Origin of the sequence: Photobacterium sp. 53610 (assembly GCF_036409375.1) — a bacterium.
In the GTDB taxonomy this organism is placed as follows: Bacteria; Pseudomonadota; Gammaproteobacteria; order Enterobacterales; family Vibrionaceae; genus Photobacterium.
In genome coordinates, this window is record NZ_JAXOFS010000001.1 from 746,815 (window position 1) to 804,485 (window position 57,671).

Consider the following 57,671-nt stretch of genomic DNA (forward strand, 5'->3'; position numbering starts at 1 on the left):
AGCAATATCAGGTGATTCTCGCCAGTCATGATCAAGTAATTCAGGCAAACAATAGGCAATATGCTGCCCGCTGAGCAGATTATGCCGACTGCCATATAATGGGAAACGGCTGGCAATACGTCCGATTGCCCACCAATGCGCCTGAGCATATTGTGGTTTCTGTAATCGAGAAAACAACCATTCAATGAGTTGTAATTTTTTCTCAAATGTAATGTTTTCAAGAGAAGCGGCCAACCGAACCATTTGTTCATAGCCGCGTTCCTGTATTTCTTTATTTAGTTTGGGCTGTCGGGTTGCGCTTGGATTGATATATTTGGCAATGTCTTTATAAATCGATTCCTGCTGATGTTGATTCAGCCCGCCAGCAACACGCCGCCAGAAGATCCACCATTCATTCCAGCTTTGTACAGACTGGTGAAATTGCAGGTTTTGCTGATAAAGCGGCCAAATCTGGCTGATACGCCAGTTGTCGACCGGATCGCCAAACCCGGGACGTAATGTATACCCGGTTATTTTCAGCCAATTGCGTTCGTGAGCGACTGAACGGCGGCGACGCTTTTTACTTTCAAGGAATGTATCAGCCAGGGATCTGAGTTGTGACATTTCCCAGGCTTCGCGTTTGCCTAAGTATTTTTCCAGATCATTTCGCAGAGTTTTGACTGGCTTGTCATCAGCATGTTTCTTACTTCCGCCATAGGCTTTTTGAATCGCTTCCGTTGCATGTTGCAGTGCTGCGCTATCTATGGGGGTGTTATCTGTCTCTTGACGATCCGGATTCCCGGCAGGCGTTTTCCGGACTGAAAACTCGACTTGCCATCGTTTTGCCGGATTTTCTGTATCAATGCATTCAAGTTGCAGCGTACCGACTTCAGTTAATTGACAGGCAAGGGATACGCTGACTCTGTCTTTTTGATTGGCGGCTAAGGATTCTCTGTCTGTATCGCTGTCAAGGGTAGCAATGAAAGGCGGCAGAGGCACCATGTGCGGGTGATCCAGTGTCATCATTTCGCCGGCCTGAATAGGGGCATCTTCGTTTGTCGCAAATAAATGAAAGCGGACTGGTTCTCCCAGTGTCAGTGCAAATTTTCTGTCTGACAGCAGAATCTCCTGACCTTCATCTGTTCCGCGGGGTAACAGGCAGATGCCTGAAGGCGGAGACTGATTGTCTAACTCCAGGAAGAATGAACGTGCTGAACCCCCACCAATTTTGAGCTGTGCGCCATGCCGGGCTTTTCCGTAGGCCACTGCGCCATATGCGACAGCCAGATCAGGGTGAGGGTTATCCAGGAGAGTGACGCCGTCACTTCGCCAGTGTGTGAAAACATCCACCATCCGGTTGGTCAGAATGTGACTGTTGAACACTCCGCCGTTGAGCAAAATCGCTGGCGGAACGGCAGCAAGGTGTTCTTCAGGTTCTGTACCGGCCCGTTTCAGTGCTTCGCGGCAAACCATGTCATGGTCGCTGATAAATTTCGCCAGATGTTTCGAAACTGCAGGGTCTGAGGCATAGGGCAGGCCAAATTCGACCATGGCGCTTTGTCGTTGACTCGGATATTCATCGTCAGCTGAAATCGGGAAAAAGCCATTCAGGGCAATGTCTCGGACCTGCTCCTGGTTGACAGAAACAGAACGGCTGCCGCCAATCAGTTTGGAACCGCTGCCAAGTAAAGTGATTGTGGCCTGTTCGGGTGCATGTTCAGCGAGCAGTTGTTCTTTGGCCCGACGTGCCTGTTGAATCAGTTTTGACAGCGCTGCTGCATTGAGGCGTTTGCCATCACCATTGAGGCTGCTTTCAGCAAGATGAGCCAAAGCCAGATCCAGATTGTCGCCACCCAGCATCAGGTGATCGCCGACACCAATACGATCCAGCTGTAGCCGCTCATTTTGAGAGCTGACCTGGATCAGGCTGAGGTCAGTTGTTCCGCCGCCCACGTCGCAGACCATCAGCAGAGGAATGTCTTTCAGCAAAGACTCAGCTTCTGTGTGATGTCGTGCATACCAGTCATAACATACAGCCTGAGGTTCCTCGAGTAATACGAAATTGTGCAGGCCTGCCAGTTTCGCTGCCTCAACGGTCAGTGCCCTGGCACCTTCATCAAAAGATGCCGGAACTGTAATGACAACATCCTGCTGTGCCAGTTTTGCATCCGGATAATGATAGTCCCAGCTTTGTCTGACATGGTTGAGATAGCTGGCGCTGGCAATCACCGGAGAAATTTTTTTCACGCCTTTTGCCGCAGCCCAGGGAAGGATAGGCTGATTCCGGTCCACACCGGTATGAGATAACCAGCTTTTCGCACTGGTCACCTGCCGGCCTTCAACCTTGGCGCCCAGTTCTCGGGCATATTCACCAATGATTGCTTCAGGAAAATCACCATCGACAGGCTGGACTTCCCAGGGCAGCACACACTGTTCAGCAGGGATTTCTCCCGGTGTCGGGTGATAGCGAAACGAAGGTAACAGCGGTTTACGTGCCACTTCGCCCGGCGCGATCAGCTGGTCAATGTCGAAAATTTTTACAGTTTCATTTTGTAACGAGGCGGTGACAGGGCAGTAGGCAACCACGGTGTGGGTGGTGCCTAAATCAATACCGACTAAATAACGGGGAGAAGACATGTATGACTCCGAGCATTTCAACCCGATTGCCCGCAAGCGTGGTGATTGTGTTGTGCTGGGGCCGGGTAAAATAACGGCGCAAAAAATGCGCCGTGAGAAAGAATGTTGTGAACGACTCAGTTATCCCGAACGTCGAATTCGACTTGCCACTTCTGACCACCGTCGGTCGGGATAGCTTCCAGGCATAAAGTACCCAGTTCAGTCACTCGGGCGGCAAGTTTCACCGGTACGATATTTCCGGCACTGTGGCCATCGGAAACCGGTAAAGTCACCTGAATTGCAGGGAGTTCTTCCAGCTCTTCAGGTTGCCACCAGTCCAGCAGGGTTCCCGGTGCATCTTCACGACGAACGGTTGAGCCGAAGAAACGGAATGTGACCGGTTGGCCGATAATCAGACCAAACTCCCGGCTCGGAACATCTGCGTGACTGCCTTCTTCCATACCAAAAGGTGCAACGCACAGTGCTTCAACAGGCGGTTCCATGCCCGGGATGGCTGGCATGGCACTTTCAATACCCACATAGTAGCTGCTGGCAATGCCTCCACGGATCCGGACGCCTTTTCCTTGACGGACAGAACCGTAATAAGAGGCGCCGTGCGCAACCGCCAGATCCAGATCCAGTCCCTGCAGGCGTTTCGCTTCCGCACTGCCACCTGTTGTCAGCCATTGGTTAATGATAGACATCAGGCGCTGTGACAGCTGATCTGATTTCAGTACACCGCCATTGAACAGCACTGCCGTCGGGCGGATAAAGCCTTCATGGATTTGTTCAAAACTGTCAAACAATTCATCAACCGCTGAAGACTGACGACTCAGGAACCCGGCAATATGACGGGAAACAGCGGCATCTTGTGCATAAGGCAGGCCCATTTGGGTCAGAGCGCCGCGCTGCATTTCAACCGGGTGTTCCTCAATACTGGTTTGCGGGAAGAAGCCTTCAACCAGTGTCTGTTGCACTTCTTCCTGAGTCAGTTCGGTTTGCAGGGTGCCACCCAGCAGTTTCGAACCACGGCTCGGAACGACGATCGGCACAGCACGCAGGTTTTCGTCGCTCAACAGGGCTTCTTTCGCATCCCGGCAGGCATGTGTGACCGCCTGAATCTGCCATGGCTGCAGCTGTTTACCTTCCTGGGCGAGTTTGGCTTTCAGCCGGAAGGCAAGTGCCAGATCCATGTTGTCGCCGCCCAGCAGGATATGATCGCCAACTGCGACCCGGTTCAGCGTCAGGTTACCGTCTTCTTCTGTCACCGCAACCAGCGACAGGTCAGTTGTACCCCCGCCGATATCGACAACAAGAATAATGTCACCCACGCTGACCTGGTCCCGCCAGATTTCATCGTTGTTTTTAATCCAGCTGTAAACCGCAGCCTGTGGCTCTTCCAGCAGGGTCAGGTGTTTGAAGCCGACTTCACGGGCAGCTTCGGCAGTCAGATCCCGTGCGGCCGGGTCAAAGGATGCCGGGACCGTAATGGTGACATCCTGCTCAAACAAGGAGGCATCCGGATGCTGGTGATTCCAGGCTTCAGCCAGATGACTCAGGTATGCACGAGTGGCCTCGAGGGGCGAAACTTTTGCGACCTCTTCCGGTGCATTCAAGGGCAGGAAAGCATCCCGCCGGTTCACTCCACCATGACAAAGCCAGCTTTTGGCACTGGCGATCAGGCGAATCGGCGTTTTGCTGCCCAGGCTGCGGGCCATGGCACCGACAATTGCATTTGGCTGTGCGTTCCATGGCAGGGCGGTATCACCCTGAGCAAGCTCAGATTCGTGCGCCTGATACATGAATGAAGGTAGCTGCGATTTTTCCTCAACACTGCCAGGGGCAGTGAGCTGGGCAATCGGCATCATTTGAACGGGCGCTTCGTCCTGTTGCAGGTCAACATAAGACAGAACGCAGTGGGTTGTGCCTAAGTCGATCCCCACACTGTATTTATGTTCTTGAATGTCTTGCATTATAACTCTACCTCAGCAGCAGCAAGGATACGCGGATCATGTCCTTCTGCCATTTTAGGTAAGTGAACGTCGATGACTTTCCAGCCGCGGTGAATGAGTGTGCCAGTAAATGGGGCGTTGCCGACAACATTGCCAGTCAGGCGGACTTCAGAAGCATTGAAGCCTTCTGGTAAAGTAACACGGCTTTCTTCTTCTTCACTGCGTACCGGGACAAAACGGAAGTATTCATCCAGCACTTTCTTTCCGCCTTCGTGGATAACACGGGCTGCTGCGCCAATTTCAGCATCAGCAAAACCTTTCAGATCTTCCTGCATAAAGTCGATAAAACGTGCTTCTTTTTGCAACAGAGAAAGCAGTTGCAATGCGGCATCCGGGGTTGCAGTTTTCAACTTCGACTCAACCTCGACAATCTTTTCTACTTCTACAATTTTCTCGACTGGTTTTTCGACTTCGACAATCTTTTCAACTTCGACTTCTTTCTCAACGATTTTTTCAACTTCTACTGTTTTGCCTTTCTTTGTGACATAAAGCAGCAGAAGAATCACAACAAGGGCAGCCAGCCAGGCGTGTCCCATATCAATCGTGGTTGGCATTGCGGATAGATCCACTGTCATTTTTGAAAAGTCTAAAGCCATATTCGTCTTCTCTTTGTCCGTGACAAACTGTCTTATTGGAAAAATTTGGCCGAATACTAACACAACACATTGCTAATATTGCCAGTGAGTACGCGATTTTTAGCGCTATTTTCGTGAGAAACAGTTCCTTAGGTTACTTTGCAACCAAGTCAATATGACAATTTTCTGTCATTGGCTGCATGACCTTATGGTATGTGCGCGAAAACCCGGGTGTAAATCGATCTGTGGCTGGATTTTCCGATACCCCACCTTCTTTTTAGTCTATTTTTTGACGCTTTGTGGAACCGAAGGCAGGTGCGGATTTAAAAAGAGCGCAAATTGCATTGCAATATGAGTTGCAAGTTGCGACTCATGACAAAAATGACCGTGCAATTTAAGGATAATCCAGTACAGATTTAATTTCGGTCAGGTTTTCTTCAATCCAGTGTTTATTGATCGCACCCCAATCAAGTATTTCATAACGCCCAATCCGGTGGCGCTCTCCCTCTGTTTGTTTAAACTCACAGGTAATATCCAGATCTGACAGACTTTTTATCGTGTCCTGAGCTGTCCGTCTGGGCATACCGGTATATTCAAGCAGAGCGGGCACCGTAGCAATGCCTTGATCAATGAGATGGGCGACATAGAGGCGCCGGTAAAAGCTTGATTTTGTTTTGCTGATGGACATGGCTGTGAACTGAACTCCCTTTCATTGTCGGCATGTGGATGCAGGTTAACACTATTCCCGGTGGGATGAACAGGCACAGAAAAGTGTCAGGTCTTTTTACAGGTTCCTGCGCGTGTTTTTGAACACTGACTTTAAGTGATTGAAAAACAGAAACCGAAAAAGTTGGCGCGATTAGTGCATTTATAAACACAGAAACCAGGCTCGTATCCGTTCTCATCAGAGTTCAGGCTGAGCCAACAGGATTTCGATGTGTAGAGGGAAGCCTTTATCACTGCTCCAGGGCTTAGGGGAAGCGCTGAAACTTCGCAGGGATAAAAGGATAACTATAAAAATGATGACAAAAATAACTTTCAACTGGCCACCTTCGGGTGGCTTTCTTTTTTTGACTGGTTTTCTGCTGTGAGCGGACCAGGTATCGTCATTCTTGCATGCTGAAGATGCTGGTATACAATACATTGTTCTTTTCCTGTCTGCCGTGACGATGACAGTGCAGGCTTGGCTTTAAACAATAAGGAAAATCGTCTCTGTTATGAGCAAATTGACGGCACCGGAATTCAAAATCGCGTTTCTCCATCCCCGATACTGGCCGACTTTGCTGATGATTGGCACTATGAAGCTCATCAGTTTACTGCCATACCGAATTCAGTTCTGGATGGGCAAAGGGATTGGCCGACTGGCGATTAAGCTACTGAAAAAACGTCGTTTTACGATTGAACGAAATCTTGAACTTTGCTTCCCTGAGATGCCTGAAGGGGAACGTGAAGCGCTCATTCAGCAGAATATCGATAATGCTGGGCTGGCATTGTTTGAAACCGGGATGGCCTGGTTCTGGCCGGAATGGCGCTTCAAACGTCACGTTCGTTTCGAAGGCGTTGAATATCTGGATGAACTGGAAAAAGAGGGCAGAGGTGTGTTGCTGGTCGCGGCACATTCGATGAATCTGGAAATCGGTGCGCGTGCATTTGGTTTACGGGCTCCGGGGGTTGGCGTCTATCGCCCGAACAACAACCCGTGCTTTGATTATTTTCAGTTTCATGGCAGGGTACGGTCGAACCGATACATGCTGGATCGTAAAGATGTCAAAGGGATGTTCCGCGCGCTCCGTGAAGGAGAGCGTGTCTGGTATGCACCGGATCATGACTATGGCCGCCGCCGTTCAACTTTTGCGCCTTTATTCGCAGTCGATAAAGCCTGTACGACGACAGGGACCAGCATTCTGGTCGATGCAACTCGATGTGCCATCGTGCCGATTGCCATTGTCCGCGATACGGATGACGGTATGTATACCCTGAAAATTTTTAAACCACTGGAAGGCTTCCCGCATAAAGATCCGGATGCGGCGGCAGCATTTATCAATAAAAACGCTGTTGAACCTATCATTATGGAAGCGCCAGAGCAGTATATGTGGTTGCACCGCCGGTTTAAGACCCGCCCGGAAGGTGAGGCCTCCCTGTATTAACAGATAAAACTGACAAACGAAAAAACAGCCCGTCTTTGCGGGCTGTTTTTCTATCGGTGAATTGTGAGATTCAGTCTGTCAGTGTACCAGTCTGATAATCACGAATGGCTTGCTCAATTTCGTCCATGCTGTTCATTACAAAGGGACCATAATGAACAACGGGTTCATGAATCGGCATGCCTGAAAGCAAGAGCATGCCCGTATCTTCTGTGGCCTTGATTGACAGTCCTTCTCCGGCATTCAGGATCGCCAGCTCACCGGCTTTTGCAGCTCTGCCATCAATGTCAATTTCGCCTTGATAGACATAAAGCATGGCCTGAAAGTCTGGGTTCAGGCAGGAGTTTAACTGGCCGCCGGCAGCGGTTTGCCAGTCTGCGATGGTGGTTGGCACCCCGGTTTGCTGTAATGGACCTGTGACGGTGTCACCCTCAATAGTCAAATCACCTGCGATGACCCGGATCAGATTGTTTGGGCCCAACTGCTTTTCAGCAATGACGTCGGACTGGAAATCATGGTATTGGGCCGGCTGCATCTTTTTACTGGCTGGCAGGTTAATCCAAATCTGGAAACCATGCAGCTGACCGTCGGTCATGATTGGCATTTCACTATGGATGACCCCTTTACCGGCTGACATCCACTGAGCACCGCCATCTTTTAACTCGCCCCGGTTCCCCATGTGATCCTGGTGCTGAAAGTGACCTTTGAGCATGTAGGTCAGGGTTTCTATTCCGCGGTGCGGGTGTGGCGGAAATCCGCCGACATAATCTGCGGCTTCGTCGGATTTCAGTTCATCCAGCATCAGGAAAGGAGAAAATGCGGCATTTTCGAACCCGTGGACACGCTGAATTTTGACGCCATCTCCATCAGAAGTCTGGTGTGCGCGAAGGATGCTTTGAATTTGTCTGATTGCCATGATTGCCTCCAAATTTCTGGTTCCGGCCGTGGCCGGGAGTTACAGAAAGTGTACGTCGGCTCTGGGAGGCAGAACAGTTGAAACCGACGAACAGCTTATTAGAAAAAATTGAATAAGAGGTGAGGTGCTGACGGAAAAGTCGTGCAGCGTCAGCAGGCTAACTGTGAAGGCGGTTTTGAATGCGTTGCCACGCTTCGCAGGCCAGACGGAATTTCTCCGTGTCTCCTCCGGGTCTGTCGGGATGCCAGCGAAGGGCCAGTTTGCGCCATTGACGGCGGATTTGTGCCGGACTGGCTTCCGCAGTCAGTTCAAGTATGGCCAGATCCTGCTGCCAGGAAGCATTGGTTGTCACACTGAGGGTTCCAATATGCTTTTGGTACTGTTTCCAGAACGAAGACAGAAGTTCGCGGATTGCATTGGCGTCTGCTTCGTAGTTTTGCCAGTCCAGATAATACTCTCTCAGCGGATCGGCTGCATCGACCTGCTGATGACCTGAATTGGCCATGAGCTTGATGTCCATGGCCTGTGCCTGCAGCCATTGCTCAGGCAACAGCATATCCTGAAGCTGGTAGAGAGCATTCATCAACAGGAAGTTACGTTTGAATAAATCCTGCTCGGGAACGTCGTCCAGCGTGTTGATCAGGCCTTGTTGCTTCAGCGCATCTGCCATCGTGTGGACCATCCAGCCATCATGCTGCTTTTCCAGTAAACCTAAAATTGACCAGATGAGTGGGTTTTCCGGCTGATCGTCAGAAGGGCGCTCGGGCAGTGTCATTCGGTAATTCCGTCAGTGATATAAACGAGTGAGATGTGTCGAACAGTCACCGGGACGGTCAGACTCTTGCACTCTAGCAAAGCCGGCAGCCAGACCCAAAAAAATCAGTGGCTTGGTCACAGATAGGGGAATCGGTGTCACAGCATGACGATTTTCATTGCATGGAATTGAAAAAGCCGGGCTTTTCAGCACCGGCTTGTGGAGATCAGACGGATGGAGGTGTGAGTCTTATTCGACGGTTACACCATAATATTTTTGCACACACTTGGTATAGTCACCTTTTTTCAGCGTGGTGTGTGCTGTCTGGTAACCTGATTCAATCCGGCAGGCAAAGCTGCTGCCACCCGGGTTATCCGGGTAGTAACTCCAGTCATTTTCCCAGTACAGGCCAAATGTATTGTCACCTGTTTTCTTGAACGGTTTCATACCGGCGCAGCCTAACTGCTCATCAGCAGGAACGGGAACACCCAGTGCAGCAGCATGACCCCGGTAGTACTGAATACGGTTCACGGACTGCGGCTTTTCTGTTTCCAGCGTACATTCAATGCCGCCGTTGATGATCATGGTTGTGACACCAAAGCCCGGGACACGTTTTTCGGCAATGTCTGTCGCGGTTGGCTGCCAGGTGCCGTCAATGACATGCAGCATTGATGGTTTTGGCGGTTGCGGGTAAACAAAGAAGAATACTGCGGAAGCCAGATTCAGCCAGCTGTTGGCGACACGATCCGGATCCTGAAGCAGCACGTTCACATCATTGAAGATGAAGTCAGAAAACGGACCGTAGTTATAGTGATATGACAGCTGTTTTGCGCCGCGGCCAAAGTATTTCACATAACTGCCGTCAGGATTTTTACCGCAAGGCCACTGTTCTGTCTGCCAGTTCGTCGCTGCACATTCGCTGTTGTAACCACAGGAGTTTGCATCATCAGAACAGCCGGCTTCGCGGACAAAGTACAACCCCTGGCGCCATTCTTCATAGGGTGAATGCGGGTTGTGTGCACCGGTTTCCTGAGTGAAGTGAGCAAACATGACCGCCAGTGATTTCGCACAGATTGCATCAGACTGAGCAGCACGCTCATCCGTATATGTGGCGCAGAAACCTTTAAATTTGGCGACGGCTTTCAGGAAATTGGTGTAGGTGTAGGCCGTGTTGCGTTCCGGAAACAGTTGATCCCATTTCTGTTCATTGATCAGGGACTCAACACGTTTAACATTGTCAGGGTTGGTGGAAGCACCGGGAACGACGGCTTCAACAACGGCATTATCGCGGGTGCTGATTGATTCGAACACCTTGGCAAATTCAGGAGAGCTGGTCAGTTCGGCTTCACGGGCATCCAGATAGGTTTTGCTCATGATGTAACTGCCATCCGGGTTTTGCCCGATGATGCCGTTGGATGGTATGGGATCTGGGGTTGGATCTGGATCCGGTCCTGGACCCGGATCCGGGTTGTTGTCAACGCTGACCCATTCCCAGACGCCGGTACCCGGTGTTGCATCCGGCGCTTCGCCCTGGGTCCACCATTTGGCTTTATAGATTTGTCCGTTGTAGGAAACATGATCGCCGCCGACATAGGTCGCGCTGTTTGAATACGCAGGGTAGGACGCGACCGTCGTACTTGTTGTCTGCAGGGGGGTCACCTGTTTCCAGGCATCACCCAGATGAGCATCGGGTGTTTCATTCTCCGTTGTCCTGAGCGCTTCATAGGTGACGCCCTGATAAATTACCTGTTCTCCGGCCTGATACACGCCGTTTACACTATAGTTTGCAGTTGCAAACACACTGGCAGAGAAGAGCGCACCGCTGACCAGTAAGGTCCTGAGCGCCCACTGAGGGGACAGTTTTTGTTTCATGATTGGTTCCTTTCGTGCAGTAAAAAACCGGCAGTCAGACCGGAAAAATAGACTGCGTTCAAGGTATCGATTATCAAGATTTTGTCCTGATGGGAAATGACAAATTGCGATTGGATTCAAGGGGAAATCATGCAGCAGCGGTGCTGTTGCCGGGAAGTTGTGATATTGAGCTAAAACTTAATTGTTGTTGAGTAAAAAGTCGGATCGTTCCGGAACCAATCAGGAAGGCTGGGAACCTTCCTGAAGGCTGGCTTAGATTAATCGCGGAAATTATCAAACTGGAATGGTTTATCCAGTTCTTCCGAATTACGAACCAGTGCCATCGCGGCTTGCAAATCATCCCTTTTCTTGCCGGTGACACGTACTTTGTCGCCCTGGATGGATGCCTGTACTTTAATTTTTGAATCTTTGATCATTTTTACCAGTTGCTTGGCGACTGGTGTATCAATGCCTTGTTTGAACATGGCTTCCTGCGAGAAGGTTCTTCCTGAATGCACAATATCCTTGGTTTCCATGGCACGGGCATCTACACCACGTTTAGCCAGGTTTGCACGAAGGATGTCGCGCATTTGCAGAACCTGGAATTCAGCTTCGGCTGAAATTTTGACAATCTCTTTATTCAGGCTGAATGAAGCTTCAACATTGCGAAAGTCAAAACGGGTATCCAGATCTCGGTTACTGTTATCCACCGCATTTTTCAGTTCAACGGTGTCGACTTCAGAAATGATATCAAAAGAAGGCATGGTTTAATTCCTGCTCATCAGTGTTAATGGGCGTTTTTATATCATAAAACGCTGACTTAAAGGTAGTTGCGCTTGGCTGAATTAGCGATTTTGCACCGCAGCAGCCAGCATTTGAATCATGTCGACAGTATCTTCCCAGCTGATACAGGGGTCAGTGACAGACTGACCATATGTCAGGCCATCTTCCAGCCCTTGCTCCAGTGACTGGTTGCCTTCAACAATAAAGCTTTCAGCCATAATTCCGGCAATATGACGGCTGCCGTTTTTCAGTTGCTGGCAGATATCTGCGGCAACGTCTAACTGTCGCTTGTGTTGTTTCTGGCAGTTGCCATGGCTGAAATCAACTATCAGCCGGGTAGGCAGATCATAGTCTGCAAGCGCATCACAGGCCGCCTGAATGTCTTCTGCATGGTAATTAGGCATTTTTCCGCCACGCAGAATGATATGACCATACGGATTACCGGCTGTCTTATAGATAGTCATTTCCCCGTTTTTGGCCGGGGAACAGAAAACATGCGGTACCCGGGTGGCGCGAATCGCATCAATCGCGATTTTTACATTGCCATCCGTGCCGTTTTTAAAACCAACCGGACAGGATAAGGCTGATGCCATTTCACGGTGGATTTGTGATTCAGTGGTGCGGGCGCCAATGGCCCCCCAGCTGATCAGATCGGCAATGTACTGTCCGGTGATCATATCCAGGAATTCAGTCGCGGTAGGCATTCCCATTTGGTTGATGTCGAGCAGCAGCTTTCGGGCTTTGTACAAGCCAGCCACTAAGTCCAGACTACCATCCAGATGGGGATCAGAAACCAGACCTTTCCAGCCCACGACGGTACGCGGCTTTTCAAAGTAAGTTCGCATGACAATACAGAGTTTATCTTTGTATTGTGTTTTCAGCTCAAGCAGACGACGGGCATAATCCAGCGCAGCTTCTGTATCATGCACAGAGCACGGACCAACAATGACAAGCAAGCGATCGTCCTGACCGGTCAGGATGTCTTCAATTTCTTTTCGGGAGCGGTCGACGTGTTCGGCGATGGCATCTGAGATTGGGTGAGCAGCTTCAACTTCGTCAGGAGAAGGCATCCGCCCTAAACTGACAGTACGAAGTTCATCGGTTTTTCTTGGCATAATCCGCCTGCTTTCAGGTATAACATTGTGACGCGTAAAGATAGCTCAAATGACCGCAGGAATAAACCAAACGTTTCATTTCACTTGCTTTTATCGCGTGTGTTTGTACGAGTTTGAGTAAATGAAAATTATTCATGTTGCCGGAAAATGATGTGATGGCATGAAAAGGGATGATGTTGCTGGTTGTTGGCATCACAATGATTAAATATAGCAAGGCTGGTGGAGAAGGATGAAGGAGAGTCGGGACATGGAGATGTCAAAAGAGGTTTTAGCCGGTTTGTCGGATCAGAAGATGGTGACACGTTGTGCGCAGATGGATGCGACAAGGGAGCAGGTGGCTCAGCTGGAGTTCATCGCGATGGATGCTTGTATGGCTGACATCGATCTTCATTTGTCTGCATTCGGTCAGTCAGATGCTGTATGTGAGATGTCTGCTGTTGAGACGGAACGGTTTGAAAAACTGGTACAGGTGTTGTCGGACTTCGCCCAGAAGCGGATCGCGGCAGGGCACACCAGACCCGTTTTCAAAATTATATTCAGTGGTGCAGAAGCGGGTGATCCTGTGGGTCACATTGATGGGCAGGAAGCAAATCCGCTGATGGGTGTTCGAGGTGTGTCGCGGTATCTCCGTCCTGAGTGGGCGAAGTTATTTACACTGCAGTGCGAGCTTATCAAGCGCCTGCGTCTGGTCACGGGTGATTTGCCGCTGGCGATCGTGATTCCGTTTGTCCGGACATACAGTGATGCTGCGTCCGTACATGACTTACTCGCGGAGCAAGGACTGTTCAGGGGAAAAGCCGGGCTGCAGGTACATTTCATGTGCGATTTACCGGCAAATGCCTTGATGGCCGATAAATTTCTGCACTACTTTGATGGCATGGTGATCAACCTGGATCATCTGGCGCAATTTTCGCTGGCGATAGATCCGGGGAATACAGCACTGGATTATGCTTCTCACAATAACGACGCGGTGATATTTCTGGCTCAGCGAGCTTTAAAGATGAGCCGGGATGCGGGCAAGCCTTGTGAATTTACTGGCCGGGCGGTCAAAAATTCTGAACCCGTTCGTCGCTGGCTGATTGAGCAGGATGTGAGCCGGGTGATCTGCGGAGACTGATTCGTTGAAACATCAAAAAGGAGCCTTGAACCGGCTCCTTTTTTGATTGGATCCAAATGTCAGGATGAGCAGCTGATTTCCAGCGTTTTTCCCCATTCCGGTGGCTTGGCTGCGAATTGTTCGAACGCCGGATGCTCATCAAAAGGTCGGGCAAGTACGGTCAGTAAATTTTCTATCATGCCGTAGTCTCCTTTTTCAGCCTGCTCGATCGCCGTTTGGGCCAGATAGTTCCGCAGGATGAATTTCGGGTTGTGCATGTGCATGAGCGCAAGGCGTTCTTCGTCGCTTTGCTGTTCCAGCGTCAGGCGTTTGGCATAGAAGCTGAGCCATGTCTGAAGCGGCGCAGTATCACGGATGATTTCAGAAAACAGATGGCTGCTGTCAGCCAACTGACTGGCTGGGATCGAAGTCAGTATCCGGAAAAACAGTGTGTAGTCCACGGTCTGAGTTGCCAAAAGATCGAACATCTGGCTGAACAGTGCGCTGTCTTCGTCATGCCGCTCCATAATCCCCAGCTTGTTTCTCATTCGAATGCTGTATTCCTGCTGCAGCCGGGTTTGATAACTGTGCAGAGCGGTGTCAATGGCTTCTTTATCCAGCAGAGGCGTCAGGGCATAACCCAGTGCCGACAGATTCCAGAGCGCAATTGAAGGCTGCTGATTAAAGGCGTAGCGTCCGGTGTAATCGGAATGATTGCAGATAAAACCCGGCTGGTAGTCATCCAGAAAACCATAAGGGCCATAATCAAAGGTCAGTCCAAGCACAGACATGTTGTCTGTATTCATCACCCCGTGAGCGAAGCCAACGGCCTGCCAGTCCGCAATCAGCACAGCGGTCAGATCGACAATGCGCTGGAACATGGCCGCGTACGGGGAAGGGTGATCACGAAGATCTGAAAAGTGCTGTTTGATCAGATAATCCGCCAGTAATTTCAGATCCTCATGGCGCTGGGTGTAAAACAGATATTCAAAGTGTCCGAACCGCAGGTGGCTGTCGGCGACCCGGATCAGGGTCGCGCCTTGTTCTGCTTTTTCACGGTAAACCGGGGTGTCGCTGACCAGAACGGCCAGTGCATGGGTCGTCTGGATGCCCAGACCTTTCATCGCGGCACTGGCCAGATATTCACGGATGCTTGAACGCAGTACAGCCCGTCCGTCTCCCATTCGGGAGTAAGGGGTTTGTCCCGAACCTTTCAGATGAATGTCCCATTTCTTTCCTGCTGACGTCAGTACTTCACCCATCAGCAGGCCACGGCCGTCTCCCAGGTCCGGATTGTACTGGCCGAACTGATGTCCGGTGTATTTCATGGCAATGGGTTCAAAGCCCGGTAATTCATCATTCCCTGTGAAAATGTCGGCAAAGTACGGCGTGCCTGCTTCAGCCGGATCCAGCTCAAGCATATCGCAAACCACAGGATTGACGCTGACCAGAGAAGGATTATCCAAGGGTTGCGGGGTAATGCGTGTCCCAAAATGGCTGGGTAATTCACTGTAGGTATTGTTAAAAATCAGTTCGGTCAGTTTACGCATGCTGGGTGCCATAAAATAAGGGACGGGTGGACTGCCAGTAAGGGTAACAACTTGCCGTGAGTAAACAAGGGACAAAAAGTAGGGCTAATTGAAGCAGATGGCGGGCCTCCTCTGAATTAAGCATAGAAGAGGCCAACCGGACTGTCAGTGGTGAGACCGATTGAACCGGGATTAGTCAATTGCTTCGATATCAACAATTTTCGAACGGTTCATGATAATTTTCCAGCGCTGAATTTTGGGTTCCTGATCTTCATCGCTTTCACAGGTAATCAGGTTGATCAGATGACGTTTTTCAACTGATTCTCTGGCAACCTGACCATCCCGCATGACATAGATTTTTTGCGAGCCCTTTTCCATCAATGTCGACAGAAATCGCAGATCAAACAGAATGGATTCTTTTGTCTGCTCATAACCTGTCAGAAATTTGGTTGTCGACATCCTTGTGGTGCTTTTGTAATGCAGGATGGTTTCTTCTTTGGCTGAAACCTTATGTTTGCGTGCTTTTCTGACATTATCTTCCAGATCGTCAAACCGCATGTACTCGAGCCACTCAAGCTGTCTGCCAATCAGTTTGTTACTGTTACTGTCGGAAAACTGCTTCCGCCATTTGGGTTTACCTTTTCGGACCCAGCGCCAGAGCGCCTGTTTGAGGTCGTCTTTAAAGACTTCACGGGCCGCATAAATCACGGAAAGGACCAGGATGAAAGAGGCAGTAATGTCCCCGAGTACACCGCGGGCCTCAATCAGCATGATGGTGACAAAGATCATCACAAAACCAGCGGCAAATCCGGTCACCACTTTTTTGGTCGTGTTGCCGAGAACGGTGGTGTTCTCTTTCATAGTCACCGGATATTCAATCAGACGGCGCAGCAGCCGCATTTTGTTCGACATCCGCGTTGGATCGGCAGCAGCACGCTCAGAATTGTAGTTGTTCGTCAGGCGATGCTCAGATTCCGCATCGCAGAAATCCAGAAACAGGCTTTTGATTTCACCATAGTTTTCTGTCCGGGGCAGGTGAGCAACCAGCGAAAGAAAGCGCTGCTCAGTAAACCAGGATAGGTAGTTATCAATGTTCTGGTAGTATTTCAGCAGTTCTTCATCGGTTGGCACATTCCTGCGCAGCCGTTTCAGAATCCCGCCGGAAATGCTGGCGACTTCTTCCAGTTCTTCTGTGGTCCGCTCTACTTTTTCATCAAGAAGCTGGTGAACAGTTTCTTCCAGGGCGACGGCATACTGGTAAGCAAATAAACTCAGACTTAAACGGTACTGGCCCGAAGACAGGTTGCCACGGCTGGCGAGGCGGCTGTGAACCAGAGGCAGATGATGAACATCACTGAAGTAAGTCCGCTTGCCGTGAATGACATTATGATAGAACTCATCTTCAGACATGATGTTGGCGTTCAGGCCAAGCTCACCGGGAATGAAAAGAAAAACATCAAGCTGACGGTTTTTGGCCTCATGAATGACATGAGACAGTTTCAGGTTATGGCCATCTTTCTTTTCAACGGTGATCACTTTACAGATTTTCCTCGCAATTGGGTCGGTTCAGGTAATTCTAGTTGATGCCGTCGTTAAATAGCACCACTTGACAATAGCTTATGGCACGACAGCATGCTTTTTGTTCAGAAAGTCTGTTTTTGGTCAGGCAGTCTGAATCAACATCACGTATAATGCGCGTTTCAAAATAGCGTGCTTTCTCCGGTGCAGCATCAGCTTTGTGTCAGAAGTTGTATGAGCAGGAGAATGAGGCGGACATTCGCCGGATTATTTTACCCTGAGAGTGACATATTTATGATTAAAATTGGTCAGTACAACACGCTGGAAGTCGTGAAAGTTGTAGATTTTGGCGTGTTTCTGGATGGTGGTGAGGATTTCGGCAATATTTTACTGCCTAAATCGTCCGTTCCTGAAGGTACAGCTCTGGGAGATAACCTGGAAGTGTTCATCTACTTTGATTCGGAAGATGACATTATTGCGACCACGAAACAGCCGCTTGCCCAGGTCGGCGATTTTGCACATCTGAAAGTTGTAGGGATTTCCGGTGTCGGTGCTTTTGTTGACTGGGGGCTGGAAAAAGACTTACTGGTTCCGTTCAGCGAACAGCGTCGCCGCCTGGAAGCCGGCCAGATGATTATGGTCCGGGTCTATACAGACAAAGCATCCGGCAGAATTGTCGGTTCGATGAAATTTAATCGTTTTCTGGATAAAACACCGCATCATTATCAGGTCGGTGATGAAGTTCAGGTGGTAATCGCTGAAGTTTCTGAGCTTGGATATAAAGCGGTAATCGAAGGCGAGCACTGGGGGCTGCTGTTCAAAACGGAATCCTTCGGCAAACTCTTTGTCGGAAAGCGTCTGAAGGCATTTATCAAAGAAATTCGCCCGGACGGCAAAATTAATTTATCCCTTCAGAAAGCGGGCAAAGCCAAGGTTGACGATATTGCAGATAAGATCCTGACGGAACTGGCGCGCCAGGGTGGTTTTATGCCGCTGAGTGATAAATCGTCTCCGGAAGAGATTTTTAAAGTTTTCCGCACCAGTAAGGCAACGTTTAAGAAAGCCATTGGGGGACTTTATAAGAAAGGCGTCCTCCTGATAGAAAATGACGGTATCCGTCTCAACGATAATTGAAAAGACTGCAACTCTGATTTAAGCCGGTGATAGACACCGGCTTTTTTGTGACTTCTGCTATTCCCTCTTTTTCATAATCAGCGTATGTTTATGTCAATTCGGTGTTGCTGACGTTTCGATTTCTTGAACGTTGAGCGACCCCTGTCGTGAACCCCGAAGAGTTCAGTGGTAAGGAACACCATTGACCGTCATATTTGTCAGGCTCCCATCCAAGGTTCTTTTCAACCTGACAACACAACATGTGACAAGGAATAAATATGCAAGGAATGAAAATGAAAGCACTGGCAGCAGGCATCGCATTGATGTTTTCTGGTGCCACTTTTGCAGCTGATGTTCCGGCTGGCGTAGCTTTAGCGAAGAAGCAGGAAATTATCTGGGGCGTTGGGACTGAGGTTCCGACACTGGATCCGACGATGACCACAGATGATTCCAGCAGCAAAATTATCAGTGATCTGTTTGATGGCTTAGTTTCAGAAGATACTCAAGGTAATTTAATTCCTGCACTGGCAACCCATTGGGAAACTTCGGCAGACGGGAAAACCGTGACCTTTTATTTGCGTGACGGGGTTCAATGGTCGAATGGTGAACCACTCACGGCTTATGATGTGGAATACAGTTTCAAACGTAATGCCGATCCAGCTTCAGCTGCGCCTTATTCATGGTATCTGGCCACAGCGAATATTCTGAATGCTGCTGAAGTTACCGACGGTAAAAAAGACAAAGATACTTTAGGTGTAAAAGCACTGGATGCAAAAACGGTTCAGTTTACGTTGACTCAGCCAACGCCATACTTTGTGATTATGCTGTCTCATCCATCGACTTTCCCTGTGTATCGTAAAGCGATTGAGAAGTATGGTGACAGCTGGACACGTCCGGAACATATGGTGAGCTCGGGCGCTTATACACTGACGAACTGGGTTGTGAATGAGCGAATTGATCTGGTCCGTAACCCGAAATACTGGAATGATGCAAAGACTGTCATCAATAAAGCATCATATCTGGCGATTGAAAATGATACTGCTGAGTACAACCGTTATCGTACCGGTGAAATTGATATTACTTCGACTTTCCCGCTGGAACAGTATAAGCAAATCAAGAAAGATCGTCCGGATGAATTAGTGACAATGCCGTCTCTGGCAACTTATTACTATCTGTTCAATCTGGATCAAAAGCCATTTGATGATGTCCGTGTTCGTAAGGCGCTGGCTTATGCGATCGATCGTGATGTCGTCACGAAGATTATTCTGGGTCAGGGCCAGATTCCAGCCTTTGGTGTGACTCCGCCAGCCGTCGCAGGTTTTGATGCGCCAAATCTGCCTTGGGCGAATTTGACGCAAAAAGAACGGAACCAAAAAGCTCGTGAACTGTTGAAAGAGGCGGGTTATACCAAAGACAATCCGCTGAAGTTTGAGCTGGTGTACAACACCAACGAAGCGCATAAGAAACTGGCATTGGCGATGATGTCAATGTGGAAGCAAAGCCTGCCTGTAGAAGTGGATCTGGCGAATCAGGAATGGAAAACTTTCCTGCAGAAGCTCTCTCAGAAAGACTTCAGCCTGGCTCGTTATGCGTGGGTTGGCGATTACAATGAAGCCTCAACCTTCCTGTCTTACTTTGAAAGTAAGGGGATGAACTATTCAGACTGGGCGAATACGGCTTATGATAAGGCGATGTCGAATGCCTTAGCTGCGAAGACTGATGCAGAACGTAAAAAGTACTACCAGGAAGCTGAGCGGATTTTTTCAGAGGATATGCCTGCGATTCCCGTGTACTTCTATACGAAAACTGTCATTAAGTCGCCGAAAGTGGGGGGATATTCAACCACGAACGCTTCTGCATACCGTTATACCCGTGATCTTTATATGATGAAGTAATCATGTAAGGAGAGACGTATAAAAAGAGCCTGGCATGCCAGGCTCTTTTTGTTTCATTTTCAGCATCACTCAGGAATTAAGCTGATGCACTGCATACGGGACAGGAGGGCTGCTTCATGAGCTTCATTTCCTGCCAGTGCATGGTCATGGCATCCAGCAATAAAATTTTTCCTGTTAACGGCGTTCCCATGGCTGCGATCACTTTAATGGTTTCCATGGCCTGGACCGCCCCGATGATCCCCACCAGCGGTGACATCACACCCGCTTCAACACAAGTCAGGTTTTGTTCGCCAAATAAACTGCTCAGGCAGGCGTAGCAGGGCTGATCGTCCTGATACGTAAAAACGCTGACCTGACCTTCCATGCGAATTGCGGCCCCGGACACTAAAGGGGTTTTGGTCTGATGACATAAACGGTTCAGTTGATTGCGGGTCGGCAGGTTGTCGCTGCAATCCAGCACCAGCGTGTGCGCTTCGATCAGAGACAGCAGAGATGCATCATCCAGGCGTTCGGCAATGGTGTGAATCTGGCTGTGCGGGTTAAGCTGTTCAAGTGCCAGTTTCGCCGATTCAACTTTGAGCATGCCGACAGTTGCATCATGATGCAGTACCTGACGCTGCAGGTTAGACAGTTCGACTTTGTCATCATCAATCATCGTGACTTGTCCGGCACCGGCCGCGACCAGATACTGGCTAGCTGCACATCCGAGGCCACCAGCACCCAAAATCAGAATTTTTGCCGCTTTCAGTGCTTCCTGACCCTCAAAATCAAACTGGCGCAGTATGATCTGGCGGTTATAGCGCAGCATTTCCTGATCAGATAATTCTTCCATTCCGGACTCCTGCTCGTCGTTTACTTAATACAGCGTGGCGTTAAATGGCTCGATCGTCACGATCTCACCCGGCTGCACTTTGCCGCGTTCCTGTTCAAGAATCACGAGGCAGTTGGCCTGATGCATTGAGCTGAATGCACCGGAGCCCTGATTCCCCGTCGTGGCGACCTCAATCTGGCCTTGCTCATTCACATGATAGATGCCGCGCTGGAAGTCGGTCCGTCCCGGGCGTTTCTTAAATATTGTGCCGGCAATAGCTGGCAGTCGCTGAGGCGGCTGATACTGGCTGTGACCAGACAGCTGAGCCAGCATCGGCTGAACGATCTGATAAAACGTCAGCATCGCTGATACTGGATTTCCCGGAAGCCCGCAGAACCAGGTGTTTTTGATTTTTCCGAACGCAAAAGGTTTGCCCGGTTTCATGGCAATCTTCCAGAAACCGATTTCGCCCTGTTGGGTCAGGATGTCTTTGGTATAGTCAGCTTCTCCGACACTGACGCCCCCGGAAGTGATCAGGACATCCGTATCGCTGGTGGCTTTTGTAAACGCGGCATCTAACTGAGCCGGATCATCCGGAATGATACCTAAATCCAAGACATCGCAACCCAGTTTTTCCAGCAGGGCACGGATACCGTAACGGTTGCTGTCATAGATCTGACCGGCAGCCAGGGGCTCACCCAACGGGCGCAGTTCATCACCGGTCGAAAAGAAAGCGACTTTCGGGCGTTCGAAAACAGGGATGTTTGCAACGCCGAGTGAGGCGATTAACGGCAGCTCGCGTGCTGTGATGCGGGTGCCTTGCGCTACCACGACCTCACCGAGTTTGATGTCATCACCAACCGGGCGAACATTGTCACCAGCTTTCGGTTGAATCAGGAAGCGAATTTGATCGCCGTTGGCTTCTGTTTCTTCCTGCATGATGACAGTATCCGTTCCTGCCGGGAGCTCTGCGCCCGTCATGATACGAATGCATTGTCCGGGCTGACAGGTGCCATCGAACGGTGTACCTGCAAAAGACTGACCACTCAGAGTGAGGGTATCTGTACTGTCTAAATCAGCACGTTTCAGGGCATATCCGTCCATTGCAGAGTTTGCAAACGGCGGCACGTTCACTGGCGATTTAAGATCGGTTGCCAATACACGTCCGAGTGTTTCTGACAGTGGCAATGTATTGGTTTTGCTGATTGGTTTCACGACAGCCAGCATTTTTTCAATTGCAGTTTCTACTGGCATCAGACCAGGTGCGTCACAAGAACCCATTTGCTAATCCTTCAAGCGTTATTCTTAATTGCTGACTATTATGACAAAAAATTCTCGGTTGAACGAATTACCTCAGCAAATACGAGGTGTAATTGTTAGCAAATACAGGTATCCTTCGGGCTCAGTGTTTACTGGCAAGGCAGAACAGGCTTGAACATCAGCCTGGGCCAGTTGGAGGAGAGAATGACAGCATTAAGCGAATCAGCATTGAAAGTCCGTCAGGCGCTTGAGTCTCGTGGACTGGAAACCCCGATGACAAACAAAGTTGTCGACAGTGCCGAGAAAAAAGAGCGCATCGAATATCATGTCCGCGAAATTCTTGAGTTGATGTCTCTGGATTTAACCGATGACAGCCTCATGGATACGCCAAAGCGTATTGCCAAGATGTATGTGGACGAAATCTTCTCTGGGCTGGATTATGCCAATTTCCCGAAAATCACAGTTATCGATAACAAAATGAACTGTGATGAGCTGGTTCGGGTGAAAGATATTACGATGACCAGTACCTGCGAACACCACCTTGTCACGATCGACGGCAAGGCGACCGTTGCTTATATTCCGCGCGGAAAGATCATCGGTTTATCCAAGATCAACCGAATCGTTCGGTTCTTTGCGCAGCGCCCGCAAGTTCAGGAGCGACTGACGCAACAAATTCTTGTGGCTCTGCAAACGTTGCTGGAAAGTGATGATGTTGCGGTCAGAATTGATGCCACACACTACTGTGTGAAGGCGCGTGGTGTGATGGATCAGACCAGTGAAACCACGACAACTGCTCTGGGTGGTATTTTTAAACGCAACCCGGCAACCCGCGCTGAATTCCTGCACGGATTGCGTTAATCATTCTCAAAATTTTTCAAGATGATACATAGGAAAGCCAATGTAAGCGATGCTTATGTTGGCTTTTTTTATGGTACCCACTTCCACATCTGCAATACAAATTTACTAAATTTACACCAAAAACAACGTGAAAATCGTCAATGATTGTTTGAGCGGGTTCATGATGATGCCTGCTGCTTGAACTTCAGTGATTATCAAAATTTGAACACTTCCCGATTGTGCATTTGCATAAACTTTAACTAAGCAAAGACAAAAAAATTTGGTCTCCAGTGGAAATTTTATCGCGTTGTCATGGATGAAATACACAGCGTAGAGCAGATGTTGAGGTTGTCTGATTATGGGTGGATTAAAAAGTTACAGGGTGACACATAAGCCGGTTTTTCTGGGCGAATGGTTGACTGAAGTGCTGAAGCTTGGTTCAGCCGGAGTCTTGACGGCCAGTCTGATGATCTCGCCAATGGTGGCTGCGGAAGAGGGGGGAAGCCAGTTGCTTCCCGCTTCCGGAGCGATGGTGTCTGCGACTCTGACGGTGCCAAAGTTAGGACGACAGGGTCTGGATTCAGTGCCGCTGACCAGTACCCGGGTGATTTGTCCTTCACAATCCGATCAGCTTTGCTTTCCCGAACAGCTGCAAAAGTTCTATGCCAGCCAGGATTTTATGCCAGCCTGGCAGGATACAGCCGTTGTGGATGAATTTATGCAGCAACTGATGGTGCTGGCAGAAACGCAGCGAGTGCCGGGGTTACCCTTACGCATCAATGAGTTGAATCAACTCCGTGATAAGCGCGATCAGCGTGGTTTCGATTTGCTGGCGACTGACACTCTGTTTGTGTATCAGGCGATGATTCATCAAATACAACGTGACCCCAGTACTCTGTACCGGCCTGCGGACCTTACGCTGTCGATGAAAGAGCTTCAGGATGCTTCAAGCGTGAGCGGACCAGTCACACTCAGTTCAATCAAACGATTACGTCCGGTTGACTCAAACTTTTCAAGTCTGGTTTCTCAGATCAATCAGTTGGAACAGTTAGCGCCTCACGGCGTTTATCTGACCGGCCGGCCAGCGGTTCAATATGGTGCACCCATCCCGCGTGGTGAAAAGCTGATCAAAATGCTGAATGTCTTCGGGGATCTGTCTGATCAGGATTATTCAAATCTGACCTCCGCCGAAACCGGCAGTGTAGCAATCCGGGAGGCTGCAGTCGTGAACACCGGCGTGGTGCATGCTGCTATTCGTCACTTTCAGCAGCGTCATGGTTTAAACGATGATGGGGTTATCGGGCCGGAAACAGCCCGGAATATGGCGCGGTCCTATCAGCAGGTTGCTCAGCTGCTGGCGCTGAATATGCAGAGAAACCGGGTTATTCGCCGCGATAATCACGGTGAGATCCTGCAGGTGAATATTCCGGAATTTATGTTGAGAATTCTGGATGACAATGACGTTTTGTTTGAATCGAAAGTCATCGTCGGGCGCAGTGAACGACCGACTTACCTGTTTTCTTCAGCCATTAACCATATGGTTGTGAATCCAACCTGGAATGTCCCTGAAACCATTAAAGAAGAGGATGTCATTCCGAAATTGAAACAGTCGCTGAATTACCTTGCGAACCATAACATGCGGATCGTTTCGCGCAGGAATGCCAGTGAATCGATTGATCCCAGCCAGATTGACTGGAGTACAGTGTCAGCCAAGAGCTTTCCATACGAGTTTCAGCAAGGCGCCGGGCCCAACAATGCGTTAGGGCAGGTGAAGTTTATGATGCCGAACAGTTACTCGATCTACTTGCATGACACGCCTTCCAAGCGATTGTTTAATAAAAGCAAACGTAATTTCAGCTCCGGATGTGTGCGGGTTGAGCGGGCGCACGATCTGGCACATTTTCTGCTGGAGCGGCAACATGCGGGTCAGAGTGCCAGCTATGAAAAACTGCTGAAAAAGCGTACGACAGCAACCATTAACCTGAGAAAAACGCTGGCTGTTGACTTTATTTACCGCACGGCATGGCTGGATGAAAAAGGCCAATTGCAAATCCGGGATGATATTTACGGCTATGATGACGATACATCAGTACCCGCTGAGCATGATTACATTGCGATGAGCCGTTTCCGCTGAGCCGGAGATACTGATTTCTTCATGTGCCCTGACTCATACAGGGCACATGTCGTTTCAATGAATTTTCTGTGTCAGGGCGGCAGATACACTTGAGCCATACATGTCAGGTTGCGTAGAGTATAGATTGTTTTGGTCTATACCAATTGGTGATGTGATGCAATCGAATCAGCACAGTTCGTTTTGGTTTCAGGAAGCTATAGCGCGTGAATCAAACGCTACCGTTCAGGCATTGGAACAGGATATCCATGCAGACGTATGTATTGTCGGTGGCGGGTTTACCGGATTGTGGACAGCAATCCAACTCAAACAGAAACAACCATCCCTCAATATTGCTGTGATAGAGAAAGAGCTGTGCGGCAGCGGTGCTTCGGGAAGAAATGGCGGCTGTATGCTGACCTGGTCGACAAAATTTCTGAGCCTGAAAAAGTTGTATGGTGAAGCAGAGGCGAAGCGTCTGGTGAAAGCATCGGAGCAGGCCATTGATGAGATTGAGGCATTCTGTCAAGAATTTCAGATTGACGCTCAGCTGAGACGGCATGGCACATTATACACCGCCTCAAACGCTGCACAGTTGGGTGGACTGGACTCTGTACTGAATGAGCTGAAACGACACAGTATCAGTTCATGGCAACCCTGGACAAAGGAAAAAGTACAGGCTGAATCCGGTTCAGCGCTGCATCAGGAAGGGCATTTTTCTGAGGCCGCTGCCAGTGTTCAGCCCGGGCTTTTGGTCAGGGGACTTAAGCGTGTCGCTGAAGAGACAGGGGTTGCCATATATGAAAGGACGCCGATGACCGGCATAGAAAAAAAACAGCAGCCTGTCTGTATCACGACGCCCAAGGGAAGGATCCGGGCCGGAAAAGTGGTGTTAGCACTGAATGCCTGGATGCCGTCGTTATTTCCGGAATTTAAAAATAGTGTCGTTCTGGTTTCGTCAGACATGATGATCACCAAGCCGATCCCTGAAAAGCTGGCGAAAACAGGACTCAAAGACGGAAAAACCGTGATCGATGGACGGACATTTGTTCACTACTATCGCACGACACCGGAAGGCAGACTGATGCTGGGCAAAGGCGGCAATTACTTTTCGTTCGCAAACCGGATGTCAAAGGTGTTTGACGAACCCAGCCGTTATCAACAGATATTAAATGCTGCTTTTCATCGTTTTTTTCCTTCGCTCCCGCTTGAGCTGATTGATTCAACCTGGACTGGGGCGTCAGATCGTTCGGCAACCGGGATGCCATTCTTTGGCCGCTTAAAAGAGAATCCGGACATTGTTTATGGCTTGGGATATTCCGGAAATGGTGTCGCGCAAAGCTGGATGGGAGGGCAGATTCTTGCTTCACTTGTTCTTGGCGAAAACAACACCTGGACACGCTCAGGTCTTGTCTCGGGTCCGTTAGCAAGCTTCCCGCCCGAACCCCTGCGCTGGTTTGGCGCTTTGATCATCAGAAATGCGATTCGCAGAAAAGAAAAGGCGGAAGATCATCATCGCCGGCCACGCTGGCTGGACTGTCAGCTGGCTAAGCTCGCAAGTTCAGCAGGAAAAGCTGATAAAGGATAATGGTGTCATCTTTTTCAAAAGCAGGTATATCAACCTGCTTTTTTTATTCGTCACCTTGCAACTTGATGCTCAATCCGGTTGCTATTGAGTTGATTGTTTTCCATTCACCCGGCCCGTTCAAAGTGTAACAATCATTAATAATCAAAAAAATAAGCATTAAAAACCAAAAATAGTTAATAGTGTGGGTTTTAATTCTGTGATATTGATTATTTTGTGGAATTAAACACCAATTCATTAGTTAAAAGTAAAATTTCAAATTTGGGTGTAAAAAACACTTCCTTATAAATCAATAACTTATGTTGTTCGTATTTTGTTCTGTTTCTGTTAAAATTTGCAGTGATTTAGTTTGTAATTTATAAAATGGGCCGGATATATGGATACATAACTACCTCAACGAAGAGAATAATTATGAGCAACAAAGGAAATGGGACCCTGATGGGGCACCCTAAAGGTTTGTTCCTGCTGTTTGGTACTGAGCTTTGGGAGCGTTTTTCGTATTACGCGATGCGCGCCATTCTTGTACTTTATCTGACAGATAAAACAGTCAGTGGTGGCCTGGGATGGTCTACTGAGGATGCCCTCAGTCTCTATGGTATTTACACCGGTCTGGTGTATATCGCACCGTTGATCGGTGGTTGGGTAGCGGATAATTTCTTAGGTCAGCGCCGATCGATCATTATTGGTGGTGTGTTGATGGCGTTAGGCCAGTTTACGCTAGCTCTCCCGCATTCTATGGTTGGCCAAAGTGCCACAATGGCTTTTTATCTGGGGCTGGCGCTGCTGATCGTTGGTAATGGTTTTTTCAAACCAAACATCTCAACTATGGTTGGCGATCTGTATCAAGAGGGCGATCATCGCCGCGACGGTGCTTTTACGATCTTCTATATGGGGATTAACCTGGGTGCACTACTGGCTGGTATCATCGCCGGAGCGGCGACATCAGCTTACGGCTGGAAAGCCGGCTTTGTCGCTGCTGGTATCGGTATGGTCCTCAGCCTGATCATTCAGATGGTATTTGCAGAAAAACTGCTGGGCGATATTGGTAAGGTTCCTGCAGCAAAACGTGCTGCTGCGATGTCTTCATCAGGTAAAAAACAACCTCTGACGCGTAAAGAAATTGACCGTCTGAAAGTCATTATGATCATGGGTCTGTTCGTTGTCGTCTTCTGGGCCGGCTTTGAGCAAGCGGGTGGTCTGATGAACATTTACACGCAGGAATATGCAGACCGTATGATTGGCAGTTTTGAAGTGCCAACAGCCTGGTTCCAGTCTCTGAACCCATTCTTTATCATTACCATGGCGCCGCTTCTGGCTTCCCTGTGGGTGAAAATGGGTCCTAAAGAGCCGAGTTCGCCGATTAAATTTGCGATTGCTCTTTTCCTGCTGGCCATTGGTTTTGTATGTATGGTTGGTGCTGTATTGCAGCAGGGCGGTGACTTGTCTGCGAAGACGTCCATGCTGTGGATTGTTGCAGCCTACTTCTTCCACACGATGGGTGAGCTATGCCTTTCTCCGATTGGCCTGTCAATGATTACAAAGCTGGCTCCGCTGCGTCTGGCCTCTCTGATGATGGGCGTCTGGTTTGGCTTTAACGCTGTGGCCAACTATGTTGCCGGTATGATTGGTGCGCATGTTGGTGAGTCCGGCCCTCTGGCAATCTTCGGCGGTATCGCAGTGACTGCTGCAGCTTCTGGTCTGATTCTGGTGGTGTGCTCAAATCAGCTGATTCGCTGGATGCATGGCGCAGAAGGGAAAGCCGCGAAAACGGTTGACGTTTCTCCGAATGCGAAACCTGCAGAAGCTTAATCATTCTTCATGATGTATTTGAAACGGGAGCCTGTTGCTCCCGTTTTTTTATGGTTTGAATCTTCTGAAATACTCTCTGATTTGCGACTTACTTCTCATTTGTATTCGATTTCATTCACGTTGGTGATATGCGCAGATGGACATAGAATCGAATCGTCTGAAAAATAACCTTTATTCATCAATGTTCGCTCATTTTGGCGAAGTTCAGCGTTTGGGGAAAGGTCTATGAAGAAGTCGTTTTTATCGTTACTGGTATCGGCTGTCATATTGTCGGGATGTGGCGGTTCAGGTGGTTCCGATTCAGATGAAACGATAACCGTGAAAGTGGTTGACGGATACTTGTCGAATGCGGAAGTCTGCGTCGACAGAAACATGAACTTTATCTGCGATGCAGGTGAGGTTTTATCGAAAAGAACGGACGCGAATGGTGAAGTCAAAATTCAGACAAGTGATCAGAAATATCCACTGATTGCCCGGATTATCGCGGGAGAAACTTCAGACAGCGATCATTCCGGTTATGTCTGGCAGAATGCTGAATTACTGGCTGGCGCCGGCGAAGTTTTGCTGACACCGTTTTCGACGCTGGCCCAGATGAATCAGCAGACTCTTGACGAATTCGCCGCCAGCCTGAATCTGGATCCGGCGCTGTTGAAAAATGACTATGTTGCGTTAAAAGCCTCGAACCCTGAAGCTAAAAAAATTCATTTGTACGCCCGGGCGATGACCAAAATGCTGGGTGAAACGCTGGCATGGAATCAGCCGGAAACTCAGAAAATACAAATCCAGGCCTTAAAATCTCATATCCAGACGCTGGAAAACAATAATGTGGATTTTGATACGGTCACTCTGGTCGTTAATAAAAAAGGAGAGGTGACGCAAACGGAGCGGGTGAAAGGTTTGAAACCTTTTCTTGAAAGGGGTGAGCCAGTTTTCCTTGAGTTTCCAAATATAGGTGTCAGGATTCCTCATCAATTAATGTTTGAAGCGGGAAAAATCACGAGCAGCAGCATTGGCTTTATCGCGGATGATACGCCTTATCGTGTGTCAGGCATGACGATGACTGTGGATTCAAAACCGGCAGTGACCGCAAAGTTCCTTTATCTTTCCAACGACTTTGCTGTGGGAAATTTGTTCTACGATGCTTCAAAAAAACTCCTGGCGGTTTGGCAAACAAAGGCAACTTTCCAGGAAGCCGGCACGCAATTGACAGCAAATGATTTCATTGGCAAGCGGTGGTATCACTTAAGAGATCTTGCTGAGTTTCAAAATGATGTTCCGCCGATACCAGCGCTGACCCAACTGACCTTCATCACAGACACGACGGTCATGGTGAAACCATTTGGCGAAGCAGAATTTCAGGCGAGCTGGAGTTTTGAATCAAAGATGACGACGCCTGCGCCTGATAAGCCGGCACTGCCGTACCAGACTATTAATATTCAGTTTGGCGATGCGCCGCAAAATCCGAAACTGGGGAATGAAACTCAGATGGTGATGTCGAGCTATTTGGCGAGAGATGAAGTCATTTTGCTCGATCAGGAGCATGAGAAAGCCCCTTTGACCGTCATCCTGACCTCAAATGAAGCCCTGGCGGAAGCCATGTATAAAAACTGGAAGTAATCATTTCATTGAATTGACTATGACGAACGGGTGAGAACTGCGGTAGGGTATTGGAGATTTGATACTTTACCTACCGGGTTCTCACTTTTTTCGAACAGGACAGCATGATGATTGAACCTCAGCTTAATATTCGCCCGGCACAACCTTCTGATGGACAAGGATTGAGCCGGCTCTTGGTGCAGCTTGGCTACGCGGTTGAGCCGAAGCGGATTGAACGGATGATTTATGTTGCCGATTCAGATCTTGAAACGATTGTGATAGCAGAAATTGAAGGTCAGCCGGTGGGGCTGATTTCAGTGATTTATTTTGATTATTTTCCCACAGCAGAGCGCTATGCGCGTGTGACTGCACTGGTTGTGGATGATGATTCCAGAAATCAGGGTATTGGCTCAGAATTATTGGCATATGCCAGGCAGAGTGCCGCAGAGCAGGGATGTACTTGCCTGGAAGTGACCAGTGCTGAATCTCGTGAAGTCGCTTGTCAGTTTTATGAAGATGCCGGTTTCCAGCGTACCGGCTTTAAATTTATCATGCCTGTCATGAAAACAGACTGATGGTGCTGCTTCTGTAATCGCCATCATTAATATTGTTCAGGCGCTCTATTTTCAGCTACCTTTGAATGACACCTGTGAATTGACTTTGTTTCATTGCACAGGCTGCTTCGAAATCACGACCTTTCATTTATCTTTTCCTCAGAGCGGCCGCTTCATATTTATGTCGGTGTGCTTCCTCGTTTAGCCAGTAAAGGCAGCCGGATAATGACGAATAATATGGTTTCATTTGCGCAGAGCGGTATTTTTTGTGAATTAACCATGAAATAATTATGGTAATTCATGTGCTTCTCTTATTCTGAACCATCATTTTATTCTCTATTGATAGTCGAGTTAATTATTTTTATTGGGTGTTTCACGAATATTCATCTGTTTCAGCTTCATAAATACTGATAGAAGCATTTTTTCGACTCACTTCAAAAAAATCCTCAAAAATAAATAAACACAATCTCAGAATTTTTATTCACTCTTGTGTGGCTATGTTTGGCTTTTCCGCTTATATCAATATAAAGATGAGACAGAAGTGAACCTTATCAAAAGGCAGAGTGCGCTGTTTTGGTCTTTAATCAAAAGAGGTAGGGCTGAGTATTTATTCTTATTTTCTGATTAAATAGCTGATAAGGATATGATTTCTGTTTTATAGATAGTTAACTTTTTATGTTGAAAGTGTGATTTTCAGCCCTTCATGCTGTTTTGACAGCTTGCTGAACAAAATCGTTGCATATATTTTGTTACACATTGTTTACAAAGAGGAGGGTGAGTAGTGAAACGTGCATGTCTATTCATCGCTTTGTGGTTATTTCCTGGTGTGGCTATGGCTCAGGTTCAGGCTGATGACGAAAGGTTAATCCGTTCACTGGAAGAACAAGGGATCATTTGTGAAGGTCTGACTTATGCCGAAAAGCAAGAGGCACTCAGGATTTATCTGAATAGAAAAGCCATTTTGAAAGATAAAAAACAGAAAGATAAAAAGCAGACAGAAAAAGACACAACAAATTCTTCAGATTCATCAGATATGGCACAAAGGAAATGTATTTCTCCTGAGTAATCTCTGATTTAACTGCGTTGTTAACAGCCGGGTACTTTTTGCTCGGCTGGGGTTTTGACAACTTCACGATGGAAAATATAAATAAGGACAGTAAATGAAACACATGAAGAAAACATTGTTGGCTTCAGCAATGTTCACTTTGTTCAGTGGCAGTGGATATGCGCAAACACCTGTGGACATGGGTGTTGTGAACGAAGATAAATTAATTGAAATGCTGGTCAGAAATGGGGTTGTTGATGCTGGGGCATCTGAAGAACAAAAACGCCATGCTCTGGATCAGTACCTTGAAAATAAGATTCGCTCAGGATTTAAAGGCGACGCTCAGTTTGGCAAACAGGCACTGGAAAAACGTGCAAAAGTACTGAAAACGATCCAGAAAAATAAAGGCATGCAACGTGCAAATATTTTTGCATTGGATGTCAGCCAAAAACGTACGGATAAAGTACTTGCGCTGTTGATCGACTTCCCGGATCTGCCGTGGAATGACAATAAGCTGACGAAAGAACATACAGAAATGCTGTATGACAGCTATGAAGCTGCTCACTATCAGGATCTGCTGTTCTCGGGCACAGGTTATACCGGTCCGAACGGCGAGAACTTCATCTCAATGCGCCAGTACTATGAGCAGGAATCTGGCGATACCTACTCTGTGATGGGTCAGGCAGCCGGTTGGTATCATGCATCGAAAAATGCTGCATTTTACGGTGGTAACTCACCGACGACTGACAATGATATGAACGCTCAGGAGCTGGTCCGTGAAGCACTGAACCAGCTGGCACAGGATCCAAATATCAATCTGGCGGATTACGACGTCGAAGACCGCTATGACTATGATGGTGATGGTAACTATCGCGAGCCTGATGGCGTGATCGATCACCTGATGGTCTTCCATTCATCTGTCGGTGAAGAAGCCGGTGGTGGTGTCCTGGGTAAAGATGCAATCTGGTCTCACCGTTTTAACCTGGGTCAGCCTCATATTCTGGCAGGGACGAAGAGTAATGTCCCTGAGCGTTTTAACGGTCAGTACGCAGCTTTCGACTACACCATTCAGCCAATCGATGCAGCCGCGGGTGTGTGTGCGCACGAGTATGGTCACGATCTTGGCCTGCCTGATGAGTACGACACGCAATATACCGGTAAAGGTGAGCCTGTTTCCTACTGGTCAATCATGTCTTCGGGCAGCTGGGCCGGTAAAATTGGCGGCACGCAGCCAACAGCATTCAGTTCTTGGTCGAAGCAGTTCCTGCAACAGTCGATCGGTGGTCACTGGGTAAATGATCAGCAGGTTTCTCTGAGCGATCTGGAGAATTCACCACGTGAATTCACACTGTTCCAGACAACAGATACCAAACTGCCGAACATGGTGAAGGTGACACTGCCGAACAAACGCATTGAAACCCTGAAACCATTTGAAGGCCAGTACTCTTTCCATTCCGGCAAAGGCGATGATCTGAAGAACAGCATGAGTCGTAAACTGGTTATTCCTGCGGGTACCAAAGTTACGCTGAAGTTCAAAACCTGGTATCAGATTGAGAAAGACTATGACTTCGCGCGCGTGTTGATCAATGGTCAACAAATCAGCGGTAACATTACCTCAATGGACGACCCGTATAAGACTGGTTTAGTGCCTGCGATTGGTGGTGATTCCAATGGCTGGATTGACGCTGAGTTTGACCTGAGCCAGTGGGCTGGTCAGGAAGTTACCCTGGGCTTCGACTATGTCACTGACGGTGGTCTGGCCATGGAAGGTATGTACCTGGACAACCTGGTTCTGGATGTTGATGGTGCAGTGACAGCCATTGATGATGGTGAGTCGGGTTCTACCTTTGCCTTCAACGGTTACAAACTGTCTGATGGTTACCACGATGCTGCGCACTATTACCTGCTGCAATGGCGTAGCCACACTGGTGTCGACGAAGGTCTGGCAAACATCAAACGTATGGGTCAGATCATGACATTCGAACCAGGTCTGGTCGTTTGGTATGTGGATGAGTCTCTGACTGATAACTGGGTTGGTAAACACCCGGGTGAAGGTTGGTTGGGTGTTGTCGATGCAGACCAGAATGCACTGGTTTGGGCGAACTCTGGCCAGGCTGCACAAACCCGGTTCCAGGTTCGTGACGCGGCATTCTCGCTGAATGATCAAACACCGCTGCGTCTGGTCGACAGCACAGGCGATGTACTGGAAGATACCAGCCTGATTGGTAATGCAAACTTCTCTGATGCAGAAGATTACACTTCACCAACAGTACCGGATGCAGGTCGTAAGCTGACTGAGTTTGGTCTGATGATCGATGTGGTACAGCAAGGTCAGAACAATGAGTTTGGTGTTGTGCGTCTGTCTAAAGTAGGTTCTCAGAACGAAGCGCCAACAGCGAGTTTTGAGCTGAAAGTAGATGGTCTGTCTGTTTCTGCGAAGAACCTGAGTGTTGATACAGACGGTGAAATCATCAGCCACCAGTGGGATTTCGGTAACGGTAAATACAGCAACGAAGCTGCGCCAAGCTGGCAGTATCAGCAGGCGGGAACTTATACCGTAAGCCTGACCGTGACTGACGATAAAGGTGCGACCGATACTTACAGCTATTCTGTCACTGTTGAAGTGCCCAATGCACTGCCTGAAGCCAACGCAAGTTACTTCCACGTTGGTCGCTGGGTAACCATGTGGTCAACCAGTACTGACAGCGATGGCCGCATTGTTGACACAGAGTGGACGCTGCCAAACGGTAAGATCAAACGTGGTCGCTTCTTCACCACTATTTTCCCAAGCTACGGCGATCATGAAGTGACGCTGAAAGTGATGGATAACGATGGCGGTGTTACGAAGAAAGTGATTCAGGTTCACCTGTAATTCATGATTCACTGAATTCCTGTAATGTTGAGCGCAGCCGAAAGGTTGCGCTCTTTTTTTATGTCAGTGCTGTGTACTTGTTTCTTTCTCAATCGGTTGCTGACGCAGAGAAAAAGCAAAGGTGTACCAGGTTGTTGCGGCAGCCAGACTCATCGCCAGGCACGTTGCGATTGCCGCACCCTGCATCCCCATTGCCGGAATCAGCCAAAAGTTCGCAGAAATATCCGCAATCAGGGTCAGGATCCCAATGATAACAATGTTGCGGCCATAGTGACTGTACTGTAACCAGGTTGATGCAAATCCGCTGAATCCCCAGATCGCGTAGGCTGCAATCAGCCAGTACAGTGTCTGCTCCGCTTGCTGAAAATCATTCCCGAAGAAAGATAATAACCAGCCTCCGAAATAAAGCTCACCGGCCGCCAGTACGAGAATCGACAGCGTAATGATTTTCTGTGCCCGCCAAAACAAGGCTTTTGCCTGTTCCGGGTCGTTATCCATTGTTCGTCCGATCAGCGGCAGAAAAATACCGGCAATGGTCACCTGAGCGACGGGTAACAAATGCGCTGTGGTGGCCGCAGCAGCAAAGTGGCCCACTGAATTTTCATCCGCAAGGATTTCCAGCATGAAAAGGTCTATCTGGTTTAAAGCCATGGTGATGAGCATGGTCAGCATCATTGGGACGGACCAGCTCAGCAGCTGCCGTTTTTCTGCAAGAGGTGGAATCGCCTGGGTTGAGTCGATCAATCCCAGCGTCTGTATTTTACGCCATTGCCAGAAGGTAATGCCGGCCACTGCAATCCCTCCGGATAAAATCACCTGCCATAATTCCACCTGGCTGATGGAGATCATCAGAAAGGCAACAGTACCTGCTTTGATCAGGGGTAAGCCGATCCGCCACGGGAGATTTGATAACGCCAGCATTTTGGCTGACTGCAATACCCGGCTGAATAATGCGCCGCATGCTATCAGCGGGATGACGAAAGAAATCAGCATCAGCGGATGGTGCTCCGAGAGATCAGTTTTGCCTAAATGCAGTACTCCGCCCAGATAGGTTGCGGCAATGAGCAACACAGAGAGTAATAAAGCGATGCCTGTGTAAAAGCGAAGGAAAGACAGCACGTAGCCCCGGTTTTGATTCTCAATGGCTGCTGCGAGAATGCGGGGGGCAATTCTGTCACCCCCCAACAAAATGATGACACTCGATAACACCGCAAAAGCATAAGCCACTTTGTAGTCACCGTATTGGTGAGCCGGTAATGCATGGCTGAGTGTCAGATTAAACAAATAATCAGCGATAAAACCCAGGACCAGGCTCGACAGCATGATCACAAAACCTGATCGCAGATAGCCGGAGAGGGCACCCGTTTTTTCAGAAAGTGAGTCCATTCAAATGTTTCCGGAGAAGTGATTGAAAAATATAAAATGAAGTTTAAACCCAGATCGCCCGGAGATGCAGGAATCAAAGTGCTTTGATTGACGCCAGTTCAAGGAATACTGTTTTGTGCTCTGCATTCTGAGGGCACGAGAGGCATCTTCGGCTGTGGGAATCAAAAAAGATCGCGAAAGAGTTGCCGAGAACTGACAAAGAATGACCCGGCTGACCAGACACCTGCCAGCGGATATGAATTCAGGCATTTAAAATGTCATCCAATACAAACTGTTAAGTCCGCCTGAATGTGTCAATATAAGGCGAGTTTGCAGACAACCGGCAGGAGAAGCGCGTGAGTAAAGTAACGATTGAGCAATGGAAGATGTTTGTGGCCGTCGTTGAGGAAGGTGGTTTTGCGCAAGCCGGTGAAAAGTTATTTAAAACACAACCGACGGTCAGCCATGCCATCCGTAAGATGGAACAGAGCCTTGAAAAGTCGTTGTTTGAAGTCAAAGGCCGCAAGGCGATGCTCACGCCTTTTGGCAACAGTTTACTGCCACAGGCGAAACAGCTGGTTCAGCAGTCCCTGATGCTGGAAAGACTGGCGGGCAGTTATCAGGACAAAATTATTCGTGAAGTGTCCGTGGCGATAGATACGCTATATCCCAGTGAGGCCTGGCAGAAAGCCGTTCTGGCTTGTCACGCCCATTTTCCTGAGGTCAATCTCAGGCTGTACGAAACCTGTTTGTCCCGTGCATCAGAACTGCTGGAGGACGGGACGGTGCAGCTTGCCATGACGAGTAAACTGCCGTCGAATACGCTGTCGCAAAAGGTCATGGTCATCCGAAAAGCTGCCGTGGTCAGTTGCCATCATCCGTTAGCCCACGCCAGTGCCTTATCGGTAGATGATCTGATCGGTCATTGCCAGATCGTGGTGATGGACGGCGGGATAAGAAACAATACCAGTACCGGCTGGTTGGGCAGTCAGCAACGCGTGACGGTTTCCCACTTCCATGCAGCAAAATCGGCAGTTGAAGCCGGGCTGGGGTATGCATGGTTGCCGGAATGGATGCTGGCCGGAACAGATGCAGAAGGTTGGGTCAGACTACCGCTGAGCAGCGGGGCGGAGCGTGAAATTCAGTTGCAGCTGGGGTATTTCCCTCAGTTTGAAAATGATGCTGTGATTCAGTTTCTGTGTAAGCAACTGTGTCAAATCAGTTGATAACATCTATAGATAAACCAGAAATCATTCATTATTTTTTATCGCTGTCTTTGCGTACCTTTGTCATCACAAAGTCGATATCAATCACACGCAGAGGGAATGATGAATCTTATCCAAGACCTGAACTGGCGATATGCCGTCCGCCGTTTTTCTGATCAGAAAGTCCAGCCTGAGTTGATCGGGCAACTGTTAGAAGCTGCAAGACTGAGTGCATCTTCGTACGGACTGCAGCCTTATCGTCTGCTGGTCATAGAATCTGAAGCAATCAGAGAAGCTTTATTACCCCATTCCATGGGGCAGGATAAAGTGCTGCACAGCTCTCATCTGATTGTATTTGCTGCACAAACGGCTCCGGCGAATGAGCTGGTTGACCGTTATGCTCTGCGAGTATCGGATGCCCGACAGGTGCCGTTGTCCGATCTGGCTCCCATGGTGAATGCGTTTAAAGGTGCACTGGCTTCACAGACGGAACAAGAGCGCCTGGCGTGGGCGCACCAGCAGGCCAATATTGCCCTGGGCCAGTTTCTGGCTGCCGCCGCGGTACTGAAGGTTGATGCCTGCCCGATGGGTGGTTTTGACGCCAAAGGATACGATGAAGTCTTAGGGCTGACCGGAAAAGGGCTGACAACCTCTGTGATTTGCCCGATCGGCTACCGGCATCCGGATGACGCGACTGCCCATCAGCCCAAAGTCAGAGTTCCTGCTGAAATATTCGCGCATTGGGTGAGATAAATGTTCAGGTTACTGAGTATTGAGCCCGCGAAATGCGGGCTTTTTATTTTCCGTGAGGTTCTGAGGTGAATCGCCGGAGGGCGAAGTTAAATGGTCGCCGTCGATTCAATTAAGATGGCATCATGGCGCCAGTATTCGAGATCGCAGTCAATCAGGTTGCCATGCTGGTCGTAGTTGATTCGCTCAACGAACATGGCCGGGGTCCCGGACGTTGCACGCAGATGATGGGCGGTATCTGCCATCAGAGATGTCGATCGGACCCTGAATCGGGTTTTCGAATAAAGCACCCCGTACTGCTCGCGATACGTTGTGGTGAGCGAGTCGGTAATATTGTGCTTAAACAGATCCGGAAAATGGGTCGGCGAAATAAAGTTTGTCACTACAACGACAGGCCGTTCATCCAGAAAGCGCAGCCGGTCGATCCGGTAAACTTCGGTTAATGGCTCGACATTTAATAATGAGGCCGCCCTTCGACTGGCCGGCACTCTTTTCGCCGATAACAGCTCAGAGCGAGGTTTCCGCCCTTGTGCTTTTGCCATCGCCGGGAAGTCGGTGGTGTAGGTTGGGTCGTAGCGTAAAGGGTCGGGTGAGACAAACCAGCCGCGGCGATCTTCACGGTAAAGTTTGCCTTCGGCTTCCAGTAAAGCCAGTGATTCACGCAGCGTGACACGCGTAGTACTGAAAGACTCCGCCAGCTTACGCTCAGCGGGCAGCTTGTGTCCGCTGCTGAGCAGTCCGGCATCAATCTGTTCGTTGATGGCTTCCATGATTTTTAAATATTGCACTGTTTCTGTCCTGTTACCGGCTGCAAAGAGGCTCAGCCGGTTCGCTATGATATAAGGCTAATCACGTGTCGTCATTAGCATAAAGAACGTTCAGCGTTTCCGCCATGCCTGGGTGTACTGATCACTGAGGCGATTTGCCGCGACATGAAGGAGTTTCACGCCCGCCGCGGTGATCAGAATCATGACAGCCATCGCTGCTGCGGGTCCGGTTTGTCCGGCATCATCCATATTCAGTACCGAGACGGATGCGGGCATCGTGTCGGTTGCATACAGAAACACAATGGCAGACGTTGTGGTCATGGCATTCATAAAGAGATAAGCGGCAATCTCCAGAATTGCGGGCATACAGACCGGCACCGTGACCTTCAGAAAGGTTTTGAACTGAGGGACATTCAACGAGGCTGAAATGGCTTCTATCTCAGCCGGTAATTGTTTCAGGGCCGTGATTGCTGTCATATGGCCCACAGTGTAGTAGTGAGTTACGGTATTCACGATCAAGATGGTGAGGGTGCCGTATAGCCAGGAAAGCGGATTATCACTCTGATTAAAAAAGAAAATATAACCCAAGCCCAAGACCATGCCCGGTACGGCCATGGGCAGAATCGCCAGCATTTGCATCAGGTTCCGTAACGGAGCGAAGCTGCGGCCTTTTTCAATACAGTAAGCTGAAGTGAAAATCACCAGCGTCCCCGTTACCGCGACACCAGCTGCCAGTTTGAGTGAGTTGAAATATGGGGCCCACCCATAAGTACTGAACTCGGCAAAGTTGTAGTTGTTGAGACTCAGCGTGGTGTTCCAGGGCCAGAATGTGACCAGGGAGCCATAGACCGCCATGCCGATGACAGTCAGCACAGCAATGGCAATCAGGGAACAAAACAACAGGCAAAGGTTGTCGCGAATCGGGTTAGGTTCGGGCTGGTACGCCACTGAGCGGGCATCAAACAGGTTTTGCTGTTTTTTCTGTACCCAGCGATCACCCAGAAATGCCAGCAGTGCGGGCAAGAGCAAGACGACAGAAGTTACTGCACCCATGGCAAAGTTTTGCTGACCAACCACCTGTTTGAAGATGTCTGTTGCCAGCACGTTGTACTGCCCGCCGATCACTTTGGGGACGCCAAAGTCACAGACCACCAGAGTAAACACAACGATCAGGGCACTGATCAGTCCGTATTTTGCGCCTGGCAGGGTGACCAGAAAGAACGTGCGAACCGGAGACGTGTTCAGTGCTTTGGCTGCTTCATAGAGTCTTGCATCTGAGGTTTTAAGTGACGTTGTCACAACCATCAGTGCATGCGGAAAGGTCCAGAAAATCAGGCCGATGGCAATCCCAATCGGGCCGTAAATGCTTTGTCCCATCAGCAGTTCCTTGGCGATGCCCTGATTGCCAAAGAGATAAATCAGACTGATTGCAGGTAACAGAGACGGCGCCAGAATCGGTGCAGAACCAATCACAGTAAAGATGCCTTTGAATGGCATACAACTGCGGGTCAGGGCATAAGCGTAACCAAAGGCCAGCACACCGACAAATCCTGTCACGACCACGCCAATCAGAATCGTGTTTTGCAAGGACAGCCATAAGGAAGGCGAAGCAAAATATGCTGCAAAGTTTGTCAGACCGACAAATTCACCATCGGCATTCTGGACACTTTTTTGCAGCATGGCCAGTAAAGGGGCGACGATAAAAATGCCCATCAGGCCAGCAAAGAGCACCAGCAGGGCACCCAGCGTCAGATTATCGCGGCCGAGACTGTGCCGGAAACGGGAAACTGATTGCATCAGACCGGATGAATTCACATCCTGCTGTCGGGTCAGTTGAGTCATGGGAATATCCTGTTTATCGGTTCTGACGGTAAATCTGGGTGTGTTTTTCAGCAATGTGCAGATGCAGATAGTGGCCCCGGCTCAGGCCCAGATTCCGGATTTCACGGATCGGCACATCGACTTTAATCATCGGAAGCTGATGGGCGCCCTGAAGCTGGCAGTCGGCCCGCATGAAGGTGCCCTGAAATTCGAGATCTTCAACCCGAACCAGCAGGCTGCTTTCACTTTGCTCGCCGGGCGGCAGAAAATGTAAATCTTCCGGACGCAGTCCCAGTTCGACCTGCTCTCCGCGTCTGAAATCAGCCACTGGCAGCGGCAACAGAGACTCACCAATCCGCATCTGATGTTCGCTGACTACGGAGGCTGGCAGGAAATTCATCTGTCCGACGAACTCCGCTACAAAACGGGATGCCGGGTGCTGATAAATTTCCTGCGGCGTGCCGACCTGTTCAATGCAGCCGTGGTTCATGACCACAATACGATCGGCCATGGCCAGTGCCTCTTCCTGATCATGCGTCACCATAATGGTGGTGATCCCCAGCTGGCGCTGCAGGCGACGGATTTCTTCACGCAGATGCGCGCGCACCTTGGCATCCAGAGCCGAGAGGGGTTCATCAAGCAGTAATAATCCCGGTGATAATGATAAGGCACGAGCCAGCGCAACCCGCTGTTGTTGTCCGCCGGAAAGCTGGTTGGGGTATTTGAGTCCGGCATCGGGCAGCGCAATGGTTTCCAGCCAGCGGGAGACAATGGCGTCGACTTCAGACAATGATTTTCCCTGATTCCGTAATCCAAGGCTCAGGTTCTCGCTCACGGTCAGGTTCGGGAATAATGCATAGGACTGGAAAACAATGCCGAAATCGCGTTTTTCCGGCGGCAGAAAAGTAATGTCATGTCCTGCCTGTTCTATGGTGCCTGAACTTGCCAGATCCAGCCCGGCAATGGCACGAAGCAGTGTGGTTTTACCGCAGCCGGATGGCCCCAGAAAACAAATGAATTCGCCTTGATTGATGGTTAACGAGATGTTTTTCAGGGCGGTAAACTGACCAAACTGTTTACCGACTTGTGAGATTTTCAGGTAAGTTTCCATAGCTAAACTAATTCTCTATTTGGTATATACCAAACTTAGTCCGGGTGGATGACACTTCAATGACAGAAGCTTGACGATCAGAAGACAGCGGTTGACGGTTTTTCGGGATTTGAGAAAGCAAAAGGCAACCCGGACAGGTTGCCTTGGAGGATGTCTGATCTCAGAGATTACGAGCGAGGTTCAGACTTCGCGTCGAATTTATCAGACCAGGTCTTCAGCACGTCTTCACGGCTGACTGCCATTTTGGAGAAGTCCATTTTCACCATGGCCTGCTGAACATTCGGGTAGTTTTTCACGGGTTTGTTCACGTCTTTGCGACCCACAACCGGGTAGAACTCGTTGTACAGCGTGTTGGCTTCTTTCGACAGAGACCAGTCGACCAGACGCTTCGCCGCATCAGACTGTGTATTGACCAGACCCACCGCTTCAGCTTCCCAGCCCACACCACCTTTTGGCAGGATGATATCAATTGGCGCACCCTGTGATTTCAGCTTGGCGCCGCGAATGGCCATTGAAATACCGATAGCCACTTCACCCATGCCTGCCTGAACGCAAGGTTTTGAACCTGAATGCGTGTAGTGTGCAATGTTTTGATCCAGTCTGGTCATGTAATCCCAGCCTTTCTGGTCACCCATAGATTGCAACCAGGCAGAAACCTGCATGTAACCTGTACCGGAAGATGCCGGGTTAGGCATTGCAATATGACCTTTGTATTCCGGCTTCAGCAGATCTTCCCAGGAAGATGGTTTGCTCAGGCCAAGCTGCTTGGCCACTTTCTCGTTGAAGCAAACCGCATTGAAAAATGCGTCGTTACCAAACCAGGCTGGGTTTGCTTGCGGGTCGATCAGGTTGGCATGAATTTTATTCAGACCTTTTGGCTGATAAGGTTTCAGCACGCCTTCTTCTTTCAGCAGTGCCATGGAAGAACCGGCCAGTCCCCACACAACATCTGCACGCGGGTTACCTTTTTCTGCCAGCAGCTTGGCGGTCATGATGCCGGTTGAATCGCGAACCCATTTGATTTTGATATCCGGGTTGGCTTTTTCAAAACCGTTTTTGAATTTCGCCAGCATGTCCGTTTCAAAGGCTGTGTAAACCGTCAGTTCCTGAGCGGCAAATGCCTGAGAAGCGCTCAAAGCCATCAGGGCAGTCAGTGGGGCAACAAGCCATGTCTTTTTCATAAATCCATCCTAAACGTTGATTTGGTATGTACCAGATTTGCTCGACACGAAAGATGCTAGGTGGCCTTTGTGACAGTTCAATGATTGAACGATGTCAGTTTGATGAGCGCGATGTGATCGTGATCCAGCGCAAATTCAGAGAGAAAATCGTCGAACATCCTCAAGATGAAACTTTTGTGAAGAGTCCGGACCACGCGTTTACAGCATCAACGATGCGCCGCTATAGTGACTTCAAATCTGGTCTAGTCCAAAGAGATAAAGCAATGGCAAATTCCGAGAATCAATATCTTCTTCTTACACCGGGGCCGCTAACCACGACCCGGACTGTCCGTGAAGCAATGCTCCAGGATTGGTGCACCTGGGATGATGAGTATAACGTGGGTGTCGTGCAGCATATTCGCCAGCAGCTGGTTGATCTTGCAACTTCACGCAGCGGATATACCAGCGTTCTCATGCAGGGCAGCGGGACGGCTTCGGTAGAGGCGACACTGGGCTCGGTGATCCCGGCAGATGGCAAACTGCTGGTCATTAATAATGGTGCTTATGGTGCCCGTATTGCGCAGATTGCAGAGTATCTGAAAATTGAGCATATCAACTGGTCGCTTGGGGAAGTGAACCCGCCTGATCTTGCTGAGTTGGAGCGTCTGTTACGGGAAGATACTGGGATCACTCATGTCGCCATGGTGCATTGTGAAACCACAACCGGGATGCTGAATCCCCTTGAAGCAGTTGCCCAGCGTGTGAAAGCTGCGGGGAAAGTGATGATCCTGGATACGATGTCCAGCTTTGGCGGGATTCCGATGGATATCGGTGAACTGGGCATTGATTTTCTGATCAGCTCTGCCAACAAGTGTATTCAGGGGGTACCGGGCTTTGGTTTCGTGATTGCCCGTCGTGCGCTGCTGGCGGAATGTCAGGGGCGGGCGCGTTCATTGTCGCTGGATCTGTATGATCAGTGGCAGTGTATGGAAGTCAACCACGGTAAATGGCGATTCACGTCACCGACGCATACCGTCAGGGCGTTTGCGCAGGCGTTAACGGAGCTGGAACAAGAAGGCGGAGTTGCGGCTCGGTATCAGCGTTATTACACCAATCAGACGACACTGGTGGCCGGGATGCAAAAACTGGGTTTTCGGTGTTTGCTGGATCAAACCTTGCACTCGCCGATCATCACTTCATTTTATTCTCCGGTCTCGCCGGCTTATGAATTCAGACGCTTCTACGACAGCCTGAAATCCAAAGGATTCGTGATCTATCCGGGTAAGGTATCGGATGCCGACTGTTTCCGGATCGGTAACATTGGCGATGTCCATCCTGCTGATATTGAGCGCCTGGTGAAAGCGATAGCGACTTCGATGTACTGGACGACAGAATCCGTTGAGCCGGGAGTTCAGGCATGAAGACTCATGCACCGTCACTGAGCCAGCGCGCGCTGGCCTGTGAAGGGGATACGAATCGTTCACCGTCCCGTGAGCGATGGACAGCCCGTCTTTCTGATGCAGTAACTCAGTCGCTGCTTGAGGAAGACAGCCGTTACTTCCTGCATCAGGCCATGTCGACGCCGTGTCTGGATGCACTGGAAAGTGCTGATGGTCTTTACCTGACGGATGTTGCCGGAAAACGGTATATGGATTTCCATGGCAATAATGTTCATCAGCTGGGGCACGGACATCCTGAAGTCCTGGCTGCCATCCAGAAACAGCTGGCGACTTTACCTTTTGCACCCCGCCGTTTTACACATCAGACCGCAGTGGATTGTGCAAAGGCACTGACCGAAATTGCGGGCGGTGAACTGAACCGGGTGCTGTTTGCGCCTGGCGGAACATCTGTGATTGGTATGGCCCTCAAACTGGCGCGTTATATCACCGGCAATTATAAAGTGGTGTCGCTGTGGGATTCCTTTCATGGTGCCTCGATGGATGCAATTTCTGTTGGCGGGGAAGCCTGTTTTCGTGAAGGTATGGGGCCGTTGATGGCTGGTGTGGAGCGGATACCGCCGCCGGTGAGCTATCGTGGCGCTTTGCCGTCTCAGGATGGCTCAGATCTCCATTATGCAGACTATCTGGAATATGTAATTGAGAAAGAAGGCGGTGTGGGTGCTTTCATCGCAGAAGCCGTGCGCAATACCGATGTACAGGTTCCGAGCCGAGCCTACTGGCAGCGGGTGCGGGAAATCTGCGACCGGCATCATGTCATGCTGATTATCGACGATATTCCAAACGGCATGGGCCGGACCGGACACTGGTTTACGCATCAGGCGTTTGGGATCGAGCCGGATATTCTTTGTATCGGGAAAGGACTGGGCGGTGGTGTGGTGCCGATGGCAGCCATGCTGACCCGGGACCGATATAACCAGGCCGCCCAGATTTCTCTGGGGCATTACACCCATGAAAAAAGCCCGATAGGCTGCGCTGCTGCGCTGGCCACCATTGGCGTGATTGCACAGCAAGAGTTACTGAAGAAAGTACAGGCAGATGCAGCTTATCTGTATGAAAGGCTGCATGCGATGAAAGCACGTCTGCCAATCATTGGCGATGTACGGGGTATCGGATTGCTGTGGGGGGTTGAACTGGTGGAAGACCGAACCACGAAGGCGCGTGCTTTTGCTGCTGCAGAGCAGGTGATGTATCGCTGCCTTGAACTGGGACTGAGCTTCAAGGTGTCACAGGGTAACGTTTTACAGCTCAGTCCACCGCTGACCATCTTTCGGGAAGATCTGGCTCAGGCTCTGGACTGGGTCGAACAGGCAATTTCGGAAGCTTGCCAACAACATTATCCAATTTAACCGGCTGACATGAATCAGCTGATCATCAGACGAGAAAGATCATGACAAAGCAAATTCAAGCCGTCATTTTTGACTGGGCAGGCACAGTGGTTGATTTTGGATCCTTTGCGCCGACCACTATTTTTGTTGAAGCTTTTCATCGCGAGTACGATTTTGAGATCTCGCTGGCTGAAGCCCGTGTGCCTATGGGCTTAGGAAAATGGGATCATATCAAGGCCGTCGGCGAATTACCTGAAGTCGCCGCGCGCTGGCAAGACCGGTTCGGGCGGGCGATGAATACAGAGGATATCGATAAAATCTATCATACCTTTATGCCGCTTCAGGTGGCGAAAGTAGCAGAGCATGCAGATTTGATTCCGGGGACGCTGGACGTAGTCGCTGCGCTGAAAGCACAGAAGATTCAGATTGGTTCCTGCTCCGGGTATCCGCGAGTCGTGATGAATGAGCTGTTACCGGCGGCTGCGGCCAGAGGTTTTGAACCCGACTGTGTGGTTGCTACCGATGATCTGACAGCAGGCGGGCGGCCGGGACCATTTATGGCACTCCAGAATGTCATTTCTCTGGGAATTGGCGATGTCGCATGCTGCGTCAAAGTGGATGACTCTGTACCGGGCATTGAAGAAGGCCATCATGCGGGCATGTGGACAGTGGCACTGTTGCTGTCTGGAAATGAAGCGGGTTTAACTGAAGCGGAATTCATGCGTGCATCAGATTCAGAATTAGATTTTGCCAGAGAAAAAGCGAGAAAAGCTTTTCAATGTAGTAATGCACATTATCAAATAGACACCATTGCTGATTTACCAGCGGTTATTATGGATATAAATCAGCGTCTGGCTGCAGGCGAGCGACCTTAATTCTTTTTTCGCTACTTACTTCTGAAATATTGCCAAACTTTTCTCTGTTTATTTTCGGTATCGATGGCAGGAAAGTTTGGCTTTATTCGTCTGGTTGCACTTATTTTGTTTCTTGAATTTTCAGGTGTGCTCGCTCGTTTTGAGTGCAAGTGCCCGATTTCTTTACACATATCCTTATTACAAGCTTTTCACGCTGAATCATTTCGTATCACCAATATGAATTTAATTTATTGAAATTTATGATATTTTTTGTTTATCGTTGATGGTTCCGGCTTGTGTCGAATCATTTGGCGCAGAATTTGCTAACATCTCCGTTCAGCAAACACAGCAATCTAAATGGAGATGAATGGATGTATCGGTTATCAAAGAGTATGCTTTTTGTTGCTTTTCCGTAAATGTTCACGGCAAATCATAGGAAATATAAAAATTACAATCCGTAGCGAATTGTTTATTTTGCGTACAGGGTATGTTAATCAAGTGTTTTTCCAGTATTTTTTATTTGATGCAAAGCAAGAAAAAACACGATCGCGCGCAAAAAAATGAAGCGCTAAAAAAGTAAGCCCCGGATGAAGGCATTATAGTGTCCGCTTAATATAGCATTCGTCCAATTTACTTTAGCTTGCACAAAAATGCTGTTGAATTCTTGTGAAGGATAGTTATGAAATCATCAGTTGAAGCTCACCAAGCGAAAGAGATTGTATTTGATTACACCTCCTTCCTGTCTGTGTTGTGTCATCACAGGCCAACGCTGTGGGACGCATTTAAAGTGATGTTGCCTGCATTGGAGTTTTCCTGGGGGAGAACGACAGGTTCACAAGTCAGTAAAACCGAGCGACTGACCAATCAGGCGCTGAAGGTGCTGTCGACAAACACCAGTGATGTGAACAACCTGATCAGGTTACTGAGACTGGCGCGTCTGGAGCAGATTTTCGAGCTGGATGTTTGCCTGCCTTATTCGTTAGATAAAGAGCAACTGGCATTGATTCAGGAAAAAGCCGAGTGTGATATTCGCGAAGTCGGAAATAACGGCGAGCAACTGCATATCCGCTTAGCGCAACCCTGAGTATCGGTAATGCGCCGGCTCACGCTTTCTCGGTGGCATGCTGTTCCTAAGGAAAGGAAATGGTACCCACATACGACCAAACCAAAACGCCAGTGCTGCAAAGTACTGGCGTTTTAACATGGTGGCTTTCCATCTGTTATCGTTGCGTTCAATGCAGCAACTGACCAGGCTGGTGGTTTCGGTTGATAATAAAAGCCATTGCATCGCCATGAATTGCTGCGTCATGAATGGTTTGGTTGCAATATTCCAGAATGTTGCCGCTTGCAATGACAGCACTGCAATTTCCCATATGCAGGGCTTTTGCTATGAGCGCTTGAGTTGACTGCCCGTTTTTCTTTTTTAACAGCAAGACTTTATTCACATCTATCCCTGCGCTTTTCATCAGATTACGATCCAATAACGCATCTTCACCAATAAACATGATCCAGCGATTTTGTTCACTGGCTTGCTTGAGTAAACGCAGCAGGTAGGCCAGTTGCGCCATTTCCTGATCGCAAAAACTGACTTCAATCGGATACTGGACACGGTTGGAACTCAGGGTAGAAGAGTGAGACACAAAAGTGGATTTATACACCTGAGAAGCAGTCACTGATTGGAAGCTGTCTAAATGAGCAGTCATGAGAGTTCCATCCTTTGTTAAATGCGCTGATAGTGTGTATTTATACATGCTGTATGTCTATACAGTAGTTTTGAACAGTACCGGATGCAAGCTTTTTTTTCGATGTTGCTTCACAATTTCTGACGGTCTGACCTGGGTGCTGATTGAGGTGTTTCTGTTTAACTTGTTGTTATTTATTGCTTTTATTGTCAGTTGGGAATGGGGGTGAATTGCTCGAATACCTTGTGACGGAAATCAAAGATGACCGGGAAAAAGTCGGCTTTCAGCGTTTATACAGTATCTTATACAGTACTTTGTACAGTAGACTGAGCGCCGGTCAATGTTGTGAAAGAGAAGAGAGCAAGATGAAAATGAAGCGAGGGACAGCACTGTGGCTGCCTGCCATGCTACTTGTGTCTGCAAATCTGTTCATTCAGGGCTGCAGTGAACCACTGAACATCACAGCAACTCCGGTCAGAGATGTGGAACGCATCGAGGTGAAAGAAAAAGCACTGGATGTCTATTGCCCGCGGGGGATCTGCAAATTTGAGCTGAAGGTCAATCAGAAAGCAGAACTGACGATCAATATGTTTTATGACACTGAACAGCCTTTTACCAAAATTGAAGGGGTGAGTGTGACCGGTGAATCAGGCAACAGTATGACAATGGATGGTCAGCATCAGTTTAAAATGGCTGTGAAACCGCAAAAAGAGCCAATTACAGTGCAGGTTGTTGATTATTATCGGTCGTGAAGCCGGGGATGTCTGGTGAAGGTGATCGCTGTGGCACTCCACAGAGATGTCATTAATTTCATACAAAAGTGAACAAAGGGTTATGGAATCTTTGGGACTTGATGTGCTTTTTGATTGATTCATTACGAATATGCTCAATGATGTCTGATTTGTGTTAGCAATAGCCAAAATCATGCTCGGATGTCTTGATTTCAGGCCTATTGAACAGTAGTATCCGCACCTCTTTTTTGTGAGGTGGTGAAGATGAGCAGATTTGAGTGCCTTGAGAGAATTGTCGAAGAATACCGCAAGAAGGTTCGTGACTCAGAATTTAATAAGCAGAACGACAGTGAAGTTGCGAAAGTCCTGGTTTTACTTGTAGGAAATTCAATGTTCAGCCTGGCAGATGAATTTGCAGAGTGGGTTAACCGTGGTGGCGATCGCAGCTATGGCGGTAAGTTTTTTGTGTCAAAGCAACTGATGACTTTGCTTGAGCCGGTGACTTTCCGTGGTGTGACTGTCCGTCGTGACTCCATTAAGTTGTTCCGCGTCGGTTGATACCAGACTCGCACACAGACAATCAGTCATCACGATTTGGTGATTGTGAAAAAGGATGCTCAGGCGTCCTTTTTTTGTACCCTCGTTTGTACCCTCGGCTGAATCGAATCTGGCTGGATCTCCTGTCAGAAATATGGTCTGATACCGCCCAGTTGTAACAATCAGTACTGAGAGAAGTCGCCAATGGATGCAGAATTCTGGCATAACCGCTGGGCCGAGAACCGGATTGGTTTTCACCTGAACGAGACCAACCCTGTTTTACCACTGTATTGGCCGCGCCTGGAACTGAACCGGGAAGATGCCGTGTTTGTACCGATGTGCGGGAAATCTCTGGATCTGAGCTGGCTGGCTGAACAGCACAATCAGGTGATTGGGGTTGAGCTGAGTGAAATTGCGGTTCGTGCATATTTTTCAGAGCATCTGTATTTGCCGACGGTAACGATGCTTGGGAATGGGCACACGTTGTACGAGTTTGATGAAGTCAGTATTTATTGTGGCGATTATTTTACGGCGCCTGTCGCGCCGGTGGATGCGGCGTATGATCGTGCTGCGCTCATCGCGATGCCAGAAGAAATGCGCCAGTTGTATGTTCAGCGATTGCTTTCTGTGGTTAAACCCGGCGGAAAAATTATGCTGGTCACCCTGGATTATGTTCAGGAGGAGATGGCAGGACCGCCATTCAGCGTATCTGCTGATGCTGTGAAATCACTGTTCCATGGTTGTGAGATTGTTCACCTTGGCCGTCAGGATGCAGATGAATCACACCCGCGTATTCAGCAGGGACTCAGCCGCTTTGCGGAAGAGGTCTGGTTCATTCAGACACCTGCCTGATCCGAACACAGAAAAGCAGCGCCCGGCGCTGCTTTTTCATATCAAACATGATGTTATAAACGGTTGACGTCTGTCTGAGGAAAGAAATCAGACCAAATAATCCAGTAGGCACCGGCTTTGACGGTTTCGACACGGGCAAGTCTGCCGGATTCGGTTTCACCGAAGCAGTTGATGTCCTGAATGTATTTCCCCGTGTGGTTGTAGAAAACTCCCAGGCTTTCATAGGTTTCATCAAAGTGCAGGACAATGTCCTGTGCACCAATCACCACATTGATCGGAGCTTGATGCTGACAGACAAAGCACTCCGTGTAAGCGACATAATCCTCACCGACATTCAGTCCCCATATTTTTTCTTTACCGGGTAATCGCGTGTCTTTGTATTCAACCGTCGGGAATGTTGGTTCGTCGTAATAAGCCTGATAGGAAATGGCAAGTTTGAAAATGAACGCCATGATGGGGTCATGTTTGATGAGATCAAGATGATTGCGCGGAGGATGCAAGCTGTATTACTAACCAGACATCGTTGTCATTCTTCCTATCCCGTCTATAGTCACTGTAAAAAGACGGAGGTGAGTGATGGAAGCAGCAAACCGGGTCGACAGTTTTCATAGTAAGCAGACACTGGAAGTTGATGGAAAGCGCTATCAGTATTTCAGTCTGGCGGCGCTGAGTCCTCTAGGAGATGTGGATCGTTTGCCGTATTCGCTCAAAGTGCTGCTTGAGAACCTGCTGCGATTTGAGGATGGTGACACGGTCACGAAAGATGATATTGAAGCCGTTATTGCATGGCTGGAAAACAAAGCTTCTGACCGGGAGATTCAGTATCGTCCGGCCCGTGTTCTCATGCAGGATTTTACCGGTGTCCCTGCGGTCGTGGATCTGGCTGCAATGCGGGATGCCATGGCCAAAGCCGGTAAAGATCCGGAACAAATTAATCCCCAGTCTGCCGTTGATTTAGTCATCGACCATTCGGTTATGGTTGATACCTATGCTTCTGAGCAAGCTTTTTCTCAGAATGTCGCACTGGAAATGCAGCGAAATCATGAGCGTTATCAGTTCCTTCGCTGGGGGCAGCAGGCGTTTTCTGATTTTCGTGTTGTGCCTCCCGGTACCGGAATCTGCCACCAGGTCAATCTGGAATATCTGGGGCAGACCGTCTGGCAGGAAGACGATTCTCTGTTTCCGGATACGCTGGTCGGAACGGACTCGCACACCACGATGATTAACGGTCTGGGCGTGCTGGGCTGGGGTGTCGGCGGGATTGAAGCGGAGGCTGCAATGCTGGGGCAGCCCATTTCCATGCTGATCCCTGAAGTGATTGGCTTTCGGCTCAGCGGCCAGCTCAACCCGGGGGTGACAGCGACGGATCTGGTGCTGACTGTCACCGACATGCTGCGTAAAAAAGGTGTTGTGGGTAAGTTTGTTGAATTTTACGGACCTGGCCTCGATGGCTTGCCGCTGGCCGATCGCGCGACAATTGCGAACATGGCACCCGAATATGGTGCAACCTGTGGTTTCTTCCCGGTTGATCAGGAAACGCTCAACTATCTGCGCTTGTCTGGCCGCGACGAGCACCTGATCAGTAAAGTCGAGGCATATACTAAAGCCAATGGTTTGTGGCGTGATTCCGGTGATCCCGAGCCGGATTATACGGATACCCTGACGCTGGACTTAGCGGATGTGGTTTCCAGCCTGGCCGGTCCGAAACGTCCGCAGGATCGTGTGGCACTTCCTGACATGGATTCAGCCATGACGGATCTGCTGTCACTGAACGGGTTACAGCCTGAGCTGACGGTTCCGGTAAATACGGAGCGTGAGGCTTTTTCGCTGAAACATGGCGATGTTGTGATTGCTGCAATTACCTCCTGCACCAATACTTCCAATCCCAGCGTGATGATGGCGGCCGGTCTGCTGGCCAAAAAAGCGGTTCAAAAAGGTCTGAAACGCAAACCCTGGGTAAAGAGCTCACTGGCGCCCGGTTCGAAAGTTGTGACCCGGTATCTTGCTGCGTCTGGTTTGCAGCCTTATCTGGATGAACTGGGATTTCAGCTGGTGGGATATGGCTGCACAACCTGTATCGGTAACTCAGGCCCATTGCTGGCACCCATTGAAACCGCAATACAGGATAATCATCTGACAGTTTCCTCAGTCCTGTCCGGAAACCGAAACTTTGAGGGTCGGGTGCATCCGCTGGTGAAAGCCAACTGGCTGGCTTCTCCGCCACTGGTCGTGGCCTTTGCGCTGGCAGGGACGACCCGCATCGATATGACGGACATGCCGCTGGGCGAGGATTTAAATGGCGACCCGGTGTTTCTGCAAGATGTGTGGCCATCGCAGGAAGAGTTAGCCACAGTCATGAAATCGGTCACGAATCACCTGTTCAGGCAGGAATATGCCGACATCTTCTCCGGAGATGAACACTGGCAGCAGATTCAGGTGGATTCGGGGAAAACGTATCCGTGGCAATCAGATTCAACCTATGTCCGGCTGCCGCCATTCTTTGAAACGATTACTCAGCCGGTTCAGCCGCTGGAAGATATTCACAACGCGGCGATTCTGGCGGTATTTGGTGACTCGATCACCACTGACCACATATCTCCGGCCGGAAGTATTCAACCCGACAGTCCCGCGGGTCAGTATCTGCAGGCGCAGGGCATTCGTCCTGCAGATTTTAATTCTTATGGTTCCCGGCGCGGGAATCATGAGGTGATGATGCGGGGAACCTTTGCCAACATCCGTATCAAAAACCGGATGCTGGGGGGGCAGGAAGGCGGGAATACGATTTTCCAGCCTACCGGTGAAACCATGTCGATTTACGATGCCGCCATGCAATATCAGGCGAAGGATGTGCCGTTGGTGATTTTCGCCGGGAAAGAATACGGGACGGGCTCCAGCCGTGACTGGGCCGCAAAAGGAACGCGCTTGCTGGGTGTCAAAGCCGTCCTGGCCGAAAGTTTTGAAAGGATTCATCGCTCGAATCTGGTGGGCATGGGGGTGATTCCGGTTGAATTACCTGATGGCTTGCTCGACACACTGAACCTGACCGGCACGGAGCAGGTGAGTCTCAAAGGGATTGATGCACTGTCTCCGGGAGCATCGCTTTCCCTTGAAGTGGTGAACACGCAGGGAGAGATTCAGTGTTATCCGGTTCGCGCCCGGGTGGATACACAGACAGAAATGGCGTATCTGAAAGCCGGCGGTATCCTGCATTACGTATTGAGAAACCTGATCGATGCCGATTGATTGACGAAGTAATTTGATGAGTAATTGACAGATTCTATGTCAATTATTTGTCATAAGTATGGTGACAGGTTCGTATTGTTGAGAAATTACAGATAAAGTAGAACAACAGTATTCAAAATAGCTCTGTAAATCAGAGTGCTTTCAAAATAAACGGACAGTAACATGAAGAAGTCTTTGATTGGTTTGTTATTGTGCGGACTGTCTGCGTCCGCTGTTGCATCACAATCTGCGGGTATTTTTCTGGGGTCACCGATGAGTGGCGTGCAGTATAAGCAGAATGATCTGCGTTTCTCTCTGGGTTTAGACGATTTTGGCGTGGCCGTCGATAAAACCTTTAACCTGGGAGCGCTGACCCAAAACCCGCAGCTCAACATGGGTTATACCTTTGTCGGGGCGCAGTTCGTTGATGATCACCACGATAAGTTTGGTATCCGTTCTGGTGTTGGTCTGGAAATCCCGGTCAACCAGTTTGAATTGTATGGTGAAGTCGGTCCGACGCTCTACATGGTTGAAGATGTCGATGTGGAGCTTGAAGCCGCGATGGGCGTCCGGGTACGTTTCTGATTGACGGTTGAACTGATTCAAAAGAAAAAAGCTGGCTTATATGCCAGCTTTTTTGATCCGGTCAGGATGCATTCCTGATGGTTGCGGATTGCAACATCGGTTTGCGTCTTTCCCACTGAGTGACGAAGGCAACTGAGGCAATAATAATGGTTGCCCCTAACCACAGACGTCCCGGCGGTACCCAGCCAAATACCATAAATCCGGCCAGGACATTCAGAGGCAGTTTGGCATGATCAAACGGCTGGACGAATGAAGCGTCAGCTACAGCGTAAGCTTTGGCAATGGCCCAGTTGGCCAGCGCAGTGAAAACACCGGCTCCCAGCAGAAGTAACCAGGTTTCCCGGCCTTCAGGCATGGTGAAATCCGGCACGGCCAGAAACAGGTTAAAGGGGGTAATCAGCAGCAACAGGTAAACGACCATGGTGCTCGGGGAGTCATGGTGAGACATCTTCTTCACCATTAATGAATAGCTTGCCCAGAAAAATGCCGCACCCACCGGCAATAATGATGCCCAGTTAAAATTGTCGGACCAGGGCTCCAGAATGATCATTGCGCCACAAAACCCAGCCAGCGTCGCAACCCAGCGGACAAAGCCGACTTTTTCTTTCAGCAGTAAACCTGAACCGACGGTGGCAAAAAGGGGAGACGTCATCAGTAATGCAATGCCCTGCCAGATGGGCACCGGATATGCGAGTGCCCAGAGCCACAGCTGAATACCAATCACAGACAGGAAAACCCGGAAACAGTGCATGCCAAAATGTTGGGTTTTCAGCGACTGACGCAGCCCGATACTGTACAGCCAGGGCAGCATGACAATCAGCGCGATAAAGTACTGGATCAGACCGACAGTTGTTGAAGGCAAATGAAAAACTACACTCAGGTATTGCGCCATGCTGTTGACCACAGCAAAGGCTGATCCTGCGGTTAACATCCAGCAGGCACCCTGAATTGGATTGTGTCGATGCGTCATAAGTATTGTTCAAGTCAAAAATAATCTGGAATCATACTCTGATGACTGCATAGCACCAAATATTTATTCATAAAAAAAGCCGACAAAACAAGCGGCTTTGACGGCTACAAGGAAAGTCGTGAGGGAATGAATTGCTGAATCCGTTTCAGCCAGTTTCCCTGTTTTTATCGGGTCAGATTGCTGCGTATGACAGCTGGATATCCGGGTGAAAGCTTTCCAGCGTGTTTTGTGTATCAGCCAGCAGACTGACTAAAGAACTCTTCTGCTCAACCAATGCGGCTTCAGCAATGTCTGACAGCGAATAATTCGCCATATTCATATCGATCATCGCCACCTGTAACGGCGGAAGACTTGGGTTGAATGCCGCGTTTTCGGCATACATGCCTGTAAAGATCCGGCCATCTTTGGCTTTCAGTGCGACACCGGCAAAGTTTTTACTGTAAGGCGCGTGAGACTTATCTGCAGCCTGACAAGCGGCCTGAAGGAGTGCATCGTCTGAATCCAGGCTCAGACCTTTTGAATGGTCTGACAACAGCAAATCGGTGATGCCCAAATCAGCAGGTCCGAAGGATTCCGGTAAGTACGTCTGCAATGCTTTTGGTGTGCGCTCAGGTAACTGAACCATGAGGCTTTGTGCCGTGCTGAGTTCATTCATAAACTGGCGGCAGTGGCCGCAAGGCGAGTAATTTACGGTGATATCAGTGATACCCGTTTCGCCTTTCAGCCACGCGTGACTGATGGCCGATTGTTCCGCATGGACCGTCTGAGACATCGACGTCCCTTCAAACTCCATATTTGCACCAAAGTAAAGTCTGCCGGAGTTGCCGCGTGCAATCGCGCCGACATAGAAATTCGACAGGCTGGCAATGGAATAGGCAGCAGCAACTTTCAGCAGCTGAATACGCAGGTCTGCATCTGACAGCTGAGTCACAGTCATCAGGTGTTCAAATTCTTCTTTGCTCAGAGTGGCGTCAAAGCCTGGAGCAGTCATGACAGGCTTCAGCGCCTGTGACAGTTCGAGCGGGAGTTGGCCTAAAGCGTCCATAACTTCAGCGCGCATAGTGATTCTCCTATGTGAATTCACTAAAGCATTCTAGAGCAGTCAAGAATAATTATTGTGATCATGGTCACTATTGATCCTGGGTTATTTCATTCTTATTGCATTTTAGTGAGTGTTATCACAGGTTTTGTGAGAAATGTGTCTGAATTTCAATGCAGTAAAGATCGCATAAGTGTGCATCTTTCCTATGGGAGCAGATGCACACAGCGTTTGTGATATTTCTTCCGGGAATGTGTGAAGAATTATTGAAAAACAGATAACAGCAACGGGTAGATGACCGGGGCGAGCACTGCCGTAATCACACCACACAAGACCAGAGCCAGAGAGCTGAATGCGCCGTCTTTGTAGTTTTCCTCGGCAGCTTTGGCCGTTCCTAACGCATGCGCCACTGTCCCCATACTTAAGCCTTTTGCCATCGGATGGGTGATGCGGGCAAGTTTGAACAGCGGGTAACCTAAAACGGCGCCAAAGACACCTGCGATCAGTACCATGACCGCGGCCAGTGAAGGAACTCCGCCAATCTGCTGAGCCACGGCCATGGCGATGGGTGTTGTGACCGATTTTGGCAAAATACTGGCGGTCAGCTGTAAATCGGCGCCCAGTGCCAGCGCGATTGCTGTGCCGGCCAGCATGGACAGAACGCTGCCGCACACACATGCCGTCACAATCACTTTCCAGCGGCTGCGGATTTGAGGCAACTGTTCATATAGCGGGAATGCCAGCGCAACCACCGCTGGTTCCAGCAGATAATGAATCCAGCGGTTGTCTGCAAAGTAGGTTTCATAAGGCACGTTGAGGACCAGCAGCAGCGGAATAATAACCACCAGACAGATCAGCAACGGGTTGAGCACCGGATGCTGAAAACGCTTCGACAACAGACGGGCCAGCCAGAATACGATCAGAGTGACGAACAACCACATCAATCCGACTCCTTACGTTGTACATACCAGCCGACAAACAACAGGACAATCAGGCTGCTGCCGAGGGTGCTGAGCAGCACGGGCAGGGCGTTGGTCTGAAGCAGATCCAGATAATTCATGAGTCCGACCCCGACAGGGACGAACAGAATTGCCATATGGCGGATAAACAGATGACATCCGGGCTTGGCCCAGTTCGGTGGAAGCAGTCCGGCAGAAAGTGCCGCAAAAAGAAACAACATGCCAAGAATGCTGCCCGGAATGGGGATCTGTGTGAGAGATTGGAATCCTTTCCCGGCCATCAGAAAAATGGCAATGATTGCAAATGAACGCAAGTAGCTCATATACACGAGGATGAAGATGAATGGTGTCGCAATCATACAAAAAAGGTGGGATCTAAACCACAATTCTTTGAGGTCTGCACTTGATCCAACACAAACGGCTTACATATTCGACACGATCACCATAGCCACACCTGCCGCTGCCAGCAAAATGACAGATAACTTATGCATCAGGCTGTGCCTGACAATATGTTCTGTTGCCGAGACTTTCGGGCGACTTGTTTTCACGGCATTTTGGGGAGGATGCCGTGGCGGTTTGGGAGGTAAAGCCGTTGGTTGCTGAAAACGGTGGATATGACGGCAGGTTTCTTTAGGTAAGGGGACCCGGAAACCATAATGAGGCAGCACTTCAATCGGGATTGCCATCATGCCATTCACCGTGAGCTTACGCCTGACGGAATTAAAGACAGAGGCCAGATCAATCTGCTGGACTTGTGAGAGTGAATCCTGAGGCAGAAAGGTTTTATCAGACAGGACTTTATGACTGATGACTTCCCCCGCAAAATAACACAAGGTTTCCAGAAGACGTGATTCGTGCAGGGTCAGGGCTGTCTCTGACTTATCCGGCCAGACAAGCAGCC

At 49.3% G+C, this 57,671-nt stretch carries 48 protein-coding genes (2 of these 48 only partly in view); 23 read left to right on the forward strand and 25 right to left on the reverse strand.

Going from position 1 to position 57,671, the window contains the following annotated elements; translation table 11 throughout:
- The 4 genes from SPK40_RS03560 to SPK40_RS03575 form a co-directional block, all read right to left on the reverse strand.
- A protein-coding gene (locus tag SPK40_RS03560) for an Hsp70 family protein (protein WP_330959459.1) crosses the window boundary here: on the reverse strand, positions 1-2,616 show its 5' portion. The gene continues 210 nt to the left of window position 1, outside the view; 2,616 of the gene's 2,826 nt are visible here — the first part of the coding sequence; it begins with the start codon at positions 2,614-2,616; the stop codon falls past the left edge of the window.
- A 116-nt stretch (positions 2,617-2,732) separates the two neighbouring features.
- Complete coding sequence (locus SPK40_RS03565) at positions 2,733-4,568, reverse strand: Hsp70 family protein (protein ID WP_330959460.1); 1,836 nt, start codon at positions 4,566-4,568, stop codon at positions 2,733-2,735.
- Positions 4,568-5,182, reverse strand: a complete 615-nt coding sequence (locus tag SPK40_RS03570) for a DUF2760 domain-containing protein (RefSeq protein ID WP_330959851.1) — start codon at positions 5,180-5,182, stop codon at positions 4,568-4,570. Before SPK40_RS03570 ends, SPK40_RS03565 begins: the two co-directional genes overlap by 1 nt.
- Before the next feature lie 394 nt (positions 5,183-5,576).
- Positions 5,577-5,870, reverse strand: coding sequence for a winged helix-turn-helix domain-containing protein (locus SPK40_RS03575; protein WP_248140143.1), 294 nt, complete (start codon positions 5,868-5,870; stop codon positions 5,577-5,579).
- 529 nt (positions 5,871-6,399) lie between these two features.
- On the opposite strand from SPK40_RS03575, the gene lpxL reads away from it, so the two are divergent.
- Positions 6,400-7,329, forward strand: a complete 930-nt coding sequence (lpxL, locus tag SPK40_RS03580; RefSeq protein WP_248140145.1) for an LpxL/LpxP family Kdo(2)-lipid IV(A) lauroyl/palmitoleoyl acyltransferase — start codon at positions 6,400-6,402, stop codon at positions 7,327-7,329.
- Positions 7,330-7,399: 70 nt separating this feature from the next.
- On the opposite strand, the gene SPK40_RS03585 is transcribed toward lpxL, so the two are convergent.
- The 5 genes from SPK40_RS03585 to SPK40_RS03605 all read right to left on the reverse strand — a co-directional run bounded on the left by SPK40_RS03585 (position 7,400) and on the right by SPK40_RS03605 (position 12,745).
- On the reverse strand, positions 7,400-8,242 hold the full coding sequence (locus tag SPK40_RS03585; protein WP_330959461.1) for a pirin family protein: 843 nt from the start codon (positions 8,240-8,242) through the stop codon (positions 7,400-7,402).
- A gap of 157 nt (positions 8,243-8,399) precedes the next feature.
- Complete coding sequence (locus tag SPK40_RS03590; protein ID WP_248140149.1) at positions 8,400-9,017, reverse strand: DNA-J related domain-containing protein; 618 nt, start codon at positions 9,015-9,017, stop codon at positions 8,400-8,402.
- A 228-nt stretch (positions 9,018-9,245) separates the two neighbouring features.
- A complete protein-coding gene (locus SPK40_RS03595; protein WP_330959462.1) occupies positions 9,246-10,868 on the reverse strand; it encodes a glycoside hydrolase family 19 protein in 1,623 nt (540 codons plus the stop codon).
- Positions 10,869-11,125: 257 nt separating this feature from the next.
- Positions 11,126-11,611 (reverse strand): YajQ family cyclic di-GMP-binding protein, encoded by a 486-nt coding sequence (locus SPK40_RS03600; protein ID WP_248140153.1) that lies wholly within the window; start codon positions 11,609-11,611, stop codon positions 11,126-11,128.
- A gap of 81 nt (positions 11,612-11,692) precedes the next feature.
- Positions 11,693-12,745, reverse strand: coding sequence for a 3-deoxy-7-phosphoheptulonate synthase (locus SPK40_RS03605; protein ID WP_248140155.1), 1,053 nt, complete (start codon positions 12,743-12,745; stop codon positions 11,693-11,695).
- Positions 12,746-12,992: 247 nt separating this feature from the next.
- Here SPK40_RS03605 and SPK40_RS03610 point away from each other — a divergent pair, with 247 nt between their 5' ends.
- A complete protein-coding gene (locus SPK40_RS03610; RefSeq protein WP_330959463.1) occupies positions 12,993-13,862 on the forward strand; it encodes a putative PEP-binding protein in 870 nt (289 codons plus the stop codon).
- A gap of 59 nt (positions 13,863-13,921) precedes the next feature.
- Here the strand turns inward: SPK40_RS03610 and SPK40_RS03615 are convergent, their stop codons facing one another.
- Together SPK40_RS03615 and SPK40_RS03620 are read right to left on the reverse strand one after the other, a co-directional pair.
- Positions 13,922-15,391: a protein adenylyltransferase SelO gene (locus SPK40_RS03615; protein ID WP_330959464.1), complete on the reverse strand. Its 1,470-nt coding sequence runs from the start codon at positions 15,389-15,391 to the stop codon at positions 13,922-13,924.
- Positions 15,392-15,562: 171 nt separating this feature from the next.
- Positions 15,563-16,906 (reverse strand): hypothetical protein, encoded by a 1,344-nt coding sequence (locus SPK40_RS03620; protein ID WP_248140161.1) that lies wholly within the window; start codon positions 16,904-16,906, stop codon positions 15,563-15,565.
- A 276-nt stretch (positions 16,907-17,182) separates the two neighbouring features.
- Here SPK40_RS03620 and SPK40_RS03625 point away from each other — a divergent pair, with 276 nt between their 5' ends.
- Both SPK40_RS03625 and SPK40_RS03630 read left to right on the forward strand, forming a co-directional pair.
- A complete protein-coding gene (locus tag SPK40_RS03625; protein ID WP_248140163.1) occupies positions 17,183-18,022 on the forward strand; it encodes a CvfB family protein in 840 nt (279 codons plus the stop codon).
- A 257-nt stretch (positions 18,023-18,279) separates the two neighbouring features.
- Positions 18,280-19,896, forward strand: a complete 1,617-nt coding sequence (locus tag SPK40_RS03630; protein WP_330959465.1) for a peptide ABC transporter substrate-binding protein — start codon at positions 18,280-18,282, stop codon at positions 19,894-19,896.
- 76 nt (positions 19,897-19,972) lie between these two features.
- On the opposite strand, the gene moeB is transcribed toward SPK40_RS03630, so the two are convergent.
- Positions 19,973-20,728 (reverse strand): molybdopterin-synthase adenylyltransferase MoeB, encoded by a 756-nt coding sequence (gene moeB / locus SPK40_RS03635; RefSeq protein WP_330959466.1) that lies wholly within the window; start codon positions 20,726-20,728, stop codon positions 19,973-19,975.
- A 24-nt stretch (positions 20,729-20,752) separates the two neighbouring features.
- Positions 20,753-21,988 carry a molybdopterin molybdotransferase MoeA gene (gene moeA / locus SPK40_RS03640; protein WP_330959467.1) on the reverse strand — a complete coding sequence of 412 codons (1,236 nt, stop codon included), beginning with the start codon at positions 21,986-21,988 and terminating at the stop codon, positions 20,753-20,755.
- Between the two features lie 183 nt (positions 21,989-22,171).
- On the opposite strand from moeA, the gene folE reads away from it, so the two are divergent.
- The 8 genes from folE (at position 22,172) to SPK40_RS03680 (ending at position 34,375) form a co-directional block, all read left to right on the forward strand.
- Complete coding sequence (gene folE, locus SPK40_RS03645) at positions 22,172-22,825, forward strand: GTP cyclohydrolase I FolE (RefSeq protein ID WP_248140171.1); 654 nt, start codon at positions 22,172-22,174, stop codon at positions 22,823-22,825.
- Positions 22,826-23,162: 337 nt separating this feature from the next.
- Positions 23,163-24,938 (forward strand): L,D-transpeptidase family protein, encoded by a 1,776-nt coding sequence (locus SPK40_RS03650; RefSeq protein ID WP_330959468.1) that lies wholly within the window; start codon positions 23,163-23,165, stop codon positions 24,936-24,938.
- A 154-nt stretch (positions 24,939-25,092) separates the two neighbouring features.
- Positions 25,093-26,502 (forward strand): FAD-dependent oxidoreductase, encoded by a 1,410-nt coding sequence (locus tag SPK40_RS03655; RefSeq protein ID WP_330959469.1) that lies wholly within the window; start codon positions 25,093-25,095, stop codon positions 26,500-26,502.
- A 408-nt stretch (positions 26,503-26,910) separates the two neighbouring features.
- Complete coding sequence (locus tag SPK40_RS03660) at positions 26,911-28,308, forward strand: peptide MFS transporter (RefSeq protein ID WP_248140180.1); 1,398 nt, start codon at positions 26,911-26,913, stop codon at positions 28,306-28,308.
- A gap of 648 nt (positions 28,309-28,956) precedes the next feature.
- Positions 28,957-29,925 (forward strand): hypothetical protein, encoded by a 969-nt coding sequence (locus SPK40_RS03665; RefSeq protein WP_330959470.1) that lies wholly within the window; start codon positions 28,957-28,959, stop codon positions 29,923-29,925.
- A gap of 104 nt (positions 29,926-30,029) precedes the next feature.
- Positions 30,030-30,479, forward strand: a complete 450-nt coding sequence (locus SPK40_RS03670; protein WP_330959471.1) for a GNAT family N-acetyltransferase — start codon at positions 30,030-30,032, stop codon at positions 30,477-30,479.
- Positions 30,480-31,290: 811 nt separating this feature from the next.
- Positions 31,291-31,524 (forward strand): hypothetical protein, encoded by a 234-nt coding sequence (locus tag SPK40_RS03675; RefSeq protein WP_254589129.1) that lies wholly within the window; start codon positions 31,291-31,293, stop codon positions 31,522-31,524.
- A 94-nt stretch (positions 31,525-31,618) separates the two neighbouring features.
- A complete protein-coding gene (locus SPK40_RS03680; protein ID WP_330959472.1) occupies positions 31,619-34,375 on the forward strand; it encodes an immune inhibitor A domain-containing protein in 2,757 nt (918 codons plus the stop codon).
- 63 nt (positions 34,376-34,438) lie between these two features.
- On the opposite strand, the gene SPK40_RS03685 is transcribed toward SPK40_RS03680, so the two are convergent.
- The gene (locus SPK40_RS03685) at positions 34,439-35,761 is read right to left on the reverse strand and encodes an oligosaccharide flippase family protein (protein WP_330959473.1); all 1,323 of its coding nucleotides are present in this window, start codon (positions 35,759-35,761) and stop codon (positions 34,439-34,441) included.
- 335 nt (positions 35,762-36,096) lie between these two features.
- Here SPK40_RS03685 and SPK40_RS03690 point away from each other — a divergent pair, with 335 nt between their 5' ends.
- Positions 36,097-36,966: a LysR family transcriptional regulator gene (locus SPK40_RS03690; protein ID WP_248140198.1), complete on the forward strand. Its 870-nt coding sequence runs from the start codon at positions 36,097-36,099 to the stop codon at positions 36,964-36,966.
- Positions 36,967-37,065: 99 nt separating this feature from the next.
- Positions 37,066-37,698, forward strand: coding sequence for an NAD(P)H-dependent oxidoreductase (locus SPK40_RS03695; protein ID WP_248140201.1), 633 nt, complete (start codon positions 37,066-37,068; stop codon positions 37,696-37,698).
- A gap of 86 nt (positions 37,699-37,784) precedes the next feature.
- Here SPK40_RS03695 and phnR read toward each other — a convergent pair whose 3' ends face one another.
- From phnR to SPK40_RS03715, 4 genes are all read right to left on the reverse strand, one after another.
- Complete coding sequence (phnR, locus tag SPK40_RS03700; RefSeq protein WP_248140203.1) at positions 37,785-38,483, reverse strand: phosphonate utilization transcriptional regulator PhnR; 699 nt, start codon at positions 38,481-38,483, stop codon at positions 37,785-37,787.
- A gap of 90 nt (positions 38,484-38,573) precedes the next feature.
- Entirely contained in the window at positions 38,574-40,259 is a 1,686-nt protein-coding gene (locus tag SPK40_RS03705; protein WP_248141641.1) for a putative 2-aminoethylphosphonate ABC transporter permease subunit, read from the reverse strand.
- 58 nt (positions 40,260-40,317) lie between these two features.
- Positions 40,318-41,394, reverse strand: coding sequence for a putative 2-aminoethylphosphonate ABC transporter ATP-binding protein (locus tag SPK40_RS03710; RefSeq protein ID WP_256549379.1), 1,077 nt, complete (start codon positions 41,392-41,394; stop codon positions 40,318-40,320).
- 167 nt (positions 41,395-41,561) lie between these two features.
- On the reverse strand, positions 41,562-42,575 hold the full coding sequence (locus SPK40_RS03715) for a putative 2-aminoethylphosphonate ABC transporter substrate-binding protein (protein ID WP_248140205.1): 1,014 nt from the start codon (positions 42,573-42,575) through the stop codon (positions 41,562-41,564).
- A 263-nt stretch (positions 42,576-42,838) separates the two neighbouring features.
- Here SPK40_RS03715 and phnW point away from each other — a divergent pair, with 263 nt between their 5' ends.
- The 4 genes from phnW to SPK40_RS03735 all read left to right on the forward strand — a co-directional run bounded on the left by phnW (position 42,839) and on the right by SPK40_RS03735 (position 47,277).
- On the forward strand, positions 42,839-43,975 hold the full coding sequence (phnW, locus tag SPK40_RS03720) for a 2-aminoethylphosphonate--pyruvate transaminase (protein ID WP_330959852.1): 1,137 nt from the start codon (positions 42,839-42,841) through the stop codon (positions 43,973-43,975).
- The gene (locus tag SPK40_RS03725) at positions 43,972-45,360 is read left to right on the forward strand and encodes an aspartate aminotransferase family protein (protein WP_330959475.1); all 1,389 of its coding nucleotides are present in this window, start codon (positions 43,972-43,974) and stop codon (positions 45,358-45,360) included. Before phnW ends, SPK40_RS03725 begins: the two co-directional genes overlap by 4 nt.
- A 41-nt stretch (positions 45,361-45,401) precedes the next feature.
- Positions 45,402-46,214 carry a phosphonoacetaldehyde hydrolase gene (gene phnX / locus SPK40_RS03730; protein ID WP_330959476.1) on the forward strand — a complete coding sequence of 271 codons (813 nt, stop codon included), beginning with the start codon at positions 45,402-45,404 and terminating at the stop codon, positions 46,212-46,214.
- A gap of 658 nt (positions 46,215-46,872) precedes the next feature.
- Positions 46,873-47,277: a hypothetical protein gene (locus SPK40_RS03735; protein WP_248140213.1), complete on the forward strand. Its 405-nt coding sequence runs from the start codon at positions 46,873-46,875 to the stop codon at positions 47,275-47,277.
- A gap of 148 nt (positions 47,278-47,425) precedes the next feature.
- On the opposite strand, the gene SPK40_RS03740 is transcribed toward SPK40_RS03735, so the two are convergent.
- A complete protein-coding gene (locus tag SPK40_RS03740) occupies positions 47,426-47,944 on the reverse strand; it encodes a cell division inhibitor SulA (protein ID WP_330959477.1) in 519 nt (172 codons plus the stop codon).
- A 296-nt stretch (positions 47,945-48,240) separates the two neighbouring features.
- Here SPK40_RS03740 and SPK40_RS03745 point away from each other — a divergent pair, with 296 nt between their 5' ends.
- The 3 genes from SPK40_RS03745 to SPK40_RS03755 all read left to right on the forward strand — a co-directional run bounded on the left by SPK40_RS03745 (position 48,241) and on the right by SPK40_RS03755 (position 49,995).
- On the forward strand, positions 48,241-48,627 hold the full coding sequence (locus SPK40_RS03745) for a spore gernimation protein (protein WP_330959478.1): 387 nt from the start codon (positions 48,241-48,243) through the stop codon (positions 48,625-48,627).
- Between the two features lie 243 nt (positions 48,628-48,870).
- The gene (locus tag SPK40_RS03750) at positions 48,871-49,164 is read left to right on the forward strand and encodes a hypothetical protein (protein WP_248140219.1); all 294 of its coding nucleotides are present in this window, start codon (positions 48,871-48,873) and stop codon (positions 49,162-49,164) included.
- 183 nt (positions 49,165-49,347) lie between these two features.
- Positions 49,348-49,995 carry a thiopurine S-methyltransferase gene (locus SPK40_RS03755; RefSeq protein ID WP_330959479.1) on the forward strand — a complete coding sequence of 216 codons (648 nt, stop codon included), beginning with the start codon at positions 49,348-49,350 and terminating at the stop codon, positions 49,993-49,995.
- A 53-nt stretch (positions 49,996-50,048) separates the two neighbouring features.
- Here SPK40_RS03755 and SPK40_RS03760 read toward each other — a convergent pair whose 3' ends face one another.
- The gene (locus SPK40_RS03760; protein WP_330959480.1) at positions 50,049-50,447 is read right to left on the reverse strand and encodes a DUF3179 domain-containing (seleno)protein; all 399 of its coding nucleotides are present in this window, start codon (positions 50,445-50,447) and stop codon (positions 50,049-50,051) included.
- Between the two features lie 124 nt (positions 50,448-50,571).
- Between SPK40_RS03760 and acnA the strand changes: the two genes are divergently transcribed.
- Both acnA and SPK40_RS03770 read left to right on the forward strand, forming a co-directional pair.
- The gene (acnA, locus tag SPK40_RS03765) at positions 50,572-53,238 is read left to right on the forward strand and encodes an aconitate hydratase AcnA (RefSeq protein ID WP_330959481.1); all 2,667 of its coding nucleotides are present in this window, start codon (positions 50,572-50,574) and stop codon (positions 53,236-53,238) included.
- Between the two features lie 162 nt (positions 53,239-53,400).
- On the forward strand, positions 53,401-53,802 hold the full coding sequence (locus SPK40_RS03770; protein WP_248140228.1) for a hypothetical protein: 402 nt from the start codon (positions 53,401-53,403) through the stop codon (positions 53,800-53,802).
- 61 nt (positions 53,803-53,863) lie between these two features.
- Here the strand turns inward: SPK40_RS03770 and SPK40_RS03775 are convergent, their stop codons facing one another.
- The 5 genes from SPK40_RS03775 to SPK40_RS03795 form a co-directional block, all read right to left on the reverse strand.
- Complete coding sequence (locus SPK40_RS03775; protein ID WP_248140230.1) at positions 53,864-54,772, reverse strand: DMT family transporter; 909 nt, start codon at positions 54,770-54,772, stop codon at positions 53,864-53,866.
- A gap of 172 nt (positions 54,773-54,944) precedes the next feature.
- Positions 54,945-55,832, reverse strand: coding sequence for a cytidine deaminase (gene cdd, locus SPK40_RS03780; RefSeq protein WP_330959482.1), 888 nt, complete (start codon positions 55,830-55,832; stop codon positions 54,945-54,947).
- 242 nt (positions 55,833-56,074) lie between these two features.
- Positions 56,075-56,752, reverse strand: coding sequence for a CidB/LrgB family autolysis modulator (locus SPK40_RS03785; protein ID WP_248140234.1), 678 nt, complete (start codon positions 56,750-56,752; stop codon positions 56,075-56,077).
- Positions 56,752-57,129: a CidA/LrgA family protein gene (locus SPK40_RS03790; protein WP_330959483.1), complete on the reverse strand. Its 378-nt coding sequence runs from the start codon at positions 57,127-57,129 to the stop codon at positions 56,752-56,754. The genes SPK40_RS03785 and SPK40_RS03790 overlap by 1 nt, the downstream gene beginning before the upstream one ends.
- Before the next feature lie 63 nt (positions 57,130-57,192).
- A protein-coding gene (locus tag SPK40_RS03795) for a winged helix-turn-helix domain-containing protein (protein ID WP_330959484.1) crosses the window boundary here: on the reverse strand, positions 57,193-57,671 show its 3' portion. Its footprint extends 64 nt past the window's final position; the window shows 479 of its 543 coding nt (coding positions 65-543); its start codon lies beyond the right edge, outside the window; its stop codon occupies positions 57,193-57,195.

Excerpts from the sequence above, each read along its gene's own strand:
- SPK40_RS03565 (WP_330959460.1), bottom strand. The coding sequence starts at position 4,568 with ATGCAAGACATTCAAGAACATAAATACAGTGTGGGGATCGACTTAGGC.
- SPK40_RS03570 (WP_330959851.1), bottom strand. The coding sequence starts at position 5,182 with ATGACAGTGGATCTATCCGCAATGCCAACCACGATTGATATGGGACAC.
- SPK40_RS03575 (WP_248140143.1), bottom strand. The coding sequence starts at position 5,870 with ATGTCCATCAGCAAAACAAAATCAAGCTTTTACCGGCGCCTCTATGTC.
- lpxL (WP_248140145.1), top strand. The coding sequence starts at position 6,400 with ATGAGCAAATTGACGGCACCGGAATTCAAAATCGCGTTTCTCCATCCC.
- SPK40_RS03585 (WP_330959461.1), bottom strand. The coding sequence starts at position 8,242 with ATGGCAATCAGACAAATTCAAAGCATCCTTCGCGCACACCAGACTTCT.
- SPK40_RS03590 (WP_248140149.1), bottom strand. The coding sequence starts at position 9,017 with ATGACACTGCCCGAGCGCCCTTCTGACGATCAGCCGGAAAACCCACTC.
- SPK40_RS03595 (WP_330959462.1), bottom strand. The coding sequence starts at position 10,868 with ATGAAACAAAAACTGTCCCCTCAGTGGGCGCTCAGGACCTTACTGGTC.
- SPK40_RS03600 (WP_248140153.1), bottom strand. The coding sequence starts at position 11,611 with ATGCCTTCTTTTGATATCATTTCTGAAGTCGACACCGTTGAACTGAAA.
- SPK40_RS03605 (WP_248140155.1), bottom strand. The coding sequence starts at position 12,745 with ATGCCAAGAAAAACCGATGAACTTCGTACTGTCAGTTTAGGGCGGATG.
- SPK40_RS03610 (WP_330959463.1), top strand. The coding sequence starts at position 12,993 with ATGGAGATGTCAAAAGAGGTTTTAGCCGGTTTGTCGGATCAGAAGATG.
- SPK40_RS03615 (WP_330959464.1), bottom strand. The coding sequence starts at position 15,391 with ATGCGTAAACTGACCGAACTGATTTTTAACAATACCTACAGTGAATTA.
- SPK40_RS03625 (WP_248140163.1), top strand. The coding sequence starts at position 17,183 with ATGATTAAAATTGGTCAGTACAACACGCTGGAAGTCGTGAAAGTTGTA.
- SPK40_RS03630 (WP_330959465.1), top strand. The coding sequence starts at position 18,280 with ATGCAAGGAATGAAAATGAAAGCACTGGCAGCAGGCATCGCATTGATG.
- moeB (WP_330959466.1), bottom strand. The coding sequence starts at position 20,728 with ATGGAAGAATTATCTGATCAGGAAATGCTGCGCTATAACCGCCAGATC.
- moeA (WP_330959467.1), bottom strand. The coding sequence starts at position 21,988 with ATGGGTTCTTGTGACGCACCTGGTCTGATGCCAGTAGAAACTGCAATT.
- folE (WP_248140171.1), top strand. The coding sequence starts at position 22,172 with ATGACAGCATTAAGCGAATCAGCATTGAAAGTCCGTCAGGCGCTTGAG.
- SPK40_RS03650 (WP_330959468.1), top strand. The coding sequence starts at position 23,163 with ATGGGTGGATTAAAAAGTTACAGGGTGACACATAAGCCGGTTTTTCTG.
- SPK40_RS03655 (WP_330959469.1), top strand. The coding sequence starts at position 25,093 with ATGCAATCGAATCAGCACAGTTCGTTTTGGTTTCAGGAAGCTATAGCG.
- SPK40_RS03660 (WP_248140180.1), top strand. The coding sequence starts at position 26,911 with ATGAGCAACAAAGGAAATGGGACCCTGATGGGGCACCCTAAAGGTTTG.
- SPK40_RS03670 (WP_330959471.1), top strand. The coding sequence starts at position 30,030 with ATGATGATTGAACCTCAGCTTAATATTCGCCCGGCACAACCTTCTGAT.
- SPK40_RS03675 (WP_254589129.1), top strand. The coding sequence starts at position 31,291 with ATGGCTCAGGTTCAGGCTGATGACGAAAGGTTAATCCGTTCACTGGAA.
- SPK40_RS03680 (WP_330959472.1), top strand. The coding sequence starts at position 31,619 with ATGAAACACATGAAGAAAACATTGTTGGCTTCAGCAATGTTCACTTTG.
- SPK40_RS03685 (WP_330959473.1), bottom strand. The coding sequence starts at position 35,761 with ATGGACTCACTTTCTGAAAAAACGGGTGCCCTCTCCGGCTATCTGCGA.
- SPK40_RS03695 (WP_248140201.1), top strand. The coding sequence starts at position 37,066 with ATGATGAATCTTATCCAAGACCTGAACTGGCGATATGCCGTCCGCCGT.
- SPK40_RS03705 (WP_248141641.1), bottom strand. The coding sequence starts at position 40,259 with ATGCAATCAGTTTCCCGTTTCCGGCACAGTCTCGGCCGCGATAATCTG.
- SPK40_RS03710 (WP_256549379.1), bottom strand. The coding sequence starts at position 41,394 with ATGGAAACTTACCTGAAAATCTCACAAGTCGGTAAACAGTTTGGTCAG.
- SPK40_RS03715 (WP_248140205.1), bottom strand. The coding sequence starts at position 42,575 with ATGAAAAAGACATGGCTTGTTGCCCCACTGACTGCCCTGATGGCTTTG.
- phnW (WP_330959852.1), top strand. The coding sequence starts at position 42,839 with ATGGCAAATTCCGAGAATCAATATCTTCTTCTTACACCGGGGCCGCTA.
- SPK40_RS03725 (WP_330959475.1), top strand. The coding sequence starts at position 43,972 with ATGAAGACTCATGCACCGTCACTGAGCCAGCGCGCGCTGGCCTGTGAA.
- phnX (WP_330959476.1), top strand. The coding sequence starts at position 45,402 with ATGACAAAGCAAATTCAAGCCGTCATTTTTGACTGGGCAGGCACAGTG.
- SPK40_RS03735 (WP_248140213.1), top strand. The coding sequence starts at position 46,873 with ATGAAATCATCAGTTGAAGCTCACCAAGCGAAAGAGATTGTATTTGAT.
- SPK40_RS03740 (WP_330959477.1), bottom strand. The coding sequence starts at position 47,944 with ATGTATAAATACACACTATCAGCGCATTTAACAAAGGATGGAACTCTC.
- SPK40_RS03745 (WP_330959478.1), top strand. The coding sequence starts at position 48,241 with ATGAAAATGAAGCGAGGGACAGCACTGTGGCTGCCTGCCATGCTACTT.
- SPK40_RS03750 (WP_248140219.1), top strand. The coding sequence starts at position 48,871 with ATGAGCAGATTTGAGTGCCTTGAGAGAATTGTCGAAGAATACCGCAAG.
- SPK40_RS03755 (WP_330959479.1), top strand. The coding sequence starts at position 49,348 with ATGGATGCAGAATTCTGGCATAACCGCTGGGCCGAGAACCGGATTGGT.
- SPK40_RS03760 (WP_330959480.1), bottom strand. The coding sequence starts at position 50,447 with ATGGCGTTCATTTTCAAACTTGCCATTTCCTATCAGGCTTATTACGAC.
- acnA (WP_330959481.1), top strand. The coding sequence starts at position 50,572 with ATGGAAGCAGCAAACCGGGTCGACAGTTTTCATAGTAAGCAGACACTG.
- SPK40_RS03770 (WP_248140228.1), top strand. The coding sequence starts at position 53,401 with ATGAAGAAGTCTTTGATTGGTTTGTTATTGTGCGGACTGTCTGCGTCC.
- SPK40_RS03775 (WP_248140230.1), bottom strand. The coding sequence starts at position 54,772 with ATGACGCATCGACACAATCCAATTCAGGGTGCCTGCTGGATGTTAACC.
- cdd (WP_330959482.1), bottom strand. The coding sequence starts at position 55,832 with ATGCGCGCTGAAGTTATGGACGCTTTAGGCCAACTCCCGCTCGAACTG.
- SPK40_RS03785 (WP_248140234.1), bottom strand. The coding sequence starts at position 56,752 with ATGTGGTTGTTCGTCACTCTGATCGTATTCTGGCTGGCCCGTCTGTTG.
- SPK40_RS03790 (WP_330959483.1), bottom strand. The coding sequence starts at position 57,129 with ATGATTGCGACACCATTCATCTTCATCCTCGTGTATATGAGCTACTTG.